The organism is Actinophytocola sp., assembly GCF_035762905.1.
Classification (GTDB): domain Bacteria; phylum Actinomycetota; class Actinomycetes; order Mycobacteriales; family Pseudonocardiaceae; genus DASYTH01.
The window spans coordinates 1-43,258 of record NZ_DASUCC010000038.1; the positions used below are offsets into that span (position 1 = coordinate 1).

At 72.6% G+C, this 43,258-nt stretch carries 43 protein-coding genes; 27 read left to right on the forward strand and 16 right to left on the reverse strand.

What is annotated here, in order from left to right; translation table 11 throughout:
• From VFV67_RS06870 to VFV67_RS06905, 8 genes are all read left to right on the forward strand, one after another.
• The coding region (locus VFV67_RS06870; protein ID WP_326468115.1) for an XdhC family protein at window positions 1-298 on the forward strand (298 nt) is incomplete at its 5' end.
• Window positions 299-364: 66 nt separating this feature from the next.
• Window positions 365-1,147 (forward strand): 3-oxoacyl-ACP reductase FabG, encoded by a 783-nt coding sequence (fabG, locus tag VFV67_RS06875; protein WP_326468116.1) that lies wholly within the window; start codon window positions 365-367, stop codon window positions 1,145-1,147.
• A 10-nt stretch (window positions 1,148-1,157) separates the two neighbouring features.
• Window positions 1,158-1,631 carry a MaoC family dehydratase gene (locus VFV67_RS06880; RefSeq protein WP_326468118.1) on the forward strand — a complete coding sequence of 158 codons (474 nt, stop codon included), beginning with the start codon at window positions 1,158-1,160 and terminating at the stop codon, window positions 1,629-1,631.
• Window positions 1,628-2,827 (forward strand): acyl-CoA dehydrogenase family protein, encoded by a 1,200-nt coding sequence (locus VFV67_RS06885; RefSeq protein ID WP_326468120.1) that lies wholly within the window; start codon window positions 1,628-1,630, stop codon window positions 2,825-2,827. Before VFV67_RS06880 ends, VFV67_RS06885 begins: the two co-directional genes overlap by 4 nt.
• Window positions 2,824-3,981, forward strand: a complete 1,158-nt coding sequence (locus tag VFV67_RS06890) for an acyl-CoA dehydrogenase family protein (protein WP_326468122.1) — start codon at window positions 2,824-2,826, stop codon at window positions 3,979-3,981. The genes VFV67_RS06885 and VFV67_RS06890 overlap by 4 nt, the downstream gene beginning before the upstream one ends.
• An 11-nt stretch (window positions 3,982-3,992) precedes the next feature.
• A complete protein-coding gene (locus VFV67_RS06895) occupies window positions 3,993-4,607 on the forward strand; it encodes a TetR/AcrR family transcriptional regulator (protein WP_326468124.1) in 615 nt (204 codons plus the stop codon).
• Window positions 4,607-5,518: an ROK family protein gene (locus VFV67_RS06900; RefSeq protein ID WP_326468125.1), complete on the forward strand. Its 912-nt coding sequence runs from the start codon at window positions 4,607-4,609 to the stop codon at window positions 5,516-5,518. The genes VFV67_RS06895 and VFV67_RS06900 overlap by 1 nt, the downstream gene beginning before the upstream one ends.
• Window positions 5,515-6,345, forward strand: a complete 831-nt coding sequence (locus VFV67_RS06905; protein ID WP_326468126.1) for a class II fructose-bisphosphate aldolase — start codon at window positions 5,515-5,517, stop codon at window positions 6,343-6,345. Before VFV67_RS06900 ends, VFV67_RS06905 begins: the two co-directional genes overlap by 4 nt.
• Here VFV67_RS06905 and VFV67_RS06910 read toward each other — a convergent pair.
• Window positions 6,335-8,905 carry a bifunctional FO biosynthesis protein CofGH gene (locus VFV67_RS06910; RefSeq protein WP_326468127.1) on the reverse strand — a complete coding sequence of 857 codons (2,571 nt, stop codon included), beginning with the start codon at window positions 8,903-8,905 and terminating at the stop codon, window positions 6,335-6,337. The genes VFV67_RS06905 and VFV67_RS06910 overlap by 11 nt on opposite strands.
• A gap of 129 nt (window positions 8,906-9,034) precedes the next feature.
• Window positions 9,035-9,574 (reverse strand): DoxX family protein, encoded by a 540-nt coding sequence (locus tag VFV67_RS06915; RefSeq protein WP_326468128.1) that lies wholly within the window; start codon window positions 9,572-9,574, stop codon window positions 9,035-9,037.
• 75 nt (window positions 9,575-9,649) lie between these two features.
• Here VFV67_RS06915 and VFV67_RS06920 point away from each other — a divergent pair, with 75 nt between their 5' ends.
• From VFV67_RS06920 to VFV67_RS06930, 3 genes are all read left to right on the forward strand, one after another.
• Window positions 9,650-10,228 carry a pyridoxamine 5'-phosphate oxidase family protein gene (locus VFV67_RS06920; protein ID WP_326468130.1) on the forward strand — a complete coding sequence of 193 codons (579 nt, stop codon included), beginning with the start codon at window positions 9,650-9,652 and terminating at the stop codon, window positions 10,226-10,228.
• 164 nt (window positions 10,229-10,392) lie between these two features.
• Window positions 10,393-11,094 carry a sensor histidine kinase gene (locus VFV67_RS06925; protein WP_326468132.1) on the forward strand — a complete coding sequence of 234 codons (702 nt, stop codon included), beginning with the start codon at window positions 10,393-10,395 and terminating at the stop codon, window positions 11,092-11,094.
• A complete protein-coding gene (locus VFV67_RS06930; protein ID WP_326468133.1) occupies window positions 11,091-11,759 on the forward strand; it encodes a response regulator transcription factor in 669 nt (222 codons plus the stop codon). The genes VFV67_RS06925 and VFV67_RS06930 overlap by 4 nt, the downstream gene beginning before the upstream one ends.
• 12 nt (window positions 11,760-11,771) lie before the next feature.
• Here VFV67_RS06930 and VFV67_RS06935 read toward each other — a convergent pair whose 3' ends face one another.
• Window positions 11,772-12,641, reverse strand: a complete 870-nt coding sequence (locus tag VFV67_RS06935; RefSeq protein WP_326468135.1) for a 3-hydroxybutyryl-CoA dehydrogenase — start codon at window positions 12,639-12,641, stop codon at window positions 11,772-11,774.
• 17 nt (window positions 12,642-12,658) lie between these two features.
• Window positions 12,659-15,898: a fused isobutyryl-CoA mutase/GTPase IcmF gene (gene icmF / locus VFV67_RS06940; protein ID WP_326468137.1), complete on the reverse strand. Its 3,240-nt coding sequence runs from the start codon at window positions 15,896-15,898 to the stop codon at window positions 12,659-12,661.
• Window positions 15,899-16,024: 126 nt separating this feature from the next.
• Here icmF and paaI point away from each other — a divergent pair, with 126 nt between their 5' ends.
• Together paaI and VFV67_RS06950 are read left to right on the forward strand one after the other, a co-directional pair.
• A complete protein-coding gene (gene paaI, locus VFV67_RS06945; RefSeq protein WP_326468172.1) occupies window positions 16,025-16,411 on the forward strand; it encodes a hydroxyphenylacetyl-CoA thioesterase PaaI in 387 nt (128 codons plus the stop codon).
• Window positions 16,398-16,856, forward strand: a complete 459-nt coding sequence (locus VFV67_RS06950; protein WP_326468138.1) for a peroxiredoxin — start codon at window positions 16,398-16,400, stop codon at window positions 16,854-16,856. The genes paaI and VFV67_RS06950 overlap by 14 nt, the downstream gene beginning before the upstream one ends.
• On the opposite strand, the gene VFV67_RS06955 is transcribed toward VFV67_RS06950, so the two are convergent.
• The 3 genes from VFV67_RS06955 to VFV67_RS06965 all read right to left on the reverse strand — a co-directional run bounded on the left by VFV67_RS06955 (window position 16,853) and on the right by VFV67_RS06965 (window position 19,494).
• The gene (locus VFV67_RS06955) at window positions 16,853-18,028 is read right to left on the reverse strand and encodes an LCP family protein (protein ID WP_326468139.1); all 1,176 of its coding nucleotides are present in this window, start codon (window positions 18,026-18,028) and stop codon (window positions 16,853-16,855) included. The two genes, VFV67_RS06950 and VFV67_RS06955, sit on opposite strands and share 4 nt — an antisense overlap.
• A gap of 93 nt (window positions 18,029-18,121) precedes the next feature.
• Window positions 18,122-18,748, reverse strand: coding sequence for an alpha/beta hydrolase family protein (locus tag VFV67_RS06960; RefSeq protein ID WP_326468140.1), 627 nt, complete (start codon window positions 18,746-18,748; stop codon window positions 18,122-18,124).
• Between the two features lie 20 nt (window positions 18,749-18,768).
• On the reverse strand, window positions 18,769-19,494 hold the full coding sequence (locus tag VFV67_RS06965; protein ID WP_326468141.1) for a TetR/AcrR family transcriptional regulator: 726 nt from the start codon (window positions 19,492-19,494) through the stop codon (window positions 18,769-18,771).
• A gap of 39 nt (window positions 19,495-19,533) precedes the next feature.
• On the opposite strand from VFV67_RS06965, the gene VFV67_RS06970 reads away from it, so the two are divergent.
• Genes VFV67_RS06970 through VFV67_RS06980 form a run of 3 tightly spaced genes read left to right on the forward strand, consistent with a single transcriptional unit; the run spans window position 19,534 to window position 21,375 of the window.
• Window positions 19,534-20,376 carry an SDR family oxidoreductase gene (locus VFV67_RS06970; protein WP_326468174.1) on the forward strand — a complete coding sequence of 281 codons (843 nt, stop codon included), beginning with the start codon at window positions 19,534-19,536 and terminating at the stop codon, window positions 20,374-20,376.
• A complete protein-coding gene (locus tag VFV67_RS06975) occupies window positions 20,373-20,810 on the forward strand; it encodes a nitroreductase family deazaflavin-dependent oxidoreductase (RefSeq protein WP_326468143.1) in 438 nt (145 codons plus the stop codon). The genes VFV67_RS06970 and VFV67_RS06975 overlap by 4 nt, the downstream gene beginning before the upstream one ends.
• A complete protein-coding gene (locus VFV67_RS06980) occupies window positions 20,797-21,375 on the forward strand; it encodes a nucleotidyltransferase family protein (RefSeq protein WP_326468145.1) in 579 nt (192 codons plus the stop codon). The genes VFV67_RS06975 and VFV67_RS06980 overlap by 14 nt, the downstream gene beginning before the upstream one ends.
• Window positions 21,376-21,393: 18 nt before the next feature.
• Here the strand turns inward: VFV67_RS06980 and VFV67_RS06985 are convergent, their stop codons facing one another.
• The 3 genes from VFV67_RS06985 to VFV67_RS06995 all read right to left on the reverse strand — a co-directional run bounded on the left by VFV67_RS06985 (window position 21,394) and on the right by VFV67_RS06995 (window position 25,659).
• A complete protein-coding gene (locus VFV67_RS06985; RefSeq protein ID WP_414636195.1) occupies window positions 21,394-23,238 on the reverse strand; it encodes an ABC transporter ATP-binding protein in 1,845 nt (614 codons plus the stop codon).
• Between the two features lie 410 nt (window positions 23,239-23,648).
• Window positions 23,649-23,858, reverse strand: a complete 210-nt coding sequence (locus tag VFV67_RS06990) for a helix-turn-helix domain-containing protein (protein WP_325160150.1) — start codon at window positions 23,856-23,858, stop codon at window positions 23,649-23,651.
• 184 nt (window positions 23,859-24,042) lie between these two features.
• Window positions 24,043-25,659: an ABC-F family ATP-binding cassette domain-containing protein gene (locus VFV67_RS06995; protein WP_326468149.1), complete on the reverse strand. Its 1,617-nt coding sequence runs from the start codon at window positions 25,657-25,659 to the stop codon at window positions 24,043-24,045.
• Between the two features lie 176 nt (window positions 25,660-25,835).
• On the opposite strand from VFV67_RS06995, the gene VFV67_RS07000 reads away from it, so the two are divergent.
• Entirely contained in the window at window positions 25,836-26,603 is a 768-nt protein-coding gene (locus VFV67_RS07000) for an SDR family oxidoreductase (protein ID WP_326468151.1), read from the forward strand.
• Between the two features lie 53 nt (window positions 26,604-26,656).
• On the opposite strand, the gene VFV67_RS07005 is transcribed toward VFV67_RS07000, so the two are convergent.
• Genes VFV67_RS07005 through VFV67_RS07015 form a run of 3 tightly spaced genes read right to left on the reverse strand, consistent with a single transcriptional unit; the run spans window position 26,657 to window position 29,473 of the window.
• A complete protein-coding gene (locus VFV67_RS07005) occupies window positions 26,657-27,208 on the reverse strand; it encodes a hypothetical protein (RefSeq protein ID WP_326468152.1) in 552 nt (183 codons plus the stop codon).
• 4 nt (window positions 27,209-27,212) lie between these two features.
• The gene (locus tag VFV67_RS07010; protein ID WP_326468154.1) at window positions 27,213-27,917 is read right to left on the reverse strand and encodes an acVLRF1 family peptidyl-tRNA hydrolase; all 705 of its coding nucleotides are present in this window, start codon (window positions 27,915-27,917) and stop codon (window positions 27,213-27,215) included.
• The gene (locus VFV67_RS07015) at window positions 27,914-29,473 is read right to left on the reverse strand and encodes a dGTP triphosphohydrolase (RefSeq protein WP_326468156.1); all 1,560 of its coding nucleotides are present in this window, start codon (window positions 29,471-29,473) and stop codon (window positions 27,914-27,916) included. Before VFV67_RS07015 ends, VFV67_RS07010 begins: the two co-directional genes overlap by 4 nt.
• 37 nt (window positions 29,474-29,510) lie before the next feature.
• Here VFV67_RS07015 and VFV67_RS07020 point away from each other — a divergent pair, with 37 nt between their 5' ends.
• Window positions 29,511-30,632 (forward strand): lycopene cyclase family protein, encoded by a 1,122-nt coding sequence (locus VFV67_RS07020; RefSeq protein WP_326468158.1) that lies wholly within the window; start codon window positions 29,511-29,513, stop codon window positions 30,630-30,632.
• 88 nt (window positions 30,633-30,720) lie between these two features.
• The gene (locus tag VFV67_RS07025) at window positions 30,721-32,397 is read left to right on the forward strand and encodes a GGDEF domain-containing protein (RefSeq protein WP_326468160.1); all 1,677 of its coding nucleotides are present in this window, start codon (window positions 30,721-30,723) and stop codon (window positions 32,395-32,397) included.
• Here VFV67_RS07025 and VFV67_RS07030 read toward each other — a convergent pair.
• From VFV67_RS07030 to VFV67_RS07040, 3 genes are read right to left on the reverse strand one after another with little or no spacing between them, the layout of a single operon-like run.
• A complete protein-coding gene (locus tag VFV67_RS07030) occupies window positions 32,390-33,553 on the reverse strand; it encodes a kynureninase (protein WP_326468161.1) in 1,164 nt (387 codons plus the stop codon). The two genes, VFV67_RS07025 and VFV67_RS07030, sit on opposite strands and share 8 nt — an antisense overlap.
• Window positions 33,553-34,338 (reverse strand): tryptophan 2,3-dioxygenase, encoded by a 786-nt coding sequence (locus VFV67_RS07035; RefSeq protein WP_326468162.1) that lies wholly within the window; start codon window positions 34,336-34,338, stop codon window positions 33,553-33,555. Before VFV67_RS07035 ends, VFV67_RS07030 begins: the two co-directional genes overlap by 1 nt.
• Complete coding sequence (locus VFV67_RS07040) at window positions 34,335-35,192, reverse strand: PaaX family transcriptional regulator C-terminal domain-containing protein (RefSeq protein ID WP_326468163.1); 858 nt, start codon at window positions 35,190-35,192, stop codon at window positions 34,335-34,337. Before VFV67_RS07040 ends, VFV67_RS07035 begins: the two co-directional genes overlap by 4 nt.
• A gap of 51 nt (window positions 35,193-35,243) precedes the next feature.
• Here VFV67_RS07040 and VFV67_RS07045 point away from each other — a divergent pair, with 51 nt between their 5' ends.
• The 8 genes from VFV67_RS07045 to VFV67_RS07080 form a co-directional block, all read left to right on the forward strand.
• Window positions 35,244-36,074: an LLM class flavin-dependent oxidoreductase gene (locus tag VFV67_RS07045; RefSeq protein ID WP_326468165.1), complete on the forward strand. Its 831-nt coding sequence runs from the start codon at window positions 35,244-35,246 to the stop codon at window positions 36,072-36,074.
• Window positions 36,075-36,146: 72 nt separating this feature from the next.
• Window positions 36,147-38,243 carry an FAD-dependent monooxygenase gene (locus VFV67_RS07050; RefSeq protein WP_326468166.1) on the forward strand — a complete coding sequence of 699 codons (2,097 nt, stop codon included), beginning with the start codon at window positions 36,147-36,149 and terminating at the stop codon, window positions 38,241-38,243.
• Window positions 38,240-39,013, forward strand: a complete 774-nt coding sequence (locus tag VFV67_RS07055; protein WP_326468167.1) for a creatininase family protein — start codon at window positions 38,240-38,242, stop codon at window positions 39,011-39,013. The genes VFV67_RS07050 and VFV67_RS07055 overlap by 4 nt, the downstream gene beginning before the upstream one ends.
• Entirely contained in the window at window positions 39,013-40,584 is a 1,572-nt protein-coding gene (locus VFV67_RS07060; RefSeq protein WP_326468168.1) for a benzoate-CoA ligase family protein, read from the forward strand. The genes VFV67_RS07055 and VFV67_RS07060 overlap by 1 nt, the downstream gene beginning before the upstream one ends.
• Complete coding sequence (locus VFV67_RS07065) at window positions 40,581-41,408, forward strand: enoyl-CoA hydratase family protein (protein ID WP_326468169.1); 828 nt, start codon at window positions 40,581-40,583, stop codon at window positions 41,406-41,408. Before VFV67_RS07060 ends, VFV67_RS07065 begins: the two co-directional genes overlap by 4 nt.
• A gap of 20 nt (window positions 41,409-41,428) precedes the next feature.
• Window positions 41,429-41,809: a RidA family protein gene (locus VFV67_RS07070; protein WP_326468170.1), complete on the forward strand. Its 381-nt coding sequence runs from the start codon at window positions 41,429-41,431 to the stop codon at window positions 41,807-41,809.
• Window positions 41,806-42,948, forward strand: coding sequence for an acyl-CoA dehydrogenase family protein (locus VFV67_RS07075; RefSeq protein ID WP_414636192.1), 1,143 nt, complete (start codon window positions 41,806-41,808; stop codon window positions 42,946-42,948). Before VFV67_RS07070 ends, VFV67_RS07075 begins: the two co-directional genes overlap by 4 nt.
• A gap of 50 nt (window positions 42,949-42,998) precedes the next feature.
• Window positions 42,999-43,258: hypothetical protein (locus tag VFV67_RS07080; protein ID WP_326468171.1), on the forward strand; the 260-nt coding region annotated here is incomplete at its 3' end.

The window sequence follows — 43,258 nt, forward strand, 5'->3', positions numbered from 1 at the left end:
CCTCGACGCCAACACCGACGTCGTGGTCACCGACCACCACCGGATCGAGCTCGGCCCGATGCTGCGCGACGCCCTCGCCCTGCCGGTGCGCTGGGTCGGCGTCATGGGCAACCCCCGCCACCCCGCGCCGCACGTCACCGCGCTCGGCGACCTCGGCGTCACCCCGGCCGACATCGACCGGGTACACCGCCCGATCGGCCTCAACATCGGCTCCCGCACCCCACCCGAGATCGCCATCTCCACCCTCGCCGGCCTCCTCGCCGACCGCAACGGCCGCAAGGGCGGCTTCGAGTTCTAGGTCACCTACCGCGCCGGTGGACAGCGGCTCGACCTGCGGGTACCTTGCTAAGCGCTTGCTTACCTCATGTCGAATCGAGCTGTGGAGGAACTTGTGACCGTGTCCCGTGTCGCGATCGTGACCGGCGCCGCGCGAGGCATCGGCGCCGCTGTCGCCAAGCGGCTGGCCAGCGACGGGTTCGCCGTCGCCGTGGTCGACCTGGACGAGTCGAGCTGCAAGGAGACCGTGGCCGCGATCGAGAACGCGGGGGGTCGGGCGATCGCGGTGGGAGCCGACGTCAGCGACGGCGACGCGGTGACCGGGGCGGTGCAGCGGGTGGCCGACGAGCTCGGGCCGCCGACCGTGCTGATCAACAACGCCGGGATCACCCGGGACAACCTGCTGTTCAAGATGACCGACGGGGACTGGGACGCGGTGATCGGGGTGCACCTGCGCGGGTCCTTCCTGATGAGCCGGGCGGTCCAGGCGCACCAGACCCAGCAGGGCTGGGGCCGGATCGTGAACCTGTCCAGCACCTCCGCGCTCGGCAACCGCGGCCAGGCCAACTACTCCACCGCGAAGGCCGGGTTGCAGGGCTTCACCAAGACGCTGGCCATCGAGCTGGGCAAGTTCGGCGTCACGGTGAACGCCATCGCTCCCGGCTTCATCGAGACCGACATGACCGCGGCCACCGCGGAGCGGATCGGCGTGCCGTTCGAGGACTTCAAGAAGGCGGCCGCCTCGCAGATCCCGGTCAACCGCACCGGAACGCCCGAGGACATCGCCGCTGTGGTGTCGTTCTTCGTGCGCGAGGAGGCCTCGTTCGTCTCCGGTCAGGTCATCTACGTGGCCGGCGGGCCCAAGGACTGAGGGAGGGACCATGCGCGTCTTCGCCAACCTGGACGAGCTGGAGGCCGCCAGGGGCGAGCACCTCGGCTACAGCGACTGGCACACGGTCACCCAGGAGCAGGTGAACCAGTTCGCCGACGCCACCGGTGACCACCAGTGGATCCATGTGGACACCGAGAAGTCGGCCACCGGCCCGTTCGGCGCCACGATCGCCCACGGCTACCTGACCCTGTCCCTGCTTCCGGTGCTCACCAAGGACGTCTACCGGGTGGACGGCCTGACCATGGGCATCAACTACGGATCGAACAAGGTCCGGTTCCCGTCGATCGTGCCGGTCGGATCGCGGGTGCGCGCAGGCGTCGAGCTGGTCGACGTGCTGGATGCCAAGCAGGGCAAGCAGCTCATCGCGCGCGCCACGGTCGAGATCGAGGGCGGCGCCAAGCCTGCCTGCGTGGCCGAGACCGTCGTCCTGCTCATTCCCGCCGGGCCGAAAGAGGATTCATGACGCAGACCCAACAACCGGTGCACGCCGAGGAGCTGCGCCGCCTGGTCGGTGAGTTGCTCGCCGCGCACGACCCGGCCGGCACCGAGCCGCTGGAGTTCTTACGGGCCCGGTTCGACGCCGGGCTCGCCTGGGTGCACTTCCCGGTCGGGCTCGGCGGGCTCGGCATCCCGCGCGAGCTCCAGTCCGTTGTGGACAAGGAGCTGGCGGCGGCGAACGCCCCGGACAACGATCCACGCCGGATCGGCATCGGCCTCGGCATGGCCGCGCCGACCATCCTGGCGTTCGGCAGCGACGAGGTGAAGCACCGCTTCCTTCGTCCATTGTGGACCGGCGAGGAGGTGTGGTGCCAGCTGTTCAGTGAGCCGGGCGCCGGCTCCGACCTCGCTTCGGCCGCCACCCGGGCGGTTCGGGACGGCGACGACTGGCTGGTCACCGGGCAGAAGGTCTGGACCTCTTCGGCACACCTGGCCGAGTGGGCGATCCTGCTCACCCGGTCCGACCCGGACGTGCCCAAACACCTCGGCATGACCTACTTCGTGGTCGACATGACCGCGCCCGGCGTCGAGGTCCGGCCGCTGCGGCAGATCACCGGCGAGGCCGAGTTCAACGAGGTGTTCCTGACCGACGTGCGGATCCCGGACGCGCACCGGCTCGGCGCGGTCGGCGAGGGCTGGCGGGTGGCCCAGACCACGCTGATGAACGAGCGGGTGGCGATCGGCGGCCGGCCGGTCCCGCGCGGGGCCGGCATGATCGGCTCGGTGGCCGGCACCTGGCGGGACCACCCGGAGCTGCGCACCGCGGCCGGCCACGACCGGCTGCTCGAGCTGTGGGTGCAGGCGGAGGCGTTGCGGCTGGCCGGAATCCGGCTGCGTCAGCAGCTCGCCGCCGGCGCGCCCGGACCGGACGGCTCGGCCATGAAGCTCACCTTCGCCCGGCTCCAGCAGCAGCTGACCAGCCTGGAGGTGACCTTCCTCGGCGAGGCGGGGCTGCGCTACGACGACTGGACGCTGCGCCGCCCGGAGACCATCGACTTCTTCGGCCGCGAAGCCGGCTACCGCTACCTGCGCGCCAAGGGGAACTCGATCGAGGGCGGAACCTCGGAGATCCTGCGCAACATCATCTCCGAACGGGTGCTCGGGCTGCCGTCCGAGCCGCGGGTGGACAAGGACGTGCCGTGGAAGGACCTGCCGCGATGACCGTCAATGCGCTCGAGTCCGGCCAGCGGACCTCGCCCAACCTGCTCTACACCGACATCGAGAACCACCTGCGGTCCAGCGTCGGCGACCTGCTCTCGGACCGCTGCCCGGCCACGGCGGTGCTGGCCCGGTGCGAGACCGACAAGCCCTACGACCTGGAGTTGTGGCGCACGCTGGCCGCCGACGTGGGGGCCGCCGCGCTGCTCATCCCGGAGGAGCAGGGCGGGCACGGCTCCACCGCGCGGGAGGCCGCGGTGGTGCTCGAGGAGTTGGGCCGGCACATCGCGCCGGTGCCGTTCCTCGGCAGCGCGGTGCTGGCCACCACGACGCTGCTCGGCGCCGGACCCGGCGCCGAGGTGGCCGGGCTGCTCGCCGCGCTGGCCGCGGGCGAGTCCACCGGCACGCTCGGTGTCCCGCTTTCCACCGCGCCCGGGTCGGCCTTCCCGGCCGGTGTCGAGGTCACCGGCGGGGGCCTGTCCGGCCGGCTGACCTCGGTGGCCGACGTGCTGGTGGCGGATCTGCTCGTGGTGCCGGTCATCGGTCCGGACGGGCCGGAGCTGCACGCGGTGCGCACCGCGGACCCGGGCGTCACCGTCACCCCGGTGGTGTCCCTGGACCTGACCCGGCCGATCGGCGACGTGACCCTGTCCGGCGCCGGGTCCACCCGGCTGGCCGGTCCGGACCGCGCCGAGGCGGCGCTGCGCTCGGCGCTGCTGACCGGGGCCGGCCTGCTCGCCTCCGAGCAGCTCGGCATCGCCGAGTGGTGCCTGGCCAGCACGGTCGGCTACCTCAAGGAGCGCAAGCAGTTCGGCCGCGTGGTCGGCGGGTTCCAGGCGCTCAAGCACCGGATGGCCGACATCTGGGAGCAGCTCGTGCTGGCCAGGGCGGCCGCCAGGTACGCGGCGGACACGCTGGCCACGGGCGATCCGGACTTACGGGTCGCGGTGAGCGTGGCGCAGTCGCTGTGCGCCTCGGTCGCCGTGTACGCCGCCGAGGAGTGCATCCAGCTGCACGGCGGGATCGGCATGACCTGGGAGCACCCGGCACACCTGTATCTCAAGCGCGCCAAGGCGGACGAGATCGCACTGGGCACCCCGGCCCAACACCGCGCGCTGCTCGCCCCGCTGGTCGACCTGCCGGGCCCGGCGGTTTAAGTTCTCTCGCCATGACCGAGCCCCTGCCGGAGGATCTGTGGCCGGACGTCAAACCGGATGCGGCACGCCGGTTGATGGCCGCGGCCATCGACTCGTTCGCCAGCCGCGGGTACCACGCGACGACGACCAGGGACATCGCCAACGCGGCCGGGATGAGCCCGGCCGCGTTGTACGTGCACTTCCCGTCCAAGGCGGCGGTGCTCTCGGCGATCAGCCGCAGCGGGCATGAGCAGGCGCTGGAGATGGTCCGGGACGTGGTGGTCAACACCCCGGAACCGGTCGAGGCGATCCGGCTGGTCACCCAGAAGTTCGTGGCCTGGCACGCCAAGCGGCACCGGGTGGCCCGGGTCGTGCAGTACCAGCTGCAGGCGCTGCCGGAGGAGGACTACCGGGTGGTCGCCGACCTGCGCCGGCGCACCGAGCAGCTGGTCCGGGACGTGATCAGCGACGGGGTGCGGGCCGGGGTGTTCGCGGTGCCGGACGTGCGGACCGCGGCCCGGGCGGTGCTCTCGCTGGGCATCGACGTGGCCCGCTGGTACACCGACGGCGGCAAGCCCGCTCCGGTGGCGCTCGGCCGGCAGTACGCCGACCTTGTAATGAGCATGCTGGGTGCCAAGATTCGCTGATGGATCTGGTAGCGGCGATCGACCTCGGCGGCACCTCGATCAAGGCGGCGCTGGTGGACCCGGACCTGCACCCGGTGCACACCGTGCGGGTGCCGACCCGGCGCCGGGCCGGGGTGGTCGAGGTGGATCAGCTGGCCGAGCTGGTCGAGACGCTGTCCGGGCACGCGGCCACGCTCGGCGCGGCGGTGTCCGGGCTGGGCGTTGCGGTGCCCGGGATCGTCGACGGCGACCTCGGCGTGGTCCGGTTCACCGCCAACCTCGGCTGGCGCGACCTGCCGCTGCGCGAGGCGCTGGTGGCCCGTACCCGGTTACCCATGCGGATCGGGCATGACGTGCGCACCGGGGGGCTGGCCGAGTTCACCGTGGGCGCGGCGGTCGGCGTGCGCAACGCGATGTTCATGACCCTGGGCACCGGGATCGCCGCGGCGTTCCTGGTGGACGGGCACGAGCTGACCGCGGGCGGGTTCGCCGGGGAGATCGGGCACGCGGTCACCGACCCGGGTGGGGCGGTGTGCGGCTGCGGGGCGCGCGGCTGCCTGGAGACGCTGGCCTCGGCGGCGGCGATCGCCCGCCGGTACACCGAGCTGGCCGGCGAGCCGGTGTCCGGTGCCGAGGCGGTGGTGGCCCGGATGCTGGCCGGGGACGCGGTCGCCCGGCGGGTGTGGGACGACGCGATCGGCGCCCTGGCCACCGCCCTGACCATGGCCGTGGTGCTGCTCGCGCCCGAGGTGATCGTGATCGGCGGCGGGCTGGCCGAGGCGGGCGAGGTGCTGTTCGGGCCGCTGCGCGCGGAGCTGGCGGGCCGGCTGACCTTCCACCGCCGGCCCCGGATCGTGCCGGCGGCGCTCGGCGACAACGCCGGCTGCATCGGCTCCGGGCTGCTGGCCTGGCGGGCGGTGCGCGAGGCATGATCGTGCCGATCGGCGAGATCCTGGCCGCGGCGGCCGCCGCGGGCGGTGCGGCCGGGGCGTTCAACGTCATCCAGCTCGAGCACGCCGAGGCGCTGGTCGCCGGGGCGGAAGCGGCCGGGCGGCCGGTGATCCTGCAGATCAGCGAGAACACCGTGCGGTTCCACGGCGCGCTGGAGCCGCTGGCGCTGGCCACCCTGGCGGTGGCCCGGTCGTCCGCGGCGCCGGTGGCCGTGCACCTCGACCACGCCACCGGGGCGGACCTGGTGCACGCGGCGGTGGCACTGGGCATCGGCTCGGTCATGTTCGACGGCTCGGCACTGTCCTATGCGGACAACGTGGCCGCGACCGCCGAGGTGGCCGGCTACTGCCGGTCCCGCGGCGTCGCCGTCGAGGCCGAGCTGGGCGAGGTCGGCGGCAAGGACGGCGTGCACCTCCCCGGCGCCCGCACCGACCCGGACGAGGCCCGCCGCTACGTCGCCGGCACCGGCGTGGACTCCCTCGCGGTCGCGGTCGGCACCGCGCACGCGATGCGCACCAGGGCCGCCCACGTGGACCTCGACCTGATCGCCCGGCTGCGCGCCGCCGTGCCGGTTCCGCTGGTGCTGCACGGCTCCTCCGGCGTGCCCGAGGCCGACCTGGCCAAGGCCGTCGTCGCCGGGATCACCAAGGTCAACATCGCGACCCACCTGAACGGCGCGTACACCGGCGCGGTCCGCGCCCGCCTGGCCGCCGACCCGGACCTGGTCGACCCCCGCCGCTACACCGGCCCCGGCCGCGACGCCATGGCCGCCGAGGCGGCCCGGCTGCTCACGCTGCTCAGCGGTTGACCACCGGCAGCAGGGTGGGCCGCCACACGCCGTCGTGTTCGCGCGCGGTGGCCAGGCGCTCGGCGGGCACCGCGCCGTAGGTGGTGCTGCGCTGCCGGGCCGGACGACCGGCCGCCGCGGCCAGCGCCTCCAGGCCGGCGATCGTCTTGTAGCTGCCGTTCTCCGAGCCGGCCATCCGGCTGATGGTCTCCTCCATCAGGGTGCCGCCGAGGTCGTTCACGCCCCCGCGCAGCACGTCCACGACGCCCCCGTCGCCGAGCTTGACCCAGCTGGTCTGAATGTTGTCGATCCTCCCGTGCAGCAGCAGCCGGGCCAGCGCGTGCACCGCCCGGTTCTCCAGCGCGGTCGGGCCGGGCCGGGCGATGCCGGCCAGGTAGAGCGGGGCGTTGGTGTGCACGAACGGCAGCAGCACGAACTCGGTGAACCCGCCGGTGCGCTCCTGCAGCTCGCGGATCAGCCGCAGGTGCGCCACCCAGTGCGTCGGGTTGTCCACGTGTCCGTACATCATCGTCGAGGTGGTCGGGATGCCCAGCTCGTGCGCGGTGGTGACCACCTCGATCCAGGCCGACGCCGGCAGCTTGCCCTTGGTGAGCACCCAGCGCACATCGTCGTCCAGGATCTCCGCGGCGGTACCGGGCAGCGAGTCCACCCCGGCCGCCCGTGCCTCGGTCAGCCAGTCCCGGATGGACAGATCGGCCCGGCTGGCGCCGTTGACCACCTCCATCGGCGAGAAGGCGTGCACGTGCAGGCCGGGCGCCCGGCGCTTGACCTCGGCGGCGATGTCGAAGTACGCGGTGCCGGGCAGGTCCGGGTGGATGCCGCCCTGCATGCAGACCTCGGTGGCGCCCACGCTCCAGGCCTGCTCGGCCCGCTGCCCGACCTGCTCGAGCGAGAGCGTGTACGCGTCGGCGTCGGTGCGCCGCTGGGCGAACGCGCAGAACCGGCAGCCGGTGTAGCACACGTTGGTGAAGTTGATGTTCCGAGTGACCACATAGGTCACCGTGTCCCCCACCGCGTCCGCGCGCACCGTGTCGGCCAGCGCCGCCAGCGCCTCGATCTCCGGGCCGGCATCGGCCGAGAGCAGCGTCAGCGCGTCCGCATCGGACAGTCCACCCGGGTCGGACTCGGCGTGCCGCAGCGCGGTCCGGAACTCGGCCCTGGTGTGCCGGGCGGGGTCACGCCGGGCCGGCACCGCGGCGCGCAGCTCCGCCCAGTCCCCGTACACCGAGTCGAAGTCGTCCCGCCGGTCGGCGGTGCGACCCTCGGTGTCGATCGCCGCGTACAGGTCGGTGCGGCCGGAGGCGGATAAGGCCACCTCGGGCTCCTGCCAGGGGCGCCCGGCCGGGGCCGCTCCGGAGGCCAGCCCGGTCCGCGGGTGGGCGAGCGCGTCGACGTGGCCGCGGATCCGCGGGTCCAGCCACGGTTCACCGCGCCGCACGTACTCCGGGTAGACCGGCAGCCGCTCGGCCAGCCGGAACCCGGCATCCGCGGTGCGCTCGGCCAGCGCCTCGATCTGCGGCCACGGGCGCTCCGGGTTGACGTGGTCCGGGGTCAGCGGGGACACCCCGCCCCAGTCGTCGATCCCGGCCCGCAGCAGCAGCTCGAACTCGCCGGCGATCAGGTTGGGCGGCGCCTGGATGCGCATCTTCGGTCCGAGCACCAGCCGGGCCACCGCCACGGTGGCGGCCAGCTCGCCGGCCTCCAGGTCGGGCGTGCCGCGCATCGCGGTGTCCGGCTTGGACCGGAAGTTCTGCACGATCACTTCCTGGATGCCGCCGTAGCGCCGCGCCACCCGGCGGATCGCGAACAGCGAGTCCACCCGCTCGGCCAGCGTCTCGCCGATACCGACCAGGATGCCGGTGGTGAACGGCACCGCGGTGCGCCCGGCGTCCTCGAGCACCCGCAGCCGGACCGCGGGCTCCTTGTCCGGCGAGCCGTAGTGGGGGCCGCCCGGCTCCGCCCAGAGTCGCTCGCTGGTGGTCTCCAGCATCATGCCCATCGACGCGGCGACCGGCTTGAGCCGCTGCAGCTCGGTCCAGCTCAGCACGCCCGGGTTGAGATGCGGCAGCAGTCCGGTCTCCTCGAGCACCCGGATCGCCATCGCCCGGACGTAGGACAGCGTGTCCGGGTAGCCGGCCTCGTCCAGCCAGGTCCGGGCCGCCGGCCAGCGCTCCTCCGGCCGGTCACCGAGGGTGAACAGCGCCTCGGTGCACCCCGCCGCCGCGCCCGCCGCGGCGATCCGGAGCACCTCGTCCGGGCTCAGGTACGCGCCCGGCACCCGGTGCGGCACGGTGGCGAACGTGCAGTAGTGGCAGCGGTCCCGGCACAGCTTGGTGAGCGGGATGAACACGCTGCGCGAGAACGTGACCACGCCGGGCCGGTCGGCGGCGGCCAGGCCGGCGTCGCGCACCCGGCCCGCCGCGTCGAACAGCGCGTCCAGGTGCGCCCCGCGGGCGTGCAGCAGGACCTCGGCCTCGACCGGATCAAGTGGAACGCCGTCCCGCGCGCGGCGCAGCGCCCGCCGGATGGACGCCTCGGTGGGGACGAAACCCTCGGTCACGGTGGGTGAACCTCCTCGGGGGCGGGCAACAGGGCCAACCTATCGCCCGTAACTCCCCACCCGCGCGGTTCATTCCGCCACACACCGTCCCACTGGGACGGGCCGGGACCGCGGAGCGCCGTTCGTCCGTCAGCCAGGCAGCAGTTCGCGCACCCGGCGCGGAGTCTCGCTGACCGTGTCGGCGACGGTCTCGGCGGCGTCCTGGGCGCGCTCGCCGACCTTGGTGGCGGTGCGGCGGGCCCACCAGCCAAGCGACGGGCGGCCCTCGGTGTCGGCGGAGGCGATCAGCAGGCCACCGAACAGGCCGAGGTTCTTCAGGAACTGAACCTGCTGGGCGGATCGCTCGCCCTCGTCCTCGAGGGTCCAGAACTGGTGGGCGGCGAGCGTGGTGGGGACCAGCGTGCCGGCCAGCACCAGCGCCGAAAGCCTTGGCAGCTTGCCGAACGCGAACGCCAGGCCGGCGCCGATCTTGACCAGCGCGTCCAGCTGAACCAGCGTGCGCGGCTCGGTCGGCACCGAGTCCGGCAGCCGGTCGGTGTTCTTCGCGACGGTCTCGTCCAGGAACGGCTTGGCCGTCTGGATGTGACCCTCGAGGTGGCGCAGCGCGTTGACGCCGCCCCACACGAAGATCGTGGCCAGCAGCGGGCGGGCCACTCGACGAAGGATCATGTCGGCCTCCTGGGTCGGCTCCTGACCGGAGGCGTACCCCGCTTTCCCCGGCGCCAACCAGGCGATACTGGATTCATGGGCAAGCTCTACGACCGGATCGACGGCCGGCTGCGTACTTTCATCGAGCAGGCGATGGTCTTCTTCGTGGCGACCGCGCCGCTGGCCGGCGACGGCCACGTCAACCTCTCCCCCAAGGGCCGGGCCGGCACCCTGGTCGTGCTGGACGAGAAAACCGTGGCATTCCTGGACTTCGGCGGCAGCCACGCGGAGACCATCGCGCATCTGCGGGAGAACGGCCGGATCACGCTGATGTGGTGCGCGTTCACCGGGCCGCCGAAGATCGTGCGGGTGCACGGCACCGGCGAGCCGGTGTTCCGGGACGACCCGCGGTTTCCTGAGCTACTGGCCCGGTTCGCCCCGGACGCGGACGGCCCCGGGCTGCGCGCGATCATCGTGGTCGCCGCGCTCCGGATCAGCGACACCTGCGGCTACGCGGTGCCGTTCATGGAGTACACCGGCGAGCGGGACACCCATGCCCGGTACTTCGGCCGCAAGACCGACGAGGAGTTCGCCGCCTACTGCGCGGCCAAGGAGCACAACCCGGTCAGCATCGACGGGCTGCCGGCCCTCCCGCTGCCGCTGCCGCCCCGCTAAACCCGTTGGTACCGCGGGCAAAACACCGTTTCCGCCTACGAGTCGGGACCACTGGATCACCTTCCGTCACATTACGCCAAATGTGTATCACTGAGCGTGTGGTCGGCGATAGCACCAGCGAACTCGGGGGGCGGGTTCAGTGCCGACCGGAGGCGGTGTGCGGCTTGACCGAGGGCCAGGGTGACGACGTTCGGGAGATGATCGACCGCGCGGTCTTCGAGGAGCGCGACCGGATCGCCCGGGACCTGCACGACCTGGTGATCCAACGGCTGTTCGCGATCGGGTTGGGCATCAAGGCGTTGGGTTACCAGATGTCCGGGCCGCTCGCCGAGGACCGGTTGCCCGCCTTCGTAGCCGACATCGACCAGACCATCAGGGACATCCGGCGCAGCATCTTCCTGCTCCAGCAGCGGCCCAACTCCGCGCCCAGCCTGCGCGGCGAGGTGCTGCGGGCGATCTCCGAGGCCACCGCCTCGCTCGGCTACGAGCCGACCGTGCAACTGGAGGGGCCGCTGGACTCGGTGGTGCCGCCCGAGGTGCACCTGGACCTGATCGCCACCCTGCGGGAGGCGCTGTCCAACGTGATCCGGCACGCGAACGCGCGCACGGTCAGCGTCATGGTCACCGTGGACCGGGCGGCCCGGCGGCTCGAGCTGATCGTCACCGACGACGGGCGCGGATTGCCCCGTGGCCCGACTCGGCGCAGCGGGTTGGTGAATATCGCGCAGCGAGCGATTAGGCTGCGGGGGACGTGCCACGTCTCCGCTCCGGCGGGGGGCGGAACCAGGGTCTGGTGGGGGGTTCCGCTGGACCGCACGTCGGAGGCCATCGAATCAGGGGCGGAGCCGTTGGAGGCAACTCCGTGACGTCGACCATCTCCGTGTTCGTGGTGGACGACCATGAGATCGTGCGCAGAGGAATCCGGCAGCTGCTCGACGTGGAGCCGGACATCGAGGTGGTCGGCGAGGCGTCCAGCGCGGCGATGGCGATCGCCACGATCCCGTCGGCCCGGCCGAAGGTGGCGATCCTGGACGTGAAGCTGCCCGACGGGGACGGCGTCACGGTGTGCCGGGACATCCGCTCGGCCACCCTGCCGCCGCCGGCCTGTCTGATGCTCACCTCCTACTCCGACGACGAGGCGCTGTTCGGCGCGATCATGGCGGGCGCGGCCGGTTACATGATCAAACAGGTGTCCGGCAACGACATCGTCGCCGCGGTGCGCACGCTGGGCAACGGCGGCTCGCTGTTGGACGCCGGGGTGACCGCGACCGTGCTGAACCGGTTGCGGCACGGGCGAAACGAGGATGCGCGGTACCGCACGCTGTCCCCGCAGGAGCGCAAGATCCTCGACCTGATCGCGCTCGGCCTGACCAACCGGCAGATCGCCGCGCAGCTCTACCTGGCCGAGAAGACGGTCAAGAACTACGTCTCGACGCTGCTGCACAAGCTCGGCTTCGACCGGCGCACCGAGGCCGCGGTCTACGCCGCGAAGCTCCGGCCGGACACCAGGAGCGGCGAATACGGGTCCTGAGGCCGGGGCGGGTCAGCCGGTGTACTCGTAGAAGCCGCGGCCGCTCTTCTTGCCGAGCAGGCCGGCGTCGACCATGCGCAGCAACAGCGGCGGCGCGGAGAACAACGGCTCCTTGAACTCGGCGTACATCGACTCGGCGATCGCCTTGGTGGTGTCCAGGCCGATCAGGTCGGTCAGCCGCAGCGGGCCCATCGGATGGGCGCAGCCGAGCACCATGCCGTTGTCGATGTCCTCGGCCGAGGCGAAGCCGGACTCGAGCATCCGGATGGCCGAGAGCAGGTAGGGCACCAGCAGTGCGTTGACCACGAACCCGGCCCGGTCCTGGGACAGGATCACCTGCTTGCCGAGCGCCTGCTCGACGAACGCCTCGGCGCGCTCCCGGGTGGTCACGTCGGTGAGCAGCGACGGCACCAGCTCCACCAGCTTGAGCACCGGGACGGGGTTGAAGAAGTGCACCCCGATCACGTGATGCGGGCGGGAGGTGGCCATGCCCAGTTTCATGATCGGGATGGACGACGTGTTGGACGCGAAGATCGCGTCGTGGTCCTCGACGACCTTGTCCAGCGCGGTGAACACCTCGGTCTTGGCCTGCTCGTTCTCCACGATCGCCTCGATCACCAGCTGGCGGTCGGCGAACGCGCCGAGGTCGGTGCTGAACTCCAACCGGGCCAGGGCGGCGTCCCGGTCGGCCTCGGTCAGCTTGCCGTGCTTGAGGCCTCGGCCGAGGGACGTCTCGATCCGCCTGCGGCCGGCCGCGAGGGCGTCCGGGTGCACCTCGTTGACCAGCACGTCCAATCCGGCCCGGGCGCACACCTCGGCGATCCCGGAACCCATCAGGCCGGCCCCGACCACTCCCACCCGGCGAATCTCACCCGTCGTCATGGCCTCGACCCTAGCGGTTACACGTTGCGCCGGTACTGCCCGCCGACCTCGAAGAACGCCTCGGTGATCTGGCCGAGCGTGCACACCCGGGCGGCGTCCATCAGCACGGCGAACACGTTCTCGTCCCGGGCGGCGGCAGCCCGCAGCCGGCCGAGCGCCTGCGCCGCGGCCGAGGCGTTGACCTCCTGGAACGCCCTGGTCCGGTCGACCTGGGACCGCTTCTCCTCCTCGGTCGCCCTGGCCAGCTCGATCGTGGTCACGTGGTCCTCGTGTCCCCTGGTCGGCAGGAACGTGTTGACCCCGATCAGGGGCAGCGAGCCGTCGTGCTTGCGCTGTTCGTAAAGCATCGACTCGTCCTGGATCCGGCCGCGCTGGTAGCCGGTCTCCATCGCACCGAGCACCCCGCCGCGCTCGGAGATCCGGTCGAACTCGGCCAGCACCGCCTCCTCGACCAGGTCGGTCAGCTCGTCGATGACGAACGAACCCTGCAGCGGGTTCTCGTTCATCGACAGGCCCCACTCCTTGTTGATGATCAGCTGGATGGCCATCGCGCGGCGCACGGAGGACTCGGTGGGCGTGGTGATCGCCTCGTCGTAGGCGTTGGTGTGCAAGGAGTTCGCGTTGTCGTAGAGCGCGCACAGGGCCTGCAGGGTGGTCCGGATGTCGTTGAAGTTCATCTCCTGCGCGTGCAGCGACCGGCCCGAGGTCTGCACGTGGTACTTCAGCTTCTGCGACCGCTCGTTGGCGCCGTAGCGCTCCCGCATCGCCACCGCCCAGATCCGCCGGGCCACCCGGCCGATCACGCTGTACTCGGCGTCCATCCCGTTGGAGAAGAAGAACGACAGGTTCGGCGCGAAGTCGTCGATGTGCATGCCCCTGGCCAGATAGGACTCCACGTAGGTGAACCCGTTGGCCAGCGTGAAGGCGAGCTGGCTGATCGGGTTCGCCCCGGCCTCGGCGATGTGGTAGCCGGAGATCGACACCGAGTAGAAGTTGCGGACCTTGTTGGCGATGAACCATTCCTGGATGTCGGCCATCATCCGCAGAGAGAATTCGGTGGAGAAGATGCAGGTGTTCTGGCCCTGGTCCTCCTTGAGGATGTCGGCCTGCACGGTGCCGCGCACGTTGGCCAGCGTCCACGCGGTCAGCTCGGACCGCTGCGCCTCGGTGGGCTCGCGGCCGTGCTCGGCGGTGAACTTCTCGATCCGGGCGTCGATCGCGGTGTTCAGGAAGAACGCCAGGATGGTCGGGGCCGGACCGTTGATCGTCATGGACACCGAGGTGCTCGGCGCGGTCAGGTCGAACCCGGCGTAGAGCGCCTTCATGTCGTCCAGCGTGGCGATCGAGACGCCGGAAGTGCCGACCTTGCCGTAGACGTCCGGCGGGGTGTCCGGATCGCGGCCGTAGAGCGTGACCGAGTCGAACGCGGTGGACAGCCGGGTGGCCTCGCCGTGTGCCAGCAGCTTGAACCGCCGGTTGGTGCGGAACGCGTCGCCTTCGCCGGCGAACATCCGGGCCGGGTCCTCGGTGTCCCGCTTGAACGGGAAGACCCCGGCGGTGAACGGGAAGGAGCCGGGCAGGTTCTCCTTGCGCAGGAACCGAAGCAGCGTGGCCCGGTCGTCGAACCTGGGCAGCGCGACCCGGGGAACCCGGTTGCCGGACAACGTCTCCCGCCACAGCTGGGTGTGCAGTTCCTTGTCCCGCACCCGAACCACGAACTCGTCGGTGCCGTACCGCTCGGCGGTCTTCGGCCAGCCGGCCAGCAGCTCGGCATTGTCCCGGTCCACCCGGCGGGCGGCCTCCTCGGCAAGCTCGTCGATGTCCGAACTGGACCGTCCGGCGTCCTGGAGTGCTTGGCGTGCTTCGGTGAGCGCATCCTGCCGGCGCACGGCGACCACCTGCTCGCCGGTGCGGGCGTGGTAGGTCCGGACCGTCTCGGCGATGTCGGACAGGTAGCGCACCCGGGCCGGCGGCACGACCGTGGCGGCCTTGCTGGACACCCGGCCCTCGACCGGGTCCAGGGTGCCCTCGGCGACGGTCAGCCCGTTCTCGGCCAGCAGCCCGCGCAGGTGCTGGTACAGCGCGGTCACCCCGTCGTCGTTGAAGGTGGCCGCGCTGGTGCCGAACACCGGCATGTCCTCCCAGGGCACGCCGAACGCCTCCCGGTTGCGCACCATCTGGCGGGCCACGTCGCGACGGGCGTCCTCGGCGCCGCGCCGTTCGAACTTGTTGATCGCCACCGCGTCGGCGAAGTCCAGCATGTCGATCTTCTCGAGCTGGGAGGCGGCCCCGAACTCCGGCGTCATCACGTAGAGCGAGGTGCCCACGAACGGCACGATCGCCGCGTCGCCCTGGCCGATGCCGGGCGTCTCGACGATCACCAGGTCGTTGCCGGCGGCCGTGCAGGCGGCGATCACGTCGGCCAGCCCGTCCGGTACCTCGGCCGCCGCGCCCCGGGTCGCCAGCGACCGGAAGAAGACCTGCGCACCGTCCAGGGAGTTCATCCGGATCCGGTCGCCGAGCAGCGCACCGCCGCCGCGCCGCCGGGTGGGGTCGATGGCCAGCACCGCGATCCGCAGCTTGTCCTGCTGGTCGACCCGCAGCCGGCGGACCAGCTCGTCGGTCAGCGAGGACTTGCCGGATCCGCCGGTGCCGGTGATGCCGAGCACCGGGACCGCGCGCCGGGCGGCCGCCGCCGTGATGGCCGCGCGGGCCTGTTCCGGCAGCCTGCCGGCCTCGATCAGGGTGATCGTCCTGGCCAGCGCCCGGTGATCGCCGGCGAGCAGCGGGTCCCAGGACTCCGGGACCGCCGCGGCCAGGTCGGTGTCGCAGGCCTGGACCATCAGGTTGATCATGCGGGCCAGGCCCAGCTCCTGCCCGTCCTCCGGCGAGAAGATGCGCGTGACGCCGCGCGAGTGCAGCAGCTTGATCTCCTCGGGGACGATCACGCCCCCGCCGCCGCCGAACACCTGGACGTGGCCGGCGCCGTGCTCGGCGAGCAGCTCGACCAGGTAGCTGAAGTACTCGACGTGGCCGCCCTGGTAGGCGCTGATCGCCACGCCCTGCACGTCCTCCTGGACGGCGGCCTGCACGACCTCGCGCACCGACCGGTTGTGCCCGAGATGGATCACCTCGGCGCCCTGGGACTGCAGGATGCGGCGCATGATGTTGATCGCCGCGTCGTGACCGTCGAACAGGCTCGCCGCGGTGACGAACCGGACCGGGTGCGCCGGGCGGTGCAGCTGTGCACTAGCCATGTAAATAGTTTGACTTCCTACTATTGGAGATGCAACCACCGTGTGGCTGAACTCTCGCATGTGGGAGCATGGCGGCCCCCTCATGCTAGCGATGGAGCCTTGTTGATCCCTGAACCCGTACGTGTGATGTGGGATGGCGACGTGGCCTCCCGGTCGCTCGGCATGGAGCTGGTCGTGGCCGAACCGGGCAGCGCCGTCGTGCGCATGCCGGTCACCGATTCCATGATCAACGGCCACGACGTGGCACACGGCGGCTACCTGTTCCTGCTCGCCGACTCCGCGTTCGCCTGCGCGTGCAACGGCCACGGGCCGGTCACCCTTGCCGCCGGGGCGGACATCACCTTCGTGGCCCCGGTGCGCCGGGGTGACATGCTTGAGGCGCACGCGAGGGAGCGGGTCCGGTTCGGGCGCAGTGGGGTCTACGACGTCACCGTGTTCCGCGGCGAGGAGATCGTCGCGGAGTTCCGCGGCCGGAGCCGCACGACGACGAGGAGAACCGATGAAGGCCGGTGACCAGGCCCCCGACTTCGAGCTGCCGGACGAGACCGGAACACCCCGAAAGTTGTCCGACCTGCTCGCCGGCGGGCCGCTGGTGCTGTTCTTCTACCCGGCCGCCATGTCCCTCGGCTGCACCAAGGAGAGCTGCCATTTCCGCGACCTGGCCGCCGAGTTCGCCGAGCTTGGCGCCGGCCGGGCCGGGATCAGCCCGGACCAGGTGGACAAGCAGAAGCGGTTCTCCGACAAGCACACCTTCGACTACCCGCTGCTCTCCGACCCGGACGGGGCGGTGGCCGGGCAGTTCGGCGTCCGCCGCGCCTTCGGTCCGATGGCCACAAGGCGGCACACGTTCGTGATCGACACCGACCGCACGGTGCTCGAAGTGATCAAGAGCGAGGTGCGCATGAACGCGCACGCCGACCAGGCGCTCGCGGTGCTCCGGGCCAGGAAGAACTCCTAGCGCGGCACGTCGACCAGGGCACCCGCCGGCACCGGCTGGTCGGTGCGCAGCGCGTCGAACAGCTGCTCCGCCTTCTTCTCGTCCCAGGTCACGGCCGAGCCGACCTTGGTGCGGATCGAGCCGCCGATCGGCACCGTCGTGGTCACCGTCTCGCCGCTGGCCGCGCCGCCGATGGCGAACGCCAGGCTGGGCAGGTTGTGCAGGTGGTCGCCCTCGTCGACGGTGAACGCGCCCGGGGCGCTGGCCAGCAGCGGCACGAACTTGAACGGGTTGAGCAGGGTGCCGGCGCTGGTCGCCTTGTCGGTCAGCGCGCCGATGAACTCCCGCTGGTGGATCACCCGGTCAAGGTCGGCCCGCGGCGTCGCCCTGGTCCGGACGTAGCCGAGCGCCTGCTGGCCGTCCAGCTCCTGACACCCGGCCGGCAGCGAGATCCCGGCCAGCGGGTCCTCGATCGGCTCCTTGAGGCACATCTCCACCCCGCCGACCGCGTCGACCATGTCGGCGAAGCCGCCGAAGCCGATCTCCACGTAGTGGTCCAGCCGCAGCCCGGTCGCCGTCTCCACGGTCCTCGCCAGCAGCTGCGGCCCGCCCTGCGCGTAGGCGGCGTTGAGCTTGTTCTTGCCCTTGCCCGGAATGTCCACATAGGAGTCCCGGAGCAGGCTGACCAGCGTCGGCTTGGTGTCGTTGTCGGGGATGTGCAGCAGCATCATCGTGTCGGTGCGCTGGCCCTTGACGTCCCCGGTGGTCAGCCGTTCCTGGTCCTCGGCGGTCAGGCCGGCCCGGCTGTCCGACCCCACGATCAGCCAGTTGGTGCCGGCGGCCTGGGCCGGCCGGCCCGGGTAGTCGCCGAGCGCGGACACCCGGTTGAGGTTCAGCTCCAGGTACAGCCACACCCCGCCGAGCAGCAACAGCAACGCCAGCACCATGATCAGCAGCACCCGGCCGAACCGCCGCTTGCGCGGCCGCGGCCGGGGCGGCGGCGGGCCGTAGCCCTGCTGCTCGGGTGGCGGTTGCCGGTGATCCGGCTGGTACGACTGACCGTAGCCGTCCGGTTGCCGCCGGTAGTCCGGACGCCCGGCCGGCACCGGCACCTCCATGCGCCGGGTACTGCCGTACGCCGGTCGCCTTGGCGGTGGCTGTTGCTGCCCGTAGCCGTAGCCGTCCTGACTCATTGCCGTTCTCCGCGGTCCGTACTCCATCGACTCCCCGACCTCCCACGCTCAACTCCCCAGACGTGGCGGACCCGGGCGGGGTTGCCCGACACCCTAACCCGGGTCCAGCGCGCCGAGCACGAACCGGCGGACCAGCAGCGTCCAGACCCGGGCCCGGCGCAGCATGGAGTGGCCCTCGTCGGGCAGTTCCAGCCGGCGCACGTCGACGCCGGCCACCCGGGCCCGCTCGGCGTAGGCGAGCGAGTCGGCCGGCTTGGTGACCTGGTCCGACGCTCCGTGCACGATCAGCACCGCCTTGCCGGCGAGCTGGTCGACGTGGTCCTTCTCGGTGGTCCACGGGGCCAGCGCGCACACCGCGACCACGTCGGGCTCGTCGGCCACCCGCAGCGCCACCCGCCCGCCCATGGAGTGCCCGACCAGCGCGATGGGCACCCCCGGGTGCGCCAGCCGGATCCCGGCCAGTGCCCACCTGGCGTCGGCCACCGGGTCCAGGTCGGGCCGGTTCCAGCCCCGGTACCGGTTGCACAGCAGCCAGACCGCGACGCCCTGCCGGCGACCGGCCCGGTGCAGGTCGAGGGCGAACGGCAGCATCCGCAGGTAGGCCGGCCGCAGCCGGTGCGCGCGCCGGCGGCTCTGCTCCTGGCCGCCGTGCAGCACCAGGACCACGGCGCGGGTGGGAGCGGCCCGGAACACCCGCAGCCGCGGAACCGGTGATCTCACGGTGCCCACGGTTCGCTCGGTCACGACGACCGGGCCCGCACGACCGCCTCGATGCCGTCCAGCAGGCGCTGCAGGCCGAACTCGAACGGATCGACCCAGTCCTGCTCGCCGCGGAACACCGCGGTCAGCGCCGGGAACCGGTCCGCGACCAGGTAGCGGTCCAGCAGCGGGCCCACCTCGGTCCACCACTGCTCGTCGCTGACCCCGGTGCTGCTGGCCACCTTGGCGTCCTGCGCCGCGCCCTGTGCCACGCCGCGCACGTAGCCGGTGATCACCTGCACGACAGCCATCAGCTCGGCGCCGGTCAGGCCGGTCTGGGACAGCACGCGCAGGATCGTCTCCAGCGCCGCGGTCTGGTTCGGGCCCATCAGGCCCCGGGTCAGCGACACCCGCAGCAGCCACGGATGGCGCCGGTAGCCGGCCAGGCTGTCCCGGGCGAACCGCTCCAGCCACGGCCGCCAGTCCCCCGGCGGCGGCAGCGCGGTCTCGCCGATGGCGGCGTCCACCATCAGCTCGAACAGCTCGGTCTTGGCCGGGATGTAGGTGTAGAGCGACATCGTGCCGACCCCGAGGGCCTCGGCGACCCGGCGCATGGACAGCGCGCCGGCCCCCTCGGCGTCGGCGACCCCGATCGCCGCGCGCACGATCGCGGCCACGGTGAGCGCGGGCTTGGGTCCGCGGCTCGGCCGCACCTGTTCGCCCCAGAGCAGCGCGAGGCTGCGTTCGGGATCGATTCGATCATTCATCTTGCGCCGATCCTACAACTCCGTATGATGTACGGAGTGATGACGATCCTGGTGACCGGGGCGACCGGAAACGTCGGCCGGAACGTGGTGCACGGCCTCGTCCGAGCCGGCGTCCGGGTCCGCGCTCTGACCCGCAACCCCGCCTTCCCGTTCCCCGACGACGTCGAGGTGGTCGTCGGCGACCTCGCCCGGCCCGAGACCGTGGCCCCGGCGCTGGCCGGAGTGCACGCGCTGTACCTGTTCCCGCTGGCCTACCTGAAACCCGAGCTGAGCTCGTTCGACGACGTGATCACCACCGAGGCGATCGTCGGGCTGGCCGCGGCGGCCGGGGTGCGCCGGGTGGTCATGCTCGGCTCCTCGGACCCGGACTTCGTCCACCTGGAGCGGGTCGTGGAAGGCTCCGGAATGGCGTGGACCATCCTGCGCCCCGGGGAGTTCGCCGTGAACAAGCTGAACTACTGGGCACCGTCGATCCGCGCGGAGGGCGTGGTCCGCACCGCCTACGCCGAAGCCCGCGGCACGCCGATCCACGAGGCCGACATCGCCGACGTGGCGGTCGCCGCCCTGCTCTCCGACGGCCACGCCGGCAGGCACTACGAGCTGACCGGGCCGCAGGCGCTGACCCTGCGCGAGCAGGTGGCGGCGATCGCCGCGGGCTGCGGCCGGGAGATCCGGCTCGAGCAGGTCAGCCACGAGCGGGAGCGGGCCGCCATGATCGACGCGGGCATGCCCGAGGTGGTGGTCGATGAGATGATCCTGTGGTACCCGGCGAACTACGCCGAACTGATGCCGCCGGTGTCTTCGGCCGTGCGCGAGGTGACCGGGCATCCGGGGCGCACGCTGGCCGAGTGGGCGGCCGACCATGCCGAGGAGTTCCGTTGAGCCGACCATCGGAGGAGATCACCGAGAGCCCGACCGGGTGGGTGGCCAAGCACGTCCGGCAGTACCTGGACAGCGACGGCGCCCAGGGCGGGAAGTTCTACGGGGTCGACGCACTCCTGATCACCACCCGGGGCCGCAGGTCCGGGCTGCTGCGCCGCACCGCCCTCTACTACGGCCGCGACGGCGAGCGCTACGTGGTCATCGCCTCCAACGGCGGCTCGCCCACCCACCCCAACTGGTACCGCAACCTCGCCGCCGACCCGACCGTCTCGGTCCAGGTCGGCGCCGAGCGGTTCACCGCCCGCGCGCACACCGTGACCGGCCCCGAGCGGGCGGCACTGTGGGACCGGATGGCCGCCATCTACCCGAGCTACAACGACTATCAGGCCAAGGCCACCCGCGAGATCCCGGTGGTCGTGCTTGAGCGCACCTGACGCCGTCGCCGGCCTGCTGCTCGCCGCGGGCGGCGGCCGGCGCTACGGCCTGCCCAAGGCCCTGGTTCCCTACCGTGGCCGCCTTTTCGTCGAACACGCCGCCGGTGTGCTGCACGCCGCCGGCCTCGGTCCGGTCGTCGTGGTCCTCGGTGCCGCCGCCGCCGAGGTCCGCACCCGCGCCCACCTGCCGGGCTCCTCTTTGGTCGACAACCCGGACTGGCCAACCGGCATGGGCTCGTCCCTGCGCGCCGGCCTCGCCGCACTGTCCACATCGGACGCGGTGGCCGTGGTGATCCTGCCGGTGGACACGCCCGGCGTCACCGCCGCCGCCGTCGCACGGCTGGCCGCCCTCGCGTCGCCGGACGCCCTGGCCCGGGCCACCTACCACGGCGCCCCCGGCCACCCGGTGCTCATCGGCCGCGCGCACTGGCCGGCCGTGCACGCCGAGGCCACCGCCGACGCCGGCGCCCGCTCCTACCTGGCCGGCCACCCGACCCGGGCCGTGCCCTGTGCGGACATCGCCTCCGGCCTCGACGTCGACCGCCCCACCGATCTCCCCTCCTAGCCGGCAGCCGAATCGCGGTCAGGCGGCGGTGGGTTGCGGGGCGAACTGGGTGGTGTAGAGGTCGGCGTAGCGGCCGCCGGCGGCGAGCAGGGTGTCGTGGGTGCCGGATTCGACGACGGCGCCGTCCTCGATGACCAGGATCTGGTCGGCGGCCCGGATGGTGGACAGCCGGTGGGCGATCACGATCGCCGTCCGGCCGGTGAGCGCGTTGGCGAGCGCTTCCTGGACGGCGACCTCGGATTCGGAGTCCAGGTGGGCGGTTGCCTCGTCGAGGATGACCACCCGGGGCTGGGCCAGCAGGAGGCGGGCGATGGTGAGGCGCTGGCGTTCGCCGCCGGACAGCCGGTAGCCGCGTTCGCCGACCACGGTGTCCAGTTGGTCGGGCAGGGACCGGACCAGCGTTTCCAGCCGGGCCTGGCCGAGCGCCGCCCAGAGGTCGTCCTCGGTGGCCTCGGGCCGGGCGTAGCTGAGGTTGGCGCGGATGGAGTCGTGGAACAGGTGACCGTCCTGGGTCACCACGCCGACGGTGTCACGCAGGGCGGTCAACCGGAGGTCGCGAACATCCACATCGGACAGTGTGATCGCACCGGAGTCCACATCGTACAGTCGCGGGATCAGGGTGGCGATCGTGGACTTGCCGGCGCCGGAGGGCCCGACCAGTGCGATCATCTGGCCGGGTTCGGCGCGGAAGGTGATGCCGTGCAGGACCTCCTCGCCGCCGCGCTGGTCGAGTACGGCGACTTCCTCAAGGGAGGCAAGGGAGACCTGGCTGGGAGCGGGATAGCCGAACCGGACGTCGGCGAACTCGACGGCGACGCCGCCCGGCGGAACGGTTCGCGCGGTGGGCTTTTCGGTGATCATCGGGCGGAGGTCGAGAACCTCGAAGACACGCTCGAAGGAGACCAGCGCGGTCATCACGTCGACCCGCACGTTGGCCAGGGCGGTGAGCGGCGTGTACAGGCGGCTGAGCAGAAGTGCCAGTGCGACAACGGTTCCCGGGGCGAGTGCGCCGGTGATGGCGAGGTAGCCGCCGAGCCCGTAGACCAGGGCCTGGGCGAGCGCCGCGACGAGGGTCAGGCTGGTCATGAACCAGCGGGTCAGCATGGCGGTGCGGATGCCGATGTCGCGGACCCGGCCGGCGCGGGCGCCGAACTCGTCGGCCTCGGCGTGCGGCCGGCCGAACAGCCTCACCAGGGTGGCTCCGGGGGCGGAGAAGCGCTCGGTCATCTGGCTGGTCATCGTGGCGTTCAATGTGGACGACTCGCGTTGCAGATCCGCCATTCGGCGGCCCATCCGGCGGGCCGGTAGGACGAACACCGGCAGCAGCACCAGGGCGAACGCGGTCACCTGCCAGGACAGGGTCAGCATCACGGCGAGCGAGAGCACCAGTTGGATCGAGTTGGTCACCAGACCGGACAGCGTCGAGGTGAACGCCCGCTGCGCCCCCATCACGTCGCTGTTGAGCCGGCTGACCAGCGCACCGGTCCTGGTGCGGGTGAAGAACGCCACCGGCATCCGTTGCACGTGCTCGAACACCGCCCGGCGCAGGTCGTAGATCAACCCCTCACCGATCCGCGCCGACTGCCAGCGCTCGGCCACCCCCAGCGCGGCGTCCAGCACGGCCACACCGGCGATCGCCACGGCCAGCCACACCACCACGGAAGCGTCCTGCCCGCCCACGATCGTGTCCACCACCCGGCCGGCGAGCAGCGGCGTACTCACGGCCAGCACCGCCGAGACGACCGTGAGCAGCAGAAACACCACGAGCTTGGGATGGTGCGGCCGGGCGAACCGGAACACCCGGCGCACCGTGCCCTGGCGCAGACCCTTCGGTGTGTCCGCCGCCCGCATGGCACCCCGCATGAACGATCGCGTTCCGTCCACGCCGCACCTCCTCTCCCCCGAGCCGACCGAAGACAACAACACCCGGTGACCGGAGGATCTTCCCATCCGGGAGTGTTCCTGGGCACGATGCTGGCCGGCGCGTCGATGGACGTCGTGCCGGTGCTGCTGGTCGACCCCGAGCGTTCGTCGAGGAGGTGATCCGCTACCCGGCGGGCGCGAGGACCGCCTGGCCGGTGCCGCGGTCGGGAGTACCTGAGCTACCCGCTGGCCCTGTTCGGTGCGATGGTCGGATGCTCGGGCCGCGGCGACCGGTGACACCGCCCGGGCCCACGCGCCCGGCAGTTCCCCGATCAGTCCGACCCTCCTGGCGGCCGGAGCCCCGACACCACTGAAAACCTTCAGGCGTGCGCAGCGGAAGCAGGCAGGCCCTACTTCTTCTTGGTGCGCGTGGCACCACCACGCCCGCGCAGTGTGACGCCGGACTCGGACAGCACCCTGTGCACGAAGCCGTACGAGCGGCCGGTCGACTCGGCCAAGGCGCGAATGCTGGCGCCCTTCTCGTACTTCTTCTTCAGGTCAGCGGCCAGCTTGTCGCGCGTGTTGCCGGTGATCCGCGCGCCTTTCTTCAGGTCAGCCACGTCATCCGCCTTCCGAACCTGTAACTGAGGTCCTTGCAACCCCTGCCGAGCAATGATCGAACAGGTCGGCCAGGAACGCCAGGCGAGATCGAAAATTCCCTGCGATCGTCCCCCAGACGCACCAATGCCAACCCTTCGGCGACGCCTTGTATCGCTGGTGGAGTTGTCCGCGTAAGGGTGATTCTCAAGCCAGCTGAACAAGTTCGAGATAGTCGGCGGACCAGTGATCTTCGGTGCCGTCCGGCAGAAGGATCACCCGCTCGGGCTCAAGTGCCTCCACCGCACCGGGGTCATGGGTAACCAGCACGACGGCGCCGGAGTAGCGGCGCAGCGCGTCGAGCACCCGTTCCCGGCTGGCCGGGTCGAGGTTGTTGGTGGGTTCGTCGAGCAGCAGCACGTTGGCCGCTCCGCAGACCAGTCCGGCCAGCGCCAGCCGGGTCTTCTCGCCGCCGGAAAGGGTGCCGGCCACCTGGTCGAGCTGCTCGCCGCTGAACAGGAACGTGCCGAGCAGCGAACGCAGTTGTTGCTCGGGCGTGTCCGGAGCGGCGTGCCGCACGTTGGCCCACACGCTCGCGTCGTGGTCGAGCGTCTCGTGCTCCTGGGCGTAGTAACCGATCCGAAGCCCGTGCCCGGGAACCACGGAACCGGCGTCGGGTGGCTCCATTCCGCCGAGCAGCCGCAACAACGTCGTTTTGCCCGCCCCGTTCAGGCCGAGCACGACGACCCGGGATCCCTTGTCGATGGCCAGATCGACCCCGGTGAAGACCTCGAGCGAACCGTAGCTCTTGCTCAGTCCTTCTGCGGTGAGCGGAGTTTTACCGCACGGCGCCGGTTCCGGGAACCGGATCTTGGCCACCTTGTCGGCCTGGCGGACCTGATCGAGCCCACTAAGCAGCCGCTCGGCCCGGCGCGCCATGTTCTGCGCGGCCACCGCCTTGGTGGCCTTGGCACGCATCTTGTCGGCCTGGGCCATGAGCGCCGAGGCCTTCTTCTCGGCGTTGGCCCGCTCCCGCCTGCGGCGCTTCTCGTCGGCCGCGCGCGCGTCCAGGTAGCGCTGCCAGCCCATGTTGTAGAGGTCCACCTCGCCGCGCATCGCGTCCAGGAACCAGACCTTGTTGACCACCTCGGCGAGCAGGTCCACGTCGTGGCTGATCACCACGAGACCGCCGGCGTGCCCCTTGAGAAAACCACGCAGCCAGGTGATCGAGTCGGCGTCCAGGTGGTTGGTGGGCTCGTCGAGCAGCAGCACGGTGCTGCCGTCGGAGTCCGAGGCGCCGAACAGGATCCGGGCCAGCTCCACCCGCCGGCGCTGGCCACCGGACAGTGTGGACAGCGGCTGGGACAGCACCCGCTCGGCCAGCCCGAGGTTGGCACAGATCCGGGCCGCCGCGCTCTCCGCGGCGTAGCCGCCGAGGGCCGCGAACCGCTCCTCGAGGCGCCCGTAGCGGCGCACGGCGCTGTCCCGCCGGGCCCCGTCGACGTGCTCGGCCATCGCGCTCTGCGCCTTCTCCAGGTCGCGCAGCAGCTCGTCGAGGCCGCGGGCGGAGAGCACCCGGTCCTTGGCGGTGACGTCCAGGTTGCCCTCGCGCGGGTCCTGCGGCAGGTAGCCGAGCGGACTGGACCGGCGCAGCGCCCCGGCGTAGGGCTCGCCCTCGCCGGCCAGCACCCGCAGGGTCGTGGTCTTGCCGGCGCCGTTGCGGCCGACCAGCCCGATCCGGTCGCCGGGCTGAACCCGCAGCGTGGCGTCGGACAGCAGGATGCGCGAGCCGGCGCGCAGCTCCATGTCGGTTGCGGTGATCACTGAGATGACTCCCCAAGTGGCTGGTCGTGAACAGGGGTCAGCGGCTCGCCTGCCGTGACCGGCGAGCTGACCGGCGACCTAGTCCATCCGAACGACCACCAGGCCAGTCTACGGGTGACGTACAACGCTTTGCCGGAGGCTCGCTCCTAAGCGACCGCTTAGCTAGAGTGCGGGCCATGACACAGGACCTCAGCGGCAGGACCGCGCTCGTCACCGGTGCCAGCCGGGGCATCGGCTACGCGATCGCGGTCGAGCTGGTGCGCGCGGGCGCGGCCGTCACCATCATGTCCCGCAAGGCGGAGGACATCGCGGCGGCCGGCGAGCAGCTGGCCAAGGAGGCCGACGGCGCCCGGGTGCTGGCCATCGCCGGGAACGCCGGCCGGGACGAGGACCGGGCCGAGATCACGCGCCGCACCCTGGAGACCTTCGGCAGCCTGGACATCCTGGTCAACAACACCGGGATCAACCCGGTGTACGGGCCGCTGGTGGACGCCGACCTGGCCGCGGTGCGGAAGATCTTCGACACCAACGTGGTCGCCGCGCTGGGCTTCGTGCAGCTCGCGGTGAAGGGGTGGATGGCCGAGCACGGCGGCAGCATCGTCAACGTCTCGTCGGTCGGCGGGCTGCGCTCCACCGGGGTGATCGGCGCCTACGGGGCGAGCAAGGCGGCGATGAACCACCTGACCATGGAGCTGGCCTGGCAGCTCGGCCCGAAGATCCGGGTCAACGGGGTGGCCCCGGCCACGGTCAAGACGCGGTTCGCCGAGGCGCTCTACGCCGAGCGGGAGGAGGAGGCCGCGGCGGCCTACCCGATGAAGCGGCTGGGCACTCCCGAGGACGTGGCCAAGCTGGTGACCTTCCTGGTGTCCGACGAGGCGTCCTGGATCACCGGCGAGACCGTGCGGATCGACGGCGGGCTGCTCGCCACGGGAACGCTGGGCTGAGTCGGCCCCGCCGGCCGGAGCCGGCGGGGCCGCGGGTGGAACCGCTCGACCGGTCAGCCCGGCTGCGTGGGCTGCGTCGGTTGAGTGGGCTGGGTGGGTTGCGGGGCCTGCCGGTCACCGCCCGGCGCCTCCGGCAGCTGACCACGGTTCGGCGGCACCAGCCGCTCACCGCGCTCCGGCGGGACCGGCCGCTCGCGGAACTCCCGGAAGCCGGGCCCGCGCTGACCGTCGTCGAACCGGACCATGCCGGGGCGGCCCCGTGGCCCGTCGTCGTCGGCCGCCACGCCGATGAAGTAACCGGCCACGCCGCCGACGACCAGCAGCGCCGCGCCGATCCCCGCGGCAACCGGCGCACGCAGGACGCGCGCCGGCCGCCTCGGAGCGGCAGGTGGGGTGGGTGCAACCGGCGGGGGTGCCTGCGCCGCGACCGGCGGCTGCTCCGGCGCCGGGGGCACCGGTTGGGCCGGCTGATCCGTCGGAGGCGCCTGGCCGGAATGCGCAGCGGGCGCGTGCTGCTCGGTCCGGTCAGGCGCCTCCGCCCCCGACTCCCCCGACCGCACAGACTCCCCGGGCTGATCCGGCTGGGGGACGTTGGTCTCGCTCATGCCGTCAGTCTTGCCCCGGATCCTGAGAGTCCGCTGAGCCTGACCTGTGCTTTTCCCGCACGATGATCTCCACGCACCGGGCCCGGCGGGCGGCCTCGTCGAGCACCGCCCGGCGCGGATCGCCGACGTCCAGCACCCGGGACGCGGCCAGGGCGAACACGTCGGCCAGCCGCGGGTCGGCGTGCAGCCCGGCCAGGGCCCGCGCCTCGCCGCCGAGCACCACCGCGGCCAGCTCGGCGACCCGGGGGGCCAGCACCTCGACCGCGTCCTGCGCGGCCGCCCGCAGCGCGTCGCGGGCCTGCCCGGCGCGGCGCCGGGCGAACCGCCGCTGCGACCAGCCGCCGGCGGCGCTGCGCCCCTGCACCAGCCGGCGGTCGGTGCGGGACACCTCGATCCGCCCGTCATAGGCGATCCCGACGCTGTGCCCGCCGCGGCGCACCAGCAGCAGGCCGATCCGCCGGGGCCGCAGCAGGTGCAGGGCCAGCACGTCGACGGCCAGCCGCGGGTCGTCCGGCGGGACCAGCGGGGCGAACGGGACGGCGACGGTGGCGGTGGCGCCGTCGGTGGCGGTCACCCGCACCAGCTCGGGGTCGACCTCGCGGTCGGCCACGCCGCCGTGCCGCTCGGCGAACCGGGCGAACCAGCCGGTCACCCGCTCCGGCTCCACCTCCACCGCCTGCCCGCCCCCGGCTACGGCCCGAACCTTCACAGCACAAAGGCGTCGGACCAGGGTTGGCTGGTCCGGCCGGAGAGGGCGTCGAGCAGGGTGGTGGCCTGGCTGTCGGTGAGCGAGGCGACGAAGTCGATCACGGCCCGGCCGTGCGCCAGCTCGCGCAGCGCGGCGCCGGAGGGGATCTCGCCGGTGGCGCCGATCAGGGCCTGCGGCGCGGCCGCCGCCAGCCCGGCGTACTCGGCCTCGGCGAGCGCGGCCAGGTCGTGCAGCCGGCGCGGCAGCCGGTCGGCCTCGTCCCGGTCGCCGAGCCACTGGTCCAGCGCCTCGACCAGCCGGGTGAGCAGCCGCGCCTGGCCGCGCTGGTGCAGCGCCAGGTCCGGGCGCAGCAGCACGAACCGCTTGTGCACGAACTTCAGCACCTGCACCTCGTGCCACCGGGCCGGGGCCAGCAACACATGCCCGGACCGGGTCGGCGGGTCCAGCACCACCCCGATGCCGTCGACCAGCCGGGCGGTCCACCGCGCGGAGAACCGCCCGATCGCCTGCTCCGCCTCGACCGAGCCGTCGAACGGCGTGGCCAGCAGCTCGTCGACCAGCTCCGCGCGCACCGTGGCCACCGCGGCCACGAACGCCTCGTCGTCGGCCACCCACGCGTCCCGCCGGTGCAGCCTGCGGCGCAGCGCCTCCAGCGAACGGCCCGGCCGGCGGGCCTGTGCGGCCAGCTCCGCGTCGGACAGCTCCGCGAGCTCGAGCGCGTGCGCCAGCCACCGGCTCAGCTCGGCGGCCACCGCAGCGTGCTGCAGCACCCCGATCCGGTGGAAGTCCTCCAGGTCGTGGATGGCGTAGGCGATGTCGTCCGCGGTGTCCATCACGGCCGCCTCGACGGTCTGCTGCCAGCCGGCGATCCGCCCGGCGAACGGCTCCCGTGCGGCGACCATGTCGTCCAGCTCGGTCACGTAGGCGGAGAACTTGCTCGACCCGGAGCCCGGCTCGTCCGGCGGCTCGGCGGCGCCGCGCGGCGGCACCGGCATGGTCCGCGGGTGCGGCCGCGGATAGGACAGCCGGGTCCACGGGTACTTGAGCATCGCCGCCCGCACCGCGGCGGTCAGGTCCAGCCCGCGGCCGTCCGGCCCCCTGGTGTCGGTCTCGGTGACGATCCGGAAGCTCTGCGCGTTGCCCTCGAACCCGTCCGGCAGCTGGAACCGGCGCCGCGCCAGCCGGTCGAGCACGCGCTCGCCGAGGTGGCCGAACGGCGGGTGACCGAGGTCGTGCGCCAGCGCCGCGGCCTCCACCACGTCCGGGTCGCAGCCGCCGAGCTTGTCCAGTACCGGCCCGGCCTCCGCGCTGCCGGCGATCCGCTCCACGATCCCGCGGGCCACCATGGCGACCTTGAGGCTGTGCGTCAGCCGGTTGTGCAGCAGCCCGGATCCGCTGGCGCTGACCACCTGGGTGACGCCGCCGAGCCGGGCGAAGAACGGCGAGGCGACGATCCGGTCCCGGTCGGCCCGGTACGGGCTGGCCGCGAGTTCGGCCGGCGCACCGGCCGCTGCCGAGCGCCGCGCCTCCCTGCGGTCGACGAGATCACCAGCCATGCCAGCGACCCTAACCCGGCCGTGTTGGGATCGTCGGGTGACCGACGTGCTGGTGGCCGGCGCCGGACCGGCCGGATGGGCGGCGGCCGCCGCGTGCGCGCGGCACGGGCTGGAAACCGTGCTGGTCGACCCCGACCCACACGCCCGGTGGCCGGCGACCTACGGCCTGTGGGCCGACGAGTGCGCCCTGCTGCCGGACGGCAGCCGGTGGGTCGCCGCGCCGGCCCGGGCGTTCGCGCTGTCCGAGCACCGGCTGGCGCGCGACTACGCGGTGCTGGACAACGAGTCGGTGCGCACCGCGCTGGCCGGGGCGCCGGTGCGGGTGGTGCGTGGGCGGGCGGTGGCGGCGCTCGGCGGGCCGCGCGGGGTCACCGTCCGGCTGGCCGCTGGCGGGCTGCTGGCTGCGGCCGTGGTGGTCGACGCGACCGGTGCCCGGCGGGTGCTCTCCGGCGGCCCGGCGCCGGGTCCGCGGGCCGAGCAGACCGCCTACGGAGTGGTGCTGCCGGACCGGGCGGACGAGGCCGTGTTCATGGACTGGCGGCCGGCGCCGGGGTTCGGCGCCGGCAGCTTCCGCTACGCCGTGCCGCTGCCGGGCGGCGCGACGCTGGTGGAGGAGACCTCGCTGGCCAGCCGGCCGGGCCTGGACCCGGCCCGGCTGCGCGACCGGCTGGCCGCGCGCGGGATCGCGGCCGGCGCCGGCCGCATCGAGCGGGTGCGCATCCCGGTCGACCTGCCGGTGCCGGCCGGGCGGCCCGGGGTGGTCGCGTTCGGTGCCGCCGCGGCGCTGGTCCACCCCGCCACCGGGTACAGCGTGGCGGACACCTTCCGGCTGGCTCCGCGGCTGGCCGGGGCGATCGGTGCGGCGCTGCCGCGCGGCCCGCACGCCGCGCTGCGGGCCGGCCGGCACGCGCTCTGGCCGCCGGCCGCCCGGGCCGTGCACGCGTTGCGCCGCCGGGGTCTCGCGGTGCTGCTGCGCCTGCCGCCGCACCGGGTGCCGGCGTTCTTCGAGCTGTTCTTCGGACTGCCGGCCGAGTTGCAGCGCGGCTACCTCGGCGAACGGGAGGACGTGCGGCTGACCGCGGCGGCGATGACCGAAATGTTCCGGATGGCGGACCGGTCAATGCGGGTGGCCATTGGGCGGTCTGCGCTGATCGTGTGAAATAGCGCTGGGCCGATGAGGTGAACATCGGAAACGTCTGCAAACAATTGGTGAGCCGCCCTGCCGTTTTGGCCACAAACTGGGCACGATGCGGTGTGTGGCCGGTGTGCCAGGGGTTAGTTTTGCGTTCCAACCGTTGCTGAGTACCCGCACGGGACACGCGGTCGCCGTCGAGGCGCTCGCGCGGCCGCATTCCGGCACCGTCTACGACCTTCTGATCGAAGCCGGCCAACAGGGTCAGCTCACCTCGGCCGACGTCGCGCTGGCGACCAGCGCGATGCTGGCCGGCACCGAGCCGGGTCACCGGCTGCCGCTGCACATCAACCTGCTGGCCAGCACGGCGGCCAGGGGCGAGCAGCTGATGCGGTACTTCGACGCCGCGCTGACCCAGGCCGGCCGCAGCCCCGACGAGATCACGCTGGAGATCACCCCGCCGTTCTGCCGGGTGCCCCGGCCCGACCTGGTGCACGGGCTGGAAGCGTTGCGGCGGCAGGGGTTCCGGATCGCCTTCGACGCGGTGGGCCAGGGCGACCTGCCGCTGACCCTGCTGATGGACCTGCGGCCGGACCTGATCAAGATCGACCCGCGGCTGCTCGCCGGGGTGCCCGGGGACGCCGTCGCCACCGCGCTGGTCGAGTCGGTCGCCGGCCTGGCCATGCGGATGGGCCTGCACGTGGCCGCCGTCGGCGTGGAGAACCCGGATCAGCTGACCACCGTGTGCCGGCTGGGTATCCGGTTCGCCCAGGGCAACCTGATCGCCGCGCCGGCCGCGCACCCGACCAGTTCGGTGCGGCTGCCCGCCGAGGCGATCGCGGCGACCGACCCGGATCCCACGCCGGTGCTCACCGAACTGCTGCGCACGGCGTTGACGCTGCCCGAGTCGGCCACCATCGAGCAGGTGCGTGACGTGCTGGTGCGCAACAAGGAGGCCGGCAGCGTGGTGCTGCTCGACCAGGACTACCGGCCGCGCGCCATGGTGGACCGCAACCGGTTTCTGCTCGCGGTCGGCGGGCCGCACGGCCACATCCAACACGCCAAGCGGCCGGTGCTGCGGCAGGCCGACCCGCCGCGGTTGGTGCGCGGCGACGCCAGCGCGCTCGAACTGCTCGAGCTGTTCGGCACCGCGGACCGGGACCGCACCGGCGACGACGTCGTGGTGGTCGACGACGCCGGCCGGTGCGCCGGGGTGGTGCGGCTGGCCGAGATGGTGCGGGTGGTCGCGGCCACCAAGGTGGAGCGGGCGGCCGCGGTCAACCCGATCACGGGCCTGCCCGGCAGCGACCAGATGGTCAAGGAGATCGAGCGCCGGATCGCCCGGGGCACGATGTTCGTGGTCGCCTGGCTGGACGTGGACTCGTTCCGGACCGTCAACGACACCGTCGGCCTGGCCGCGGGCGACGAGCTGATCCGGGCGATCGGCGGCGCGCTCGCCGAGGCCGCGGCCGGAATGCCGGGGATCCGGGTCGGGCACGTCGGCGGGGACAACTTCCTCGCGGTCACCGACCTTGACGAGATCGCCGCGCTGGCCGAGCAGCTCGTCGATCCACTGTGGACCGTGGCCGGGATCTCGGTGAGCGTGTCGCTGGCCGCGCTGGTGTGCACCGCCGATGCCGTGCGGTCCTACCGGGACGCGGCCAGACTCCTTGCCCCGCTGAAGAAACAGGCCAAGGCGGTGCCCGGGTCGAGCTGGGTGCTCGGCCGCCCCGGCTCGGACCGGGTGGAGGTGCTGCGCGGCCGGGCCCGGGTGCCAAGGGCGGTCAGCTGAGCACCGCGCCGAGCGCCCCGATCGCCGCCGCCAACTGCTCGTCGGCCAGGTAGGGAGCCGGGCCGAAGCGTAGGAAGTCCCCCCGGCTGTCGGTGGAGACACCCCGCTGCGCCAGGGCCGCGCACAGCGCCGCGGCCCGCGACGAGCGCAGCGCCAGGAAGCCGCCGAACTCCGACCGGGGCGTGTCGCGGTCCCTGGTGACCACCTCGTCCGGCGCGCCCAGCGCGTCGAACTCGTTGGCCAGCAAGGTGGTCTGCCGCTGGGAGAGCTCGCGCAGCGCCGCGGCGGACAGGCCCTGCTCGGTGAAGAACCGGAACACCCGGGCGGCGCGGTAGTGGCTGGTGGGGTCGTAGGTGGCGCCGGCGAACCGGTCGCCGCCGGGCGCGTAGCCGATCCGGTCCGGTGTGGACTCCCCGGACAGGTCCTCGAACTCGGCGAACCATCCGGTGAGCACCGGGCGCAGCGCCGCGGCGTGCCCGGGCAACCGCAGGAAGCAGTTGCCCTCGCCCAGTTGCAGATACTTGTAGCCGCCACCGGTGACCCAGGCGCCGGCCAGGCCCTGACCTGGCACGGAGAACGGGACCACGCCGAGCGCGTGGTAGGCGTCCACCAGCAGCTCCACCTCGGCCTGCGCGCACTCGGCGGCCAGCCCGCCGAGCCCGGGCACGATCCGGGAGGTCTCGAACAGCACCGCGGAGACCAGCACCGCGCTGGTCCGCACGTCGATGGCCGCGGCGAGCCGCTCGGCCAGCGTGCCGACCGGCTCGGCGGGCACCCGCTCCACCTCGATGCCCGCCTCGGCCAACCGAGCCAGTTGGCGCCGCACGGTGTGGAACTCGCCGTCGGTGGTGACCAGGCGCGGCCGGCGACGCAGGTCCAGCGCGGACAGGAACCGGGTCACCAGGGCGTGCGTGTTGGTGTCCAGCGCCAGGTCGGCACCCGGCTCGTCGAGCAGCAGCCGGAAGCCGTCCCGGACCGCGTCGGCCTTCGCGAAGGCCCGCGCCCACTTGGCGTCCACCGCCTCGGCGGCGTCGGCGAACGCCTCGAGCTGGCCTTGCTCCGCGACGTCCGGCCAGGCCTGATGGGAGTGCCCGGTGAGCAGCAGCCGGTCGGCCACCCGGAACCGGGTGTAGTGCCGGGCGAGCGGATTGGGCATCAGAGCTCGCTCCGCACGGCCCACAGGTCTGGGAACATCGGTTGGAACAGCGTGCCGCGCAGGTAGGCGGCGCCGTCCGAACCGCCGGTGCCGGCCTTGCCGCCGATCGTGCGCTCCACCATCTTCACGTGCCGGTACCGCCACTCCTGCATGCCCTCGTCCAGGTCGACAAGCAGCTCGGCCACAGTGGACGGTCCGGAGTCGTCCCGGTACACCTCGAGCAGCACCCGCTGGACCTTCTCGGACGGCTCGACCGGCCGGGTGGGATCGCGGTCGGTGGGCACCGGATAACCCTGCACGGAAAGGTAGGTCAGGAACGAGTCGAAAAGGGACGGTCGGCGCATGGCCCGCTCGATCCGGTCCCGGGACGTGCTCTCCGGCGGGTAGTTCTCCAGCACGGACGGCTCCCGCCGGCCGAGCACCGCCTCCAGCTCGCGGAACTGGTAGGACTGGAAACCGCTGGATGCCTCGAGCCGGGCCCGGAAGCTGGTGAACTGGCGGGGCGTCATGGTCTCCAGCACGTCGATCTGCGCCACCACCACCTTGAGGATGGTCAGCGCCCGGCGCAGCGTGCGCACCGAGTGCGCGGTGTCCCCACTGGACAGTCGCTCCTGCAGGTGTCGCAGCTCGTGCAGCAGCTGCTTGAACCACAGCTCGTACACCTGGTGGATCACGATGAACAGCATCTCGTCGTGGTCGTCGGAGCGCGGGTGCTGCGCGGTGAGCACCTCGTCAAGGGCGAGATAGGACGTGTAGGTCAGCGCCGCTGCGTGCCGGTCGGTCATGGCGTGGTCACCTCGTCGAAGTAGCGCTGCGCCGCGGGCGCGAGCGCCGGGTAGAGATAGTGGAACAGCCGCACCGCCTCGGCCCGGTGGTGCGGGGCCGGCACCAGATCGGCCGGCAGCTCCGGGTCCACCGACGGGAAGTCCCGGAACGTGTGCACCAGGCGGGTGCGCAGCAGCAACGCGTGCCGGTCGTCCGGCACGCCCCGAGCGTACGGACGGAACTGCGCCACGAACGCGCGGTACCGCTCGGACAGGTCGTCCAGGTCCCACGCCCGGGGGATGAACGCGGCGAAGTCGACGGCGGTGGACGGCCGGCCGAGCAGCACGCCGACGTGCTCGGCCACGTCCAGCTCGGCGACCAGCGCGGCGATCTCCCGCTCCCGGTCGTGCGGGGCGATCCAGGTGCCGTCCTGCAGCGAGCCGAACCCGAGGAACCGCAGCCGGCGCACCAGCCGGGCGCGGGCGGTGCGCCGGTGCTCCGGGATGGCGTGCCAGAGCACGGTCCACCGGACCGGGCTGCGGGCCGTCCGGCCCATGGTGAAGATCCGCCGGTCGCCCTCGGCGAGCACGGACACGGTGCGCGGGGTGAGCGTGTAGTACACCAGCCGGCCGTCCTTGGTCCGGGCCAGCAGCTGCCGGGCGACCAGCCGGTTGAGCGCGACCCGGGCGGCGCCGGCCGAGAAGCCGAACTCGTCGAGCAGCCGGACCAGGCCGCCGGACCACACCTCGCGCTGGTGGCGCGGGTGAACGTGGGCGCCGAGCAGGGTCAGCACCAGGTCCTGCGGGGCCGGGTCGAACCCGTGCAACACGCCCGGGTCGGCGGCACCGTGCGGGGTCGCCACCCTCACCGTCATACCCGGCAGTTTAGTTGACGCTTCAGCGCGGTCAACCGTAAACTGTCCCAGATGAAGGTGGGCATCGGGCTTCCCAACACCATCCCCGGCACCGACGGCACCCTTCTGCTCGAGTGGGCCCGGCGCGCCGACGCCGGCCCGTTCTCTACCGTGGCAGTGCTCGACCGGGTTGTCTACGACAGCGTCGAGCCGTTCGTGGCCCTGGCCGGCGCGGCCGCGGTGACCGAGCGGGTCCGGCTGGCCACCATGATCGCCATCGGCCCGCTGCGCGCCCCGGCCATGCTCGCCAAGCAGGCGGCGTCGGTGGACGCGCTGGCCGGCGGCCGGCTCACCCTCGGCCTCGCGGTCGGCGCCCGGCGCGACGACTACGAGGCGGCCGGCATCGACCACCGCGGCCGGGGCGAGCGGCTCACCGAGCAGCTGGCCTACCTGCGCGGCGAGCTGGACGGCTCCGGCGTCGGCCCGGCCCGGCCCGGCATCGAGCTGCTGGTCGGCGGCGCCAGCGGGGCGGCGTTCGCCCGGATGGCCCGCTACGCCGACGGCTACGCGCACGGCGGCGGGCCGCCCCGGGCGTTCGGGTCGGCGGCCACCCGGGCGCTGGCGGCCTGGCGCGACCACGAGCGCCCGGGCCGGCCGCGGCTGTGGGGCCAGGGCTACTTCGCCTTCGCCGACCCCGACCGGGGCGGCGCCTACCTGCGCGACTACTACGCGTTCACCGGACCGTTCGCCGACAAGATCGCCGCCGGGAACCTGACCAGCGCCCGCGCGGTCAAGGACTTCGTGCGCGGCTACGAGGCCGAGGGCTGCGACGAGCTGATCCTGTTCCCCACCGTGGCGGACCTGGCCGAGCTCGACCGGCTGGCCGAGGTGCTGTCCACATGAGCGCCGACGCACTCCCTCCCGCGGAGGCGCCGTCATGAGCGCCGACGCACTCTTTCCCGCCGAGGCGCCATCATGAAGGTCTCGATCGTCGGGGCCGGGCCGGCCGGGCTGTACCTGGCCGTCCTGCTGAAGAAGGCCGACGCCGGCAACGAGATCACCGTGGTGGAGCGCAACGCCCCGGACGCCACCTTCGGCTGGGGCGTGGTGTTCTCCGAGGAGACGCTCGGCGCGCTGCGCGACGCGGACTACAAGACCTACGTGGAGATCACCGACTCGTTCGCCCGTTGGTCCACGGTGGACATCTGGTACCGGGGGGCGCGGATCCGCTCCGGCGGGAACCGGTTCTCCGCCATCAAACGCACACACCTGCTGGACATCCTGCAGCGCCGGTGCACCGAGCTGGGCGTGGACCTGCGGTTCGGTACCGAGGTGACCGAGCCGGACACCGGAGCCGACCTGCTGGTCGCCGCGGACGGGGCGAACAGCCTGCTGCGCCGGGCGGACGCGGACTCGTTCGGCACCACGGTCTCCCCGCAGGGCTGCAAGTACGTCTGGTTCGGCACCGACCTGGTGTTCGACGCGTTCACGTTCATCTTCACCGAGACCGAGCACGGGCTGTTCCAGGTACACGCCTACCCGTTCGACGAGCGCACCAGCACGTTCATCGTGGAGTGCCCGGAACCGACCTGGCGACGCGCCGGTCTGGACACGATGACCGAGCGGGAGAGCATCGCGTTCTGCGAGCGGCTGTTCGCCGAGCACCTCGGCCGGCATCGGCTGCTGTCCAACCGCTCGCTCTGGCTGAGCTTTCCGCTCGTGCGCAACACCAACTGGCACAAGGGAAACCTGGTGCTGATCGGCGACGCCGCGCATACCGCGCACTTCTCCATCGGGTCGGGCACCAAGCTCGCCATGGAGGACGCGATCGCCCTGGCCAACGCGTTCATCCGGCACCCGGACGACCGGGAGGCCGCGCTGGTCGACTACGAGCTGGAGCGGATGCCCGTCGTGGAGCGGTTCCAGCAGGCCGCCGGGGACAGCGCCGCGTACTTCGGCCGGGTCGGCGGCTACACCCGGCTGGAGCCGATCCAGTTCGCGGCCAACCTGCTCACCCGCAGCGGCCGGATCAGCCACGCCAACCTGACCCAGCGCGACCCGGACTTCGCCCGGGTGCTCGACGCGTGGTTCGCCGGTGCCGCGACGCCGGGGGCGATCGCGCCGCCGCCGGCGTTCGTGCCGCTGGAGATCGGCCGGACCCGCACCCGCAACCGGGTGGTCCGGCTGGCGTCCACCGTGGACGATCTGGTGCCGGAGGCGGCCAGCGGGGCGGGCCTGGTGCTCACCGGGCTGGTCGCGGTCACGCCGGACGGCCGGGTCTCGCCGGACGAGCCGACCATCGACGCGCCGTGGGCCCCGGTGGTGGACAAGGTGCACGCCGCCGGGGCGCTCGCCGGGCTGCGGCTCGGGCATGCCGGACGGCGCGGCGCCACCCGGCCGCGCGCCGCCGGGCTGGACGTGCCGCTCGCCGCAGGCGGCTGGCCGCTGCTGGCCGCCTCGGCGCTGCGCTACGGGCCGTTCGGGCCGGTGCCGAGGGCTATGGACGCCGCCGACCTGGACCGGGTGCGAGCCGCGTTCGCCGAGGCCGCCGAGCGGGCCGCGGCGGCCGGGTTCGACGCGCTGGAGCTGGACATGGCCGACGGCTACCTGCTGGCCGGCTTCCTGTCCCCGCTGACCAACCGGCGCACCGACGAGTGGGGCGGCTCGCCGGGCAACCGGGCCCGCTACCCGCTGTCCGTACTCGACGCGGTCCGGGCGGTGTGGCCGGACGACCGGCTGCTCGCGGTCCGGCTCACCGTCACCGACTGGGCGCGCGGCGGGCTCACCGTGGCCGACGGCGTCGAGCTGGCCCGCCAGGTGGCCGGGCACGGCGCGCAGCTGGTGCACGTCCGGGCCGGACAGACGGTGCTCGGCGGCCGCCCGGAGTACCGGCGCGGGTTCCTCACCACGCTGTCCGACCGGGTCCGCAACGAGGCCGGGGTGCCCACCCTGGTCGCCGGCCACCTCACCACGCTCGACGAGGTCGACACGATCGTCGCCGCCGGCCGCGCCGACCTGTGCGTGCTGGACCTGCCGAGCACCGAGCTGGAACGGACGGTGCTTTCCCCATGAGCGGGAGCGAACCATCCAACGCCGTGACCATCCATTTCGCCGATCTCACCTCACCGCAGGCCGGAGAGCTGCTTTCCGGACCGCGGGTTCCGGTGCTGCTGCTGCCGGTGGGCGCGGTGGAGCCGCACGGTCCGCACGGCCCGCTCGGCACCGACGGTCTGATCTCGGCCGGGATCTGCGAGCGGGCCGCGCGGGCGCTCGCGGACGACCCCGAGCTGCGGGTGCTGATCCTGCCCGGGCTGCCCTACGGGGTGACCCGGTTCGCCGCCGCGTTCCCCGGCGCCGTCTCGGTCACCGCGCCGACGCTCCGCGCGATCCTGCTGGACGTGTGCGAATCCCTTGCTGGGCAAGGATTCCGCCGGCTGGTCGTGGTGAACAACCACTTCGAGCCGGAGCACGTCACGGCCGTGCGCGCGGCGGTGGCCGAGGCCGGCGCCGGCTACCTGGACCTGCTGCGCCGGGCCAACGCCGCGCGGCTGACCGAGGAGTTCCGGTCCTCGTCGTGTCACGGCGGCCGGTACGAGACCTCCCTGGTGCTGGCCGACCACCCGGAGCTGGTGGACCCGGCGGTCCTTTCGGCGCAGCCCGAGGTCCGGGTGGACATGGTCGCCGCGATGGCCGCCGGGCGGACCGACTTCGTGGCCATGGGCATGGACCGGGCCTACTGCGGCGCGCCGGCGCAGGCCACGGCGGCCGAGGGCCGGTCCACCTTCGACACGCTGACGGCGATGCTGGTCGAGGTCATCCGGGACGTCGCGAGGAGGCCGTGATGCTGCGCACCCAGGACATCCCCGAACGGTTCAACGTCACGTCCTACTTCGTCGACCGGCAGCTGGCCGAGGGACACGGCGACCGGACCGCGTTGATCACCGCGACCGGCCCGGTCGGCTACGCGGAGCTGGCCGGGCTGACCAACCGGGTCGGCAACGTGCTGCGCGAGCTAGGGGTGCGCCGGCGCGGCCAGCGGGTGCTGCTGGCGCTGTCCGACGGAGTGGAGTTCGTCGCGTCCTGGTACGCGGTGCAGAAGATCGGCGCGGTCACCGCCGAGGCCTACACCTACCTGCAACCCAAGGACTACCAGTACTTCCTGGAGTACACCCGCACCGAACTGGCCATCGTGGACACCGTGACGCTGGACCTGGTGCGGACCGCGCTCACCGGCACGCGGCGCGCGGTGCAGCTGCTGGTGGTCGGCGCGGACGGCGTCGAGTTACGGGACAACGAGCACGATTTCGCCGCGCTGGTCACGGCCGCACCGGACACCCTGGACGCGCACCCCACCGAGCGGGACGGCATCGCGATCTGGAAGTTCACCACCGGCAGCACCGGCGCACCCAAGGCCTGCGTGCTGCCGGCCAGAGCGCCCCGGCTGAGCTTCGACTGGTACGCCCGGGGGGTGCTGGACCTGCGGGCGGACGACGTGGTGCTGCCGGTGCCGAAGCTGTTCTTCGGCTACGCCCGCGATCTCGCCGCGCTGTTCCCGTTCGGCGTCGGCGCGGCCGGGATCGTGTTCCCGGAGCGCAGCACCACCGAGCGGATCTTCGCGCTGATCGCCGAGCACCGGCCGACGATCCTGGTCAACGTGCCGACCATGATGAGTGCCATGGTCGCCCACCCGGCCGCCGCCGAGCAGGACCTGAGCTGCCTGCGGCTGTGCACCTCGGCCGGCGAGGCCCTGCCCGCGGAGCTGTTGCGCAAGTGGGACCGCACGTTCGGCGTCGAGGTGGTGGAGGGCATCGGCTCGTCCGAGGCCTACCACATCTACATCTCCAACCGGCCCGGCGAGACCCGGCCGGGCAGCTGCGGGCGGGTGGTGCCCGGCTACGCCGCGCGGATCGTCGGCCTGGACGGCGCCGAGCTGCCCGACGGCGAGGTGGGCCTGCTCGAGGTCACCGGGGACACGGTCGCCTACGGCTACCAGGACGATCCGGACGCCAGCGACGAGACCTTCCACGGCAACACCGTGCGCTCCCGCGACCTGTTCACCCGGGAGGCCGACGGGTTCTTCCGGTACCGGGGGCGGTCCGACGACCTGATGAAGATCAGCGGCGTCTGGGTGGCACCGAGCGAGATCGAGGACTGCCTGATCGGCCACCCCGACGTGCTCGAATGCGCCGTGCTCGGCGGCGAGTTCGGCGGGCTGACCGTGCTGATCGGCTACGTCGTGCCGCGGCCCGGCGCGGACCCGACTCCGGCGGAGCTGCACGGGTACCTGCGGGACCGGCTGGCCGGGCACAAGTGTCCCAAGCGGTTCCGGTTCGTCGCCGATCTGCCGAGGACCACCAACGGAAAGCTGGACCGCCGCGCGCTGCGGGCCATGGTTGAACAGGAGAGCTCATGAGCCCGTTCCGGGCCTCCCCCGGCTTCACCGAGAGCTGGGATCACTTCGACTTCGCGGTGGCCGACGGGGTGGCCACGGTGACGCTGTCCCGGCCGGACAAGCTGAACGCGCTGACCTTCGACACCTACGCCGACCTGCGCGACCTGCTCGCCGAGCTGCCGCACCGGGGCGACGCGCGGGTGCTGGTGCTGACCGGCCAGGGCCGGGGGTTCTGCTCCGGCGGGGACGTCGAGGAGATCATCGGCGAGCTGCGGAAGATGGACCCGGCGCAGCTGCTGGAGTTCACCCGGATGACCGGGGCGGTGGTGAAGGCGCTGCGCGAGTGCCCGCTGCCGGTGATCGCCGCGGTGAACGGCGTGGCCGCCGGGGCCGGCTCGGTCATCGCGCTGGCCAGCGACTTCCGGCTGCTGGCCCGGTCGGCGTCGTTCGCCTTCCTGTTCACCCGGGTGGGTCTCGCCGGCGCCGACATGGGCTCGGCCTACCTGCTGCCCCGGCTGGTCGGCCTGGGCCGGGCGACGGAGCTGCTGGTGCTTGGCGATAGGGTGACCGCCGAGCGCGCCGTGGAGATCGGTCTGGCGACTCAGGTTGTGGACGACGGGGAGCTCTCCGGTGCGGCGGGGCGGCTGGCCCGGCGCCTGGCCGACGGACCGGCTCTTGCCTATTCCACGACGAAGGTGCTGCTCACCCGTGAGCTGGACATGGACCTGGGCAGCGCCATCGAGCTGGAGGCGATGACCCAGGCGCTGCTGATGAAGAGCGCCGACCACGCCGAGTTCTACGCGGCCTGGTCGCAAGGAAGGAGTCCACAGTGGACGGGGCGATGACTCCCCATCGGATTGTCCCGGTGCCGGAGCTGATGGAACCTGTCGGGTTCGCCCACGCCATCGTCGCCTCGCCCGGGCACACCGTGTACCTGGCCGGGCAGACCGCCCACGGCGACGACGGGGAAGTGCAGGGGACCACGCTGGTCGAGCAGTTCGACGCGGCGGCGTGGAACGTGATGACCGCGCTGCGCGCGGCCGGTGCCGAGCCCGGCCACCTGGTCTCGATGCTCATGTACGTCACCGACGTGGCCGAGTACCGGGCATCGCTGCGCGACCTGCTTCCGGTGTGGCGCAAGTACTTCGGCCGGTACTACCCGCCGGCCGCGCTGATCGGGGTGTCCGAGCTGGTCGACCCGGCAGCGAAGATCGAGCTGGTGTGCACCGCGGTGATCCCCGCGTGACCGAGTACTCGCACCTGCCGGAGGATCGGCGGGTGCGGCTCGAACGCACCGAAACCGTTGCGGTCAAGGAACTTGCGCCGCTGGCCGCGGCCGGCGCGCCGGGGGTGATCAACCGGCCGCTGCTGGCCGCGCTGGCCGGGCACGGGCTGCTCGGCCAGGTGTTCCGCCGGGACGGCGAGGATTTCCTGCCCACCTCGGCGATCGACCTGTGCCTGATCCGGGAGGGCCTGGCCCGGCACTGCACCGAGGCGGAGACCGCGCTGGCCGTGCAGGGCCTCGGCGCCTACCCGATCCTGCGCGCCGGCCGGCCCGAGGTGGTGCGGACCTGGCTGCCGCGCATCGCCGCCGGCGAGGCGGCCGCCGCGTTCGCGCTGACCGAGCCGGACGCCGGCTCCGACGTGGGATCGCTGGCCATGCGGGCGGAACCCGACCGTGGCGGGTTCCGGCTCTCCGGTGAGAAGGCGTTCATCTCCAACGCACCGGACGCGGACATCTACACCGTGTTCGCCCGCACCACACCGGGCGCCGGGTCGCGCGGGATCACCGCGTTCGCCGTGCCGCGGGACTCGGCCGGCCTGTCCGGCGAGCGGATCACCCTGGTCTCGCCGCACCCGATCGGCCGGCTGCGGTTCGACAACGTCTTCGTGCCGGGCACGCACCTGCTCGGCGAGCTCGACGGCGGCATGCGGGTGGCCATGCGGACGCTGGACCTGTTCCGGCCGAGTGTCGGCGCGTTCGCGGTCGGGATGGGTCAGGCGGCGCTGGACGCGGCGGTCGCGCACGCCGCCGCCCGGCCGGCGTTCGGCCGGCTGCTGCGCGACTTCCAGGCGGTCTCGCACCAACTCGCCGAGGTGGCCACCCGGCTGCACGCGGCCCGGCTGCTGGTGCACGACGCGGCCGCCGCCTACGACGCCGGCTCCGGGCGCACCGGCCACCTCTCGGCGATGGCCAAGCTGTTCGCCACCGAGACCGCGCAGTTCGCCGTGGACGTGGCGATCCAGGTGCACGGCGCCCGCGCGCTCGAGCACGGCCACCTGCTCGAGCACCTCTACCGCGAGGTGCGCGCGCCGCGCATCTACGAGGGCGCCACCGAGATCCAGCGGGAGATCATCGCCCGGCACCTGTTCGGCACCCGCTGACGGCCGAAATACCGTCCCGGCGCACGGTGGCGGCCGGGACACTGCGGGTCATGGACGGACAGATGCAGGTCGTCTACGAGCCGATCAACGCCGCCGTGCCGCAACTGAACAAGCAGGTGGGCGTGCTGGACAACGGGCACGGCACGCTGACCGCGCGGCAGGTACCCGCCGAGGCGTTCGCCCGGGTGGACGCCTCCGCGCAGGCCGCGTCGACCCACGCGAACACCGTCGCCGAGAACGCCCGGCTGCTCAAGGCCGCCGCCGGCCGGCTGGACGGCATCATCGGCGAGATGCGCGGCACCGTGACCGC

Coding starts and splice junctions, on each gene's coding strand:
- fabG (WP_326468116.1), top strand. CDS start 365: ATGTCGAATCGAGCTGTGGAGGAACTTGTGACCGTGTCCCGTGTCGCG.
- VFV67_RS06880 (WP_326468118.1), top strand. CDS start 1,158: ATGCGCGTCTTCGCCAACCTGGACGAGCTGGAGGCCGCCAGGGGCGAG.
- VFV67_RS06885 (WP_326468120.1), top strand. CDS start 1,628: ATGACGCAGACCCAACAACCGGTGCACGCCGAGGAGCTGCGCCGCCTG.
- VFV67_RS06890 (WP_326468122.1), top strand. CDS start 2,824: ATGACCGTCAATGCGCTCGAGTCCGGCCAGCGGACCTCGCCCAACCTG.
- VFV67_RS06895 (WP_326468124.1), top strand. CDS start 3,993: ATGACCGAGCCCCTGCCGGAGGATCTGTGGCCGGACGTCAAACCGGAT.
- VFV67_RS06900 (WP_326468125.1), top strand. CDS start 4,607: ATGGATCTGGTAGCGGCGATCGACCTCGGCGGCACCTCGATCAAGGCG.
- VFV67_RS06905 (WP_326468126.1), top strand. CDS start 5,515: ATGATCGTGCCGATCGGCGAGATCCTGGCCGCGGCGGCCGCCGCGGGC.
- VFV67_RS06915 (WP_326468128.1), bottom strand. CDS start 9,574: ATGATCCTTCGTCGAGTGGCCCGCCCGCTGCTGGCCACGATCTTCGTG.
- VFV67_RS06920 (WP_326468130.1), top strand. CDS start 9,650: ATGGGCAAGCTCTACGACCGGATCGACGGCCGGCTGCGTACTTTCATC.
- VFV67_RS06935 (WP_326468135.1), bottom strand. CDS start 12,641: ATGACGACGGGTGAGATTCGCCGGGTGGGAGTGGTCGGGGCCGGCCTG.
- icmF (WP_326468137.1), bottom strand. CDS start 15,898: ATGGCTAGTGCACAGCTGCACCGCCCGGCGCACCCGGTCCGGTTCGTC.
- paaI (WP_326468172.1), top strand. CDS start 16,025: ATGTGGGATGGCGACGTGGCCTCCCGGTCGCTCGGCATGGAGCTGGTC.
- VFV67_RS06950 (WP_326468138.1), top strand. CDS start 16,398: ATGAAGGCCGGTGACCAGGCCCCCGACTTCGAGCTGCCGGACGAGACC.
- VFV67_RS06955 (WP_326468139.1), bottom strand. CDS start 18,028: ATGAGTCAGGACGGCTACGGCTACGGGCAGCAACAGCCACCGCCAAGG.
- VFV67_RS06965 (WP_326468141.1), bottom strand. CDS start 19,494: ATGAATGATCGAATCGATCCCGAACGCAGCCTCGCGCTGCTCTGGGGC.
- VFV67_RS06970 (WP_326468174.1), top strand. CDS start 19,534: ATGACGATCCTGGTGACCGGGGCGACCGGAAACGTCGGCCGGAACGTG.
- VFV67_RS06985 (WP_414636195.1), bottom strand. CDS start 23,238: ATGCGGGGTGCCATGCGGGCGGCGGACACACCGAAGGGTCTGCGCCAG.
- VFV67_RS07000 (WP_326468151.1), top strand. CDS start 25,836: ATGACACAGGACCTCAGCGGCAGGACCGCGCTCGTCACCGGTGCCAGC.
- VFV67_RS07005 (WP_326468152.1), bottom strand. CDS start 27,208: ATGAGCGAGACCAACGTCCCCCAGCCGGATCAGCCCGGGGAGTCTGTG.
- VFV67_RS07015 (WP_326468156.1), bottom strand. CDS start 29,473: ATGGCTGGTGATCTCGTCGACCGCAGGGAGGCGCGGCGCTCGGCAGCG.
- VFV67_RS07025 (WP_326468160.1), top strand. CDS start 30,721: ATGCGGTGTGTGGCCGGTGTGCCAGGGGTTAGTTTTGCGTTCCAACCG.
- VFV67_RS07030 (WP_326468161.1), bottom strand. CDS start 33,553: ATGCCCAATCCGCTCGCCCGGCACTACACCCGGTTCCGGGTGGCCGAC.
- VFV67_RS07035 (WP_326468162.1), bottom strand. CDS start 34,338: ATGACCGACCGGCACGCAGCGGCGCTGACCTACACGTCCTATCTCGCC.
- VFV67_RS07040 (WP_326468163.1), bottom strand. CDS start 35,192: ATGACGGTGAGGGTGGCGACCCCGCACGGTGCCGCCGACCCGGGCGTG.
- VFV67_RS07045 (WP_326468165.1), top strand. CDS start 35,244: ATGAAGGTGGGCATCGGGCTTCCCAACACCATCCCCGGCACCGACGGC.
- VFV67_RS07050 (WP_326468166.1), top strand. CDS start 36,147: ATGAAGGTCTCGATCGTCGGGGCCGGGCCGGCCGGGCTGTACCTGGCC.
- VFV67_RS07055 (WP_326468167.1), top strand. CDS start 38,240: ATGAGCGGGAGCGAACCATCCAACGCCGTGACCATCCATTTCGCCGAT.
- VFV67_RS07060 (WP_326468168.1), top strand. CDS start 39,013: ATGCTGCGCACCCAGGACATCCCCGAACGGTTCAACGTCACGTCCTAC.
- VFV67_RS07065 (WP_326468169.1), top strand. CDS start 40,581: ATGAGCCCGTTCCGGGCCTCCCCCGGCTTCACCGAGAGCTGGGATCAC.